A 56,159-nucleotide genomic window follows, 5' to 3' on the forward strand; every position below is an offset into this window, starting at 1 on the left:
GTACGGGTACACGACCATCGGGATCACGGCGATGGGCGCGAGGGCCAGGCACAGCGGGTTGAGCAGGGCCGCGGCGCCCAGGAAGAAGACGAGGGCGACGAGGGCGCCCGTCCACGCGTGCTTCACCGTCATCGCGCCGGTGACCAGCTCGCGGTGGGCCGTACGGGGGTTGCGCGCGTCGATCTCGCGGTCGATGATCCGGTTCGCGGCCATGGCGAAGGTGCGCAGGCCCACCATCGCGATCGTCACCAGCAGCAGCCGCCCCCACTGGATGTTGCCGTCCGTCAGGAACATGGCCGTCAGCGCCGCGATGTACGCGAAGGGCAGCGCGAAGACGGAGTGCTCGATCATGACGAGGCGCAGGAACGCCTTGGTGCGCCCCGGCTGCGGGATCGCGGCTGATGCGCTGCTCACGAGAGTCCGTACTCCTTCCAGCGGCGGTCGACCTTCGCCGCCGTCTCCGGGTCCGAGAGAACCATCTCGGGCCAGCCGCCGTCCCGTGTGTAGCCCTCCTCGGGCCACTTCCTGGTGGCGTCGATGCCCGCCTTGCCGCCCCAGAACTGCTGGTACGAGGCGTGGTCGAGGTGGTCGACCGGGCCCTCGACGACCGTGAGGTCCCGGGAGTAGTCGGTGTTGCCGAGCGCACGCCAGGCGACCTCGTGCAGGTCGTGGACGTCGCAGTCGGAGTCGACGACCACGATCAGCTTGGTCAGGGACATCATGTGGGCGCCCCAGACGGCGTGCATCACCTTCTGGGCGTGTTTGGGGTACTTCTTGTCGATCGCGACGATCGCGCAGTTGTGGAAGCCGCCCGCCTCGGGGAGGTGGTAGTCCACGATGTCCGGCACGATGATCTTGAGGAGGGGGAGGAAGAACCTCTCCGTCGCCCGGCCCAGCGGGCCGTCCTCGGTCGGCGGGCGGCCGACCACGATCGACTGGAGCAGCGGCCGCTTGCGCATGGTCACGCAGTCGATGGTGAGGGCCGGGAAGGGCTCCTGCGGCGTGTAGAAGCCGGTGTGGTCGCCGAAGGGCCCCTCGGGGAGCATCTCCCCCGGCTCCAGCCAGCCCTCCAGGACGACCTCGGCGTTCGCCGGCACCTGAAGCGGCACCGTCTTGCAGTCGACCATCTCGATCCGCTTGCCCTGGATGAACCCGGCGAAGAGGTACTCGTCGATGTCACCGGGCAGCGGGGCGGTCGAGGCGTACGTCACGGCGGGCGGGCAGCCGAAGGCGATGGCGACCGGGAGACGCTCGCCCTTCCTCGCCGCCACCTGGTAGTGGTTGCGGCTGTCCTTGTGGATCTGCCAGTGCATGCCGATGGTGCGCTTGTCGTGGCGCTGCAGGCGGTAGAGCCCGAGGTTGCGGATGCCGGACTCGGGGTCCTTGGTGTGGGTGAGTCCGAGGTTGAAGAAGGACCCGCCGTCCTGCGGCCAGGTGAAGAGCGCGGGCAGCTGGTCGAGGTCCACGTCCTCGCCGCGGAGCACGACCTCCTGGACGGGCGCGTCCTTCACCTTCTTCGGCGGTACGTGTGTCATGGCGCCGAGCTTCCCGAAGGCCTCACGCACGCCGACGAAGCCCTGCGGCAGCTCGGGCCTGAGCAGCCCGCCGATCTTCTCGCTGATGTCCGCGTACGACTTCAGGCCGAGCGATTTGAGGAGGCGGCGGTCCGTCCCGAAGACGTTCATCGCGAGGGGCATCGCCGATCCGCGCACGTTCTCGAAGAGCAGCGCGGGGCCGCCCGCCTTCTGTACGCGGTCGACGATCTCCCCGACCTCCAGGTACGGGTCCACCTCGGCCTTGATGCGCTGGAGGTCGCCCTCGCGCTCCAGCGCCCGGAGTAGCGAGCGAAGATCGTCGTAAGCCATGCGTTCCAGTATCGGCCACTCGCTACCCTGGCTCTGTAACGGGGGCCGCTCAGCCGGCCCCGATCTCCGCACGCATCTCCACAGCAGGGGGACCACCGCATGCTTCGGGTGCTGATGATCCTGGTGCCGCTGGCACTCAGCATCTATGCGTTCATCGACTGCATCACCACCGATGAGAAGGACGTCCGCTACATCCCGAAGCCCCTCTGGGCGATCCTGGTACTGCTGTTCCCGCTCGTCGGTTCCATCTCCTGGCTGATCGTCGGCCGTGCCCGAACCCCGCACGGCGCCTCCTCGTCGCGCCGGGGCGGCTGGGTCGCGCCCGACGACAACCCCGAGTTCCTCAAGTCCCTCAAGGACGAGAGCGCCGAGGACGACAGGAAGAGCGACGGCAAGAAGAGCGACGGCAAGGACGACACCGACGGCGAGGACCCCGAGGACTCCGCCCCACCGAAGTCCTGACGGGCGGCGGGGCGGCGGGGGCCGGTCGGCTCCCCGCAGTCAGCTCCCCGCGGCCGTGGCCAGGCGGTAGAAGGCCTGGGTGGTGCGCGGGTGGGCCATCTCGTCCAGCAGGTGCCGCCACTCCGGGTCGTCGGCCGCGGCGGAGTGCACGCGGTCCCACGCCGCGAGCAGCGGGGCGAGTTCACCCTCGGCCGTCACGGCGACGGTGGACGGGACGACGGCGGACGGGTCGGTCGCGAGGATGTCCATGAGGCTTTCCTTCCGGGCGGGGAGGCCATGAGCCCCTGGGAGCGTCTGGGTTCAACCATCCCGCCACCGCGCCCCGGCCACCATGAAGCGACCTCCCCGGCCGGTGGTGCAGCCAGCACCACCATGCGCCTTCCGGAGCGGATCCGTCCGCCGGTCAGCGCACGGCCGCCACGAACGCCGACCAGGCGCTCCGCCTGATCAGCAGGGTGGGGCCTTCAGGGGTCTTGCTGTCACGCACGGGGACGAAGTCGGGGAAATCGGGGGCCACTTCGATGCAGTTGCCGCCGTTGTCGCCGCTGTAGCTGCTCTTCATCCAGGTCGCCGCGCTCAGCTCGTGCCCGTCCATGATCCTCGTACCCCTCCATCACGTCGCTGATCAGCGCGGCGGATTCGCGAGCTGACGGAGCGTCCGCCCTGAGCACATCATAGGTATGGCTGTGGCCCGCGTAGACGGCCGGATCGTCGTTGAAATGGCCACGGTCCAGAGACTCGGAGTAGACCCATTGCGCCCCCTCCGGCAGCATGATCAACGACATGGACGTGTTGGGGTGCACGAGTCCGGCGAGGGCTGCCGGGGCGACCTGAATGTGAGTGTTGGGGTGTTGGCCGACGCGCAGCAGGTGTGCGCACTGGTCGCGCATGACGGCCGGACCACCCACCGCGTTGTGCAGACAACTCTCGTCCAGCACGACTGAGTAGTACGGGCCGTCGGACTCCAGGAAGCGCTGCTGTCGACTCAGTCGGGCCCGGACCCGTTCCTCCACTTCCTCAGCCCCCGCCAAGCGGCGACTGAACAGCGCACGCATGTAGCTCTCGGTCTGCAACAGACCAGGCATGACCTGGACTTGGTACTCCCGCAACGCCACCGCCACCCCGTCCATCTCGGCCCGGCGTCTGAACCAGTCCGGGTGTTCCACCTGCGGGTACCAGTCGATGCGGCTCCACAGCCTCGCCAACACCCCACCGGTGTCCAGCAGTTCGTCGCAGGACTTCGCGAACGTGTCCTGCGGGACCCGGGTCCCGGCCTCCACCCGCGCCACGTGCGAGCGGTCGCACGGAATCCGGCGGGCCAGTCCCTCCTGCGTGAAGTCGGCCGCCTCGCGGAAGTGCTTGAGCACCTCCCCGAACACCGCGGCGGTCGTGGCCGCCGAACCCCCTTCGGCATTGCGTCGGCTCACAGGGCCCGCCCCCTCCGTGACAGTGCGCCAATGACACGCGTCGTGCGTTGAAACCAGCGGTTCCGTTCAGCGACGCTGGGTGCACACAGCGTAGTGATCCAGCGTACGGAGCGTCAGTGGAAGCAGAAACAGCACCGGAGCCCGGGACCCTCGTCTACGACCTGGTGGCACGGCGGGTCGGCGAGTACCGGGACACGACGGGCCCGTACGCGATGCTGCGGCCCGTCGGTGGCGGCCGGGAGTGGCAGGCCGACCCGGGGAGGATCCGCCCGGCCACGGCCGAGGAGCGGCTGGCGGCGGCCCTGCGGGCGGCCAACGCGCGTTCGGGGCGGGCACTGTGACGTCACGCCGGGCGGACGAGGGGTACGGCGAGGACCGGGAGGACCGGGAGGGCCACGGGGATCGTCGGCCCGTATCCGTATCCGTATCCGCGTCCGTGATCGTGCCCGTCCCCGTTCCGGGTTGCCCGGTGTGCACCGAGCTCGCGATACGCCGTGACGACGCCCGTGCCCGCTTCGACCGCAGCGCGGTGACCGACAGCGACGTACTGCTGGGACGGCATCTGCGGACGGAGCACGACGCGCCGGTCCACCGGCCCGCCGGTGCCCCCGGAACCCGGTGACTCCGGCTACCCGGCCTCGGGTGTGGCACCGTCGATGCTTGCGGCGGCCGACGGCTCCAGGCCCGTCCGCGTCGGATACGTGGACGGCGCGGTGGTCGGTGCCGATGTGGCGCTGGGTGTGGGCGGCTGCCTGCTCGGGGCGGTCTCGGGCGGGACGGCCGTCGTACCGGGACTCGGGGTCCCGGTCGTGTCGTCGGCGGGGGACTTGGCGGGCCCGGGCGTCGACGGCAGGCTGGGCTCGTCCGAAGGGCTGCTCGTGGGCGCCGGGGCGAGAGGAACCTGCGGGGACACGGGAGTGTCGGGGCCCGCGAAGCGCAGCGGCAGCGCGACCAGAGCGGTGACCGCGCACAGCAGGCCGGCTCCGGCCGCGACCCGGAGCATCCGGCGGCGGACCGCCCCGCGGCGGATCTCCTCGAACCGGCCGGCGGGCGGACCGAGGTAGTCGGTGGTGGGCCGCATGATGACGGCCAGCGGGTCGTCGGGATCGAACTCCGGGCCGTCGTCAGAGTGTGTGATCAACGCTTCTCCTCAGATGGGCGCGGAGCAGTTCTCGGGCCGCGTGGAGGTCGGCCTTGATGGTTCCTTCCTTGCGCCCGGTCAGCACGGACACCTCCCGGATCGGCATGTCAGCGTAGTAGTGCAGCAGGATCGGCACGCGCAGTCGCTCCGGCAGCGACTGCACGAGCAGGCGCACCGACGGGTCGTCCTGTTCGGCCTCCGGCCGGACGGCGACCTCGGCCGTCGCACGGCGCACCGCTTTGCGTTCGCGCTCCATTTTGCGCCAGTGGTCCCGGACGATGTTGGCCGCGGTGACGTAGAGGAACCCGCGGGGCTCCGCCACGGACGTCCAGCGGGCCCAGAGCCGGGTGAACGCCTCCGAGGCGACCTCGTGCGCCGTCTCGTCGTCGTCGACCAGGCGGCGGCACCAGCCGGCCAGGCGCGGGTAGAGGGCGGCGAACAGCTCGGACGCTGCCTCCTCGCGGGACCGTTTCAACGCTCTCCATGGTCGTGATGCACTCGGGGCACCGGCAGTACTCGCGACACTCGCGGTACGTGCGGCACTCGCTGTCCTCGTGGGAGAGGATCCCGGGCCGTGGACGTACGGTTCCACCGGCCCGGAATCCGCAGTGCGGGTCAGGGACTCGCCGGGTTCAGCGCGGCGAAGACGATCACGCTGTCGCGGTACCCGTCGCCGGTGCGAGGGCCGCCGCACGTGATGAGCCGCAGCTCGGGACGGCCCACGTCCCCGTACACGTCGTCCGTCGGGAACTCGGCCTGGGCGACCGTCCGTACGGCGGTGACGGTGAACTCCGCCGACCTGCCGTTCTCCAGGCGCGTCACGATCGGGTCGCCCCGCCGCAGTTGCCCGAGACGCCGGAAGACACCGTCCCCGTAGTCGCCGACCGTGGCGTGGCCGAGGATCACGGACGGGCCGACCTGTCCGGGCGTCGGCGAGTGCCGGTACCAGCCCGCCCGGTCGTCGGCCTCGATCGGGGGCACCTGCGCGCTGCCGTCGGAGGCCAGCCCCAGCCGCATGACCGGGGTGTCGACCTCGATGGCCGGGATGCGCAGCCCGACCGGGACCGACCGGGCGAGGGCCCGCACGGACTTCCCGGAGGGCCGCGATGGCGGTGGCGCGCTCTCGCGGCCGGTGCCCCCGGTCCCTTCGGACTCCCTGACGCCCTCTCCTCCCGCGCAGCCCACGAGCAGGGAGGCCATCGCCGCGGTGACGAGGGCGCGCCTGGAGAGCGTGGTCACGCCTCGTTCGCCTGTCGGCGGCGTACGAGGTAGACGGCCGCGCCGCCGCCCACGAGGACCGCGGCGGCGCCTCCGCCGATCAGCCCGGTGGCGCTGCCGGACTCCGAGGCGGCCTCACCGGTGTCGGGCGCTCCGCTCGGTACGACGGAGACCTCACTGCCGGACGGCGCCCTGGTCGGTTCGGCGCTCGCGGGCAGGGACGCCTCCGGGGTGGGGGCCGTGGTCGGTTCGCCGGGGCTCGGCGCGGCACTCGGCGCGGCGGTGGTGGCGGGGGTGGGAGAGGTCCCGTCGGCGAAGGCGGGCACCGCGCCGGCCAGCACGGCGGTGCAGGCAAGTACCAGGACGCTGAGGACAGTTCGGCGCATGAGTAGCTCTCTTTCATCGGTCCGTCCGCGCTGGTGCGCGGCGGGCTGCTTGACGGATCGAGCGAAGAGACGAGACAGCGACCGGACAGGTTGTAAAGAGATGGCAAAGTCCTCGAACGCGGTGCGTACCGCGGGCGGGGCGCCGTTACTTGACGTGCCGCGCGACCTTGGTGGCGCCGTTCAGCACGTGTTCGAGCGGGCCCCGGCGGAAGAAACGCGACCAGACGACGGCCAGGAGCGTCACGGCCACGCTGAAGCCGAGCAGGACGCGCAGCGAGGGGCCGGGGAGTTCGTCGATGCCGAGGAAGTGGATGCCGACGACGTGGAAGACGTACGCCGTCAGGGACATCGAGCCGACCGCGACGACCGGGGCGGCCAGGCGGCGGAAGCGGGGCAGGCACTCGACCGCGGCGACACAGGCGACGAGCACGGCGAGGGCGACGCCGGTGTTGCCGAGGACGGAGAGGGTGGTCTCGCTGTGCGGGGAGGCCGCCCAGAGCCAGGCCGTGGTGTCGCCGCTCGGGTAGCCGGCCGTGTCCGACCACCACAGGGACAGGGGCGAGCCGGAACCGTACCCCTCCTCGCGGATGCTCTCGGTGAGGGCGCCGCGCACCCCGGGGACCAGGTGCAGGGCCAGCCACGAGCCGCCGTACCCGAGCACGGCCAGTCCGACGCCCGTGACGGCCAGCCGGGCGCGAACCGCCGCGGAGGCGAGGTCGAGGCGGGCCACCGCCATGCCCGCGAGGACGAACGGGATCCAGGCCAGTGCCGGGTAACTCCCGGTGAACAACAGCTCGATGAAGCCGTCGGTGCCGCTGACGCGGGCCAGCGGGTCGTACTGGACGGCGGTGTCGGACCAGGTGCCGTCGTAGACCGACTGCTGGGCGGTGTAAAGGAGTTGGGGCAGCAGCAGGGCCGTGCCGGCGGCGAGGGCGGCCAGGGTGGCGGGGCGCAGCCGGTAGAAGGGCAGGACCATGACGAAGAAGAGGCCGTAGTAGGCGAGGATCACCTCGACCGGGGTGCCGGTGGAGGTCAGCCAGGTGCCGACGGCGAGCAGGACGGCGGCCCGGATCAGCACCTTGGCGACGGCCTGGCGTCCCTCGCGGCCCGTCCTCGGCGCCCGGCGGCCGGTCATGAGGATGATCGAGAAGCCCGCCAGGAACGCGAAGAGCGCGGAGGCACGGCCGTGGGCCAGTTCCATCACGAAGCCGGTGGCCCCGCCGACGGAGGGGTCGGGGCCGACGTGGGCCGCGTACATGCCGAAGACGGCGAGGCCGCGGGCGAGGTCGACACCGACGAGCCGGCCGGCCCCGGCGGCCCGCCCCGCCGGGGCCGGGCCGTCAGCCGCGAGCGGATGCTCGGCGGGGACCGGACGCCCCGCCGGGAACGAGCGCTTCCCCGGGGCCGGATGATCTGCCGGGGCCGGATGATTGGTCGAGGTCGGGCGATCCGTCGAAGTCGGGTGATTCGTCGAGGCCGGATGATCATCCGTCGAGGTCGGACGCTGTGCCGGGATCGGGTGGTCGGCGGGTACCGGAGCGGTGTCGGCTGCCGGGGCGACGGCAGGTGTGGCGCGCTCCGAGGCGTTCTGCGTCATGCTTCCATGCTCGGAGGAGCGCGGGTCGTGGCCCATCCGCCGGGCGTCCGGCGACCCCCCGCCGAGCGGCCGGACCCACCCCGCCGGACGGCGGATCCAGGAGCCTTCGGGCGCTCGCGCGTGGTTCGGTGTGCCTAGGCTTGGCCCGAAATCGACGGGCGGGCGAGGAGACGGAACGCGAGTGATCCGGGTTCAGGTAGTGGACGACGAGGCGCTGATCCGGTCCGGCTTCGAACTGATTCTCAACGCGGCCGCCGACATCGAGGTCGTCGCCACCTCCACCGGCGCCGAGGCCGCCGACACGGTGAAGCGGCTGCGGCCCGACGTGGTGCTGCTGGACATCCGGATGCCGGACGTGGACGGGCTGACCGTACTGCGGGAGATCCGGACGATGCCCGACGCCCCGGTGGTGGCGATGCTGACCACCTTCGACTCCGACGAGTACATCGTGACGGCCCTGCGGTCGGGTGCGGCCGGGTTCATCCTCAAGGACACCGAGCCGGAACAGCTGGCGCAGCTCGTGAGGACGCTCGCGGCCGGCGGGGTGGTGCTCTCGCCGAAGGCGTCCCGGTCGATGCTGCACGGCCACCCCGGGCACGGGACCGACGACGACCCGGGCGTACGGCGGGTCGGTCTGCTCAGCGAACGTGAGCGCGAGGTGCTCGTGCTGGTCGCCGAGGGGCTCTCCAACGCCGACGTCGGGGCGCGGATCCACCTCAGCGCGGGCACGGTCAAGGACCACGTCAGCGCGATCCTCACCAAACTGCGGGTGGGCAGCCGGGTCCAGGCGGCGCTGCTCGCGCAGCGGGCGGGGCTACTCGACGGGCAGGGCCCCGGGGGGACTCTCGGCCGGGGCCCCGGGCAGCGCGGGGACACCGAGCGGTGAAGGCCGTACGGCCGGTGCTGGACCGGATTCCCGTGCGGGCCGTCCTGATCGACGCCCTGCTCGTCGCCTTCGCGTCCGTGGACGTCTGGCTCCAGCTCGAGTACGACACCCCGCTGGAGGTGGCCCTGTCGGCCGCCGCCTGCGCGGCGCTGGCCCTGCGGCGGCGGTTCCCGCTGACGGTGTTCGTGCTGTCGCTGCCCGCCGCGCTGTTCTCGTCGGTCGTGGTGGCGCCCCTGGCCGCCCTCTACACGCTGGCCGAGCGCAGCCGGGACCGGCGGCTGCTCATCGTCTGCGCCACCGCGTCGGCGGTGGCCTCCGCGCTGCCGTGGCCACTGTCGGAGTACGCGACGGACGACCGCATCTGGACGTTCATCGACTTCGTCTACCTGCTGGCCACGGCGGCCGCCCCGGTCTTCCTGGGGCAGCTGGTCCAGGCCCGGCGCGACGCCGCGGCCCGGCTGGCCGAGGTCGAGGAGGCCCGGGAGCACGAGCGCCTGCTGCACGCCCAGGGCGTACTGGCCCGCGAACGGGCCCAGCTGGCCCGGGAGATGCACGACGTCGTCTCCCACCAGGTGAGCCTCATCGCCGTGCGGGCCGGGGCCCTCCAGGTCGGCGCGAAGGACGCCGAGACGAGTGAGGCGGCCCGGACGATCCGCGAGCTCAGCGTGACCACGCTGGACGAACTGCGGCACATGGTCACGCTGTTGCGTGCCTCCGGCGGCCGGGCGACCGAGCTGACTCCGCAGCCGACCCTGGCCGAGCTGCGGCAACTGGTCGACACGAGCGGCATCGAGGTGACACTGGAGGGTGAACTGCCGTCCGGTATCGGGGCCCCGGCCCAGCGCGCGGTCTACCGGACCGTGCAGGAGGCCCTCACGAACGTACGCAAGCACGCGCCCGGCGCCACCGCGACGGTCCGGCTGTGGCAGGAGGGCGACGAGCTCGGCGTGACGGTCACCAACACTCCGCCGACCCGCCCCACGCTCGAACTGCCCGGCTCCCAGCAGGGACTGGTCGGCCTCGGCGAGCGGGCCGAGAACCTCGCCGGTGCCTTCGAGGCGGGCCCCACGGCCACCGGCGGCTACCGCGCCCACCTGCGGCTGCCCGCGGAACCCGACTGAACCCGCGCACGGGAGCGGTCACGTGCTGCCGGGCGGGAGCGGACTCCGGACCGGCCTGCGACCGGCCCGAGACCCTGGGGCGGTGACGCGGCGGACGGGGCCGCCGGTGACACCGGTGACGCTGGGGACGCCCTCCACGGCCGCGGCACCACTGTGACCGGCCGTGCCCCCTTCGGGGTGGAAGTCCCGTCGCTCACGAGGGCCTGAGCCGCTGCGGGCGGTCCGCCCAGGGGTAGCCGTGCGCGGTGAACGCGTCGGCGAGGCCGCGCCACGGCAGGCCGCTCTTCTCCCGGGCCAGCTCCTCACCGTCCGGGCCGAGCAGTACGAGGTGTTTGCCGTCCCGGTGCACCAGGGTGATCCCGTCACGGGCGAACTCCTGCTCCGCGTCCCTGACGGCGAGGACCACCCGGCTGTCGGACACGCGGACCGTCAGTGAGTCGTGCACCGCGCCGAACCCGATCAGCACGCCCAGCAGCAGGCCCACGGCCACCGCGCCGAGGGAGAGACCGGGCTCGGGGATCGAGTTCAGCAGCTTCGCCGGGCCCTTCAACGGCGCCCAGCGCAGTTTCGGCAGCCAGTCCGCGAGGACCGTGGTCAGCCAGCCGACCACGCCCGTGCCCAGCACGCAGATGAGCATGATCGCCCAGACCGGTTCGGCCAGCACGGTGGCGTCGTCCGCCCGCGCGCGTGTCCCCGGCTCCGGCCGCTTCTCCATGTCCACGTTTCCGCTCCCCCGCTCGGCACCGGTGGTGCGACCACCGCTCACTCCACCAGTCTGGCGAGAAGGAGGCGCCCGGTCGTCGGCCGATGGTCTACGGCCCGACGACTTTGGTCGCCGCGTCCCACCGGGCGCGGGTACGCCTCCCCGGTGCGCGCGCCTGCGCTGCCGGAGGGGTACGTTCCGCACGTTGCCCCGGTTTCCGGGCCACGGAGGAGCCTGCCGCGGGAGAGTGGGAATCATGAGATGGGAATCATGAGAGACGTGGAGCGCATCGACCCGGCACGGGCCCGCGCGTGGCTCGCCACCGCCGTCGAGGAGGCCAGGGCCGGTCTCGCCGAGGGCGGCATCCCCATCGGCGCCGCGTTGTACGCGGCGGACGGCACACTCCTCGGCCGGGGCCACAACCGCCGCGTCCAGGACGGCGACCCGTCCACGCACGCGGAAACGGCCGCCTTCCGCAACGCGGGACGGCAGGGCTCGTACCGCGGCACGACGATGGTGACGACGCTCTCGCCGTGCTGGTACTGCAGCGGTCTGGTCCGGCAGTTCGGGATCTCCCGGGTCGTCGTCGGGGAGGCCGAGACCTTCCACGGCGGGCACGACTGGCTGGCGGAGCACGGCGTGGAGATCGTGCTCCTCGACGACGCCGAGTGCGTCGCCCTGATGCGCGACTTCGTCAGGAACAACCCGGCACTGTGGAATGAGGACATCGGTGAGTGACACCGCGACCCCCGACAGCCCCCGCCCCCCGACCGCCGGTTCCCGCACGCCGGACACCACCGGACCCCGCCTCCCGTCCGCCGGACCCCGTGTTCCGACCGTCGACCTCGGGCCGTGGCTCTCCGGCGATCCCGGCGCCCGCGCCCGGATCGCCCGCACGGTCGACGGGGCGCTACGGAGCGCCGGCTTCCTGCTGGTGACCGGGCACGGCGTCGACCCGGACCTGCGGGCCCGGGTCCGCGAGGCGGCCCGCGTCTTCTTCACGCTCCCCGCCGAGGCAAAGGAGCCGTACGCGGCGAAGGTCGGCGGGCGCGGCTGGCTCGGTCCGGGCGCCGAGGCCAACGGCTACGCGGAGGGCACGCCCACCCCGCCCGACCTCAAGGAGTCCCTGACCTTCGCGACGCACGAGCCCTTCGACGACCCGGCGACCAACGCGGAGTGGTACGCGCCGAACGTCTGGCCCGCCGAGACCCCTGAACTGCGGGCCCTGTGCGAGGAGTACCTGGCGCGGATGGGCGAGCTGGAGAACCACCTGCTCGCCCTGCTCGGTGAGGCGCTGGGTCTGGAGCCCGACTTCTTCACCCGGCACATGGACCACCCGACGTACGGCTTCAACATCAACTGGTACCCGGGCACGGAGGTCGTCGGCGAGCCCCAGGAGGGCCAGTTCCGCATCGGCCCCCACACCGACTTCGGCACGGTCACCATCCTCGACCGGCAGGCGGGCAGGGGCGGTCTGCAGGTCTACACCGACGAGGGCGGCTGGGAGGACGCGCCCTTCGACCCGGACGCCTTCACCATCAACATCGGTGACCTGATGGCCCGTTGGACCGGCGACCGCTGGCGTTCGGGCCGCCACCGCGTACTGCCCCCGCCGTCCGACGAACCCACCGAGGAGCTGATGTCCCTCGTCTACTTCGGCGAGTGCACCCCGGGGACGCGGGTCGAGTCGGTCCCGGCGCCGGTCGGCCGCGTGGCGTACGAACCGGTCGACTCCCACGTGTACCTGCGGGAGAAGCTGAACTCGATCACGGTGGACTGAGTGGACCGAGTGAACTGAACTGCAGGGGGACGCGTGGGGCGGAGCGCGGCGCACGTCCTCGCGGACCGGCCGTTCCGTGGTCGAACTCCGCCGACGGCACCGACATTTCCGGAAGCCCGCGGACATCACGCGATCCACTCCGAAGCAACGCCCCCAGGGCACCACGGCTGTTGATAGACCTCACAGCAGCACGAGTACAGGACCCACGGGCCCCAGGGGGAGATGCGGTGCGCGAAGGGCTGCACGGCCGGGGGGCGTTGTTCGACACGGATCCGCCCGGCCTCGCTCCACGGCTGGTCGGGCTGCGCCCCTTCCAGCAACGGCCGAGCCCGTTGGAGCACACGGAGGAGCTGCCGTTCGTCGTGTTCGCGGGCGGGCGGGGGCTCGGCAAGAGCGCGGTGCTGGAGCAGCTCAGGGACGCCTACGAAGGGCATACGCCGGTCGCGCTGATCGACTGCGAGGACGAGCTGTTCGCGTGCGGGGACGAGCAGGGCCCGGTTCCGTCGCCGCGGCGGCCCCGCGAGGCGTGGTCCCCGGTGTCCCAGGCGGTGCTGACGATCGCCGAGCAGCTGGCCGAGCCGGTGACCGGCGCCGGACGGATTCCGTTCCCGCGGCTCGCGGCGGGGCTGCTGGCCGTGGTGGCGGGCGGCTGGAACGACCGGGACCTGCCACGTATCCGGCAGGAGGCCGAGCGGATCCTGCTGCTGAACCGCACCGGGTCACGGGCCGCCGGGTCCTGGGGCGCCGGGTTCGCGGGGCGCTGGGTCGGCCGGGTGTCGACCCGACTGGCCGCCGCGCTCTCCGGTACGGGGCCGGTCGTCGAGCCGGTCATCGAGGCGACCCTGGAGGCCTTCACGGAGGGCGTCACGTCCACCCACCGACGACTGCGGAAGGCGGCCACCTGGTACCGGGACTACCCGCACGCGGGCGGCAACCCGAAGCTCGGACTCATGCTGCTCTCCGGGCACTTCAGGCTGGGCCGCGACCCCCGCACCCACGCCGAGCGCCATCTCGTACGGGCCCTGCTGGCCGACCTCGACGACGCGTACACCGGCGCTCTGCCCGGTGCCCTGCAGCGCACCCACCGGCTCGGGCGTCCGCTGGTGCTCCTCGACAACGCGCAGAGCGCTCCGGGCCCCGGCCTGATCGGTTCGGTACTGCGGGACCGGGCCGACGGCATCGCCGACCGGGTGGCGTTCTTCGCGGGCCTGCGCGGCGACGGGCACCCGTCCCTGCACCACGCCGTCCGGCGCTCGCTCCCGGAGGTGGCCCACCACAGCGGCTGGCAGCCCGGCACCGCCGTCTCGTCCCGGGCGCTCCTCGTACCGCTGCCGCCGCCCGGGTAGGGGCGGCGGGGTCCACGGCGAAGGCGGGTCGAGGGATCAGACCCCGGCGTAGGAGTGCTTGCCGGAGACGAAGATGTTCACCCCGTAGTAGTTGAACAGCCAGCAGGCGAAGGCGATGAGCGCGATGTACGCGGCCTTGCGGCCCTTCCAGCCGGCCGTGGCACGCGCGTGCAGGTAGCAGGCGTACGCGACCCACGTGATGAAGGCCCAGGTCTCCTTGGGGTCCCAGCCCCAGTAGCGGCCCCAGGCGTCGCCCGCCCAGATGGCGCCCGCGATGATCGTGAACGTCCACAGCGGGAAGACCGCGGCGTTCACGCGGTAGGAGAACTTGTCGAGCGAGGCCGAGGCGGGCAGCCGCTCCATGACGGAGGTGGCAAAGCGGCCCGGCTTGCCACCGGTCGTCAGCTTGTTCTCGTACGAGTCCTTGAAGAGGTACAGGATCGTGGCGACCGCGCCCACGTAGAAGACCGCTCCGCAGAGGATCGCCGTGGAGACGTGGATGTAGAGCCAGTACGAGTGGAGGGCGGGGACCAACTGGTCGCTGGCGGTGTAGAGCACGGTGACCGCGACACCGAGGTCGAGGAGGACCGAGGTGACCAGGGGCAGCCCGAGCCAGCGGATGTTCTTCCGCAGCGCGAGGAGCGTGAGGTAGACGCCCACGGCGACGGTGGAGAAGGTGATGTTGAACTCGTACATGTTGCCCCACGGCGCCCGCTCCACCGACAGGGCGCGTGTGAGCACGCCGCTGAACTCGATGAGGAAGGCGAGCACGGTGAGGGACACGGCGATGCGGCCGTAGAGGTCCCCCTGCTCGTCACCGCCGTGTGCGCCCGGCCCGTCCGGCACGTCCCGCGCGCCGGCCGCGGCCCGCGTGACGACCTTGGGCCGTTCCAGTACGGCGGTGCCGCCCGCGTTCTGCACGGTGACCGCCGGAGCCCCCGCCTTCTTGGCGTCCCCGGCGGTGAGCGCGGCGGCCGTGCGGCCGACCGTGCTGCGGCTGCCGAAGATCCATTCGGCGATGTACGCGAAGAAGGCCAGCGTGTAGACGGCCATCGCGGAGTAGATCAGCGTGTTGCTGAGGTTCGCGAGGTTTTCGTTGGTCGCGGCAGCGAGGTCGGTTGCGGCGGCGAGAGTCACTTGGTCTCAGCCCCTTCGGCAGGTACGGCGGGAGGTTCGGGGGTGGAAGTCTCGTTCTCCGGCCCGGGGCCCGGGTCGGGGCCGGCGTCCGGGTCCTGCTCCGGGCTGTCGGGGGCGCCCGGCGCCAGGTCGTACAGGTGGCCGGCCAGGGTGCCCAGTTCCTCCGGGACCTTGGCGGACTCGCTGCGGCCGAGGCCCGCCATCTCGACGACCGTGACACCGTCGGGGCCCGCGGTGGCCCGCACCCAGACGCGGCGGCGCTGGATGAAGAGGGAGGCCGCGAGACCGAAGATGGCGGCGAACGATCCGACGAGGGCCCAGCCGGAGCCGGGCTGACGGGTGACCTGGAAGTTCGCCCACTCCTTGATCCCCTTCTCGAAGGTGACCGAGCCGGCGCCGTTCGGGAGCTGCATGGTCTCGCCGGGCTTCAGGTTCTCCCTGAGCTGCTTGCCCTTGGAGTCCTTGAACTCCTTCATGTTCTTCTTCTCCAGCTGGTACACGCTCTGCGGCAGACCCGCGTCGACACCGAGGTCGCCGTGGTACGCGGCCAGGTTCAGCACCGGGTTCAGCAGCGCCGGGAACTGCGAGACCACCGCCGTGCCGTCCCCGCCGTACGCCGGCAGGAAGAAGGCCTGGAAGCCGAGCTGCTCCCGCTTCCCCCCGGCGTTCCGGTACCCGTCCATGACCTTGATCGCGCCGGTCGAGGTGACGTTGGAGTCGAGCGGCAGCAGCGGCACGGCCTGGTGGTAGACGACCTCGCCCTTGCCGTCCCGGACGGTGATGACGGGCGCGTAGCCGTGGGCGGTGAGGTACACCTTCGAGCCGTCGACCTCCAGCGGCTCGTTGACCTTGATGGTCTTCTTCTTCGCCTTGCCGTCCGCGCCCACGCTGTAGTCGACGGTCGCCTGGAACGTCCGGGGGGTGCCCTTGTTGGGGCCCGTGGTCTCGTACGTGCCCTTGAAGTCGTCGAGCACGAAGCTGAACGGCTCCAGGTCGTCCGTGTCGAAGAGGTTCCCGGACTTGAAGTCGTCGTACTGCGTGAGGGTGTTGGCGAAACCGTCGCCCTCGACGACCAGTTTGTTGCCCTCGGACTTGAAGAGCTGGCCCCAGGCGAAGGCCACCAGCATCACGATCAGTGCGATGTGGAAGGCGAGGTTGCCGACCTCACGGAGATAGCCCTTCTCGGCGGCGACGGCGTCCCCGGCGAGATGCGCACGGAAGCGGCGCTGCTTCAGGAGCTTGAGCGCCTCCTCGCGGACCGCCTCCGGCTCGGCCCCGGTCCGCCACGTCGTGTACGCGGGCAGCCGGGTCAGCAGGCGCGGCGCACCCGGCGGGCGGCCGCGCAGCTGGCCGACGAACTGCCAGGTGCGGGGCACGATGCAGCCGATGAGCGAGACGAAGAGCAGGATGTAGATCGCGGAGAACCACACCGAGCTGTAGACGTGGAAGAGTCCGAGCTGCTCGTAGAGCGGGCCGAGCGTGGTGTGCTGTGCCCGGAACTCGGCGACCTTCGTGTCGTCGGTCCCGGACTGCGGGATCAGCGAGCCGGGGATCGCGCCGAGGGACAGCAGGAAGAGCAGGAGCAGCGCGACCCGCATCGAGGTGAGCTGCCGCCAGATCCAGCGGGTCCAGCCGAAGACCTCGCGGCCGGTCCAGGCGAGCCGGCCCAGGGCGCCGGGGGTGCGGGAACCGCCGAAGGAGCCGGGCATCGCCGTCTCCCGGGGCGCGGTGGACAACTGGGCCCCGGCGGCACCGAGATCGCCGGCGTCACGCGTCGCGGTGTCACCCGTACCGTTCTCGTCGGTCCGGCCCTCGGTCCTCGCGTCGGTGTCCCGTGTCGCGCTCATGCGTCAGATCCCTACCGTGAAGCCGTTGGACCAGCCCTGCATCTCCTGCACGATGCCGTCCCAGGCGCCGGTCAGCAGGAGCAGACCGGTCGCGATCATCATTCCGCCGCCGATCCGCATGACCCACACGTAGTGGCGCTTGACCCAGCCGAAGGCACCGAGCGCCTTGCGGAAGGCGACGGCCGCGACGACGAAGGGCACGCCCAGACCGACGCAGTACGCGACCGTCAGTATGGCCCCGCGTCCGGCGCTCGCCTCGGACGAGGAGAGCGCCAGCACGGAGGCGAGCGTCGGGCCGATGCAAGGCGTCCAGCCGATCCCGAAGAGCGCGCCGAGCAGCGGGGCCCCGACCAGACCGGCGACCGGCCGCTTGTGGAAGCGGAACTCGCGCTGGGTCAGCCAGGGCATCATCCCCAGGAAGAACACCCCCATGAGGACCATGAGGACGCCGAGCACCTGGGACATCGTGTCCTTGTGCTCCTGCAGGGTCGAGCCGAAGTAGCCGAAGAGCGCCCCGCCGGAGACGAACACGGCGGTGAAGCCCAGCACGAACAGCGAGGCCCCGGCGACCATCCGGCCGCGTCGCGCGTCGGCCAGGTCGGTGCCGCTGACGCCGGTGACGTACGAGAGATAGCCGGGTACGAGCGGCAGTACGCACGGGGAGAAGAAGGAGACCAGCCCGCCGAGCACGGCGATCGGGATGGCGAGCACCAGCGCCCCGGTGAGGACGGTCTGGTTGGGGTCGGTGCCCGCGGCTACGAGAAGAGACACGAGCCGTCACTTCTCCGCGAGGATCGGCTTGAGCATCTTGCGCAGGTTCGCCTCGCTGAGTGCCGCCAGCGAGCGGGAGGCGACCTTGCCGTCCCGGTCGAGGACGAGCGTGGAGGGGATCGTCTGCGGGTTGAGCGTGCCCTTCTTGAAGCGGAGCATCAGCTTGCCCGTGGGGTCGTACAGACTCGGGTAGGTGACGCCCTGTTCCTTCTCGAAGGCGATCGCCGGGCTGGTGCTGGTGTCACGGGTGTTGATGCCGACGAACTGCACGCCCTGGTCCTTGAGGTCGTCGGAGACCTTGACGAAGTTCTTCGCCTCCAGGCGGCACGGGCCGCACCAGGAGCCCCAGACGTTCAGGACGACGATCTTGCCCTTGTAGTCGGCGACGTCGAGCTGCTTGCCGTCGAGGGTCTTGCCCGACAGGTCGGGGGCCGGGGTGCGACTGCCCTTCTCGACCGTGGCGATGCCGTCGGAGCCGGTGACGAAGCCGGTGTCACCCGACCCGCCGGCCTTGCCCCCGGAGCCGCAGGCGGACAGGAGCAGCGCCGCGGCGACGACCCCGCCGGCCAGCGAAGCGGCACGGCCACGGGTCCGGTTGGTGCGCTGGAAGGTCCGGTTCGTGCGCTGGGGGGCGCGGTGGGCGGCACTCATGTGAAAAGTTTCGCATGTCCGTTCCGGGGATCTTGCGCACCCCCCTCACGGGCGGAGAACCGCACGTCGGACAGCGTTTCGGGGGCTGATCGCGGAGGCCGTCAGGCGGCCTGACCCGTGCCCTTCGCCGAGTCGTCCGCGGAGTTCGTGGCGGTGGCGCCGAGGAACGTGTTCCAGCCACCGGCCGGCTCCTGGCCCACTCCCAGGGTCCGCAGCTTCTCCAGGACGGCCGCGTCCTGCACGTCGAGCCAGTCCACGAACTGCCGGAACGACACCAGGCGTACGTCCTTCTTGCCCGCGATGTGCTTCAGCGCCTCCTCGACGGCGTCCATGTAGATGCCGCCGTTCCATTCCTCGAAGTGGTTGCCGACGAAGAAGGGGGCGCGGTTCGTCTCGTATGCCCGCTTGAAGCCCGCTATGTACGCGTTGGTCGCCTGCTTGCGCCAGGCCGGGTAGTTGGCGGGCGGGGCCTGGGTCGAGTTGACCGACTGGTTCGCGAGGATGTTGTAGTCCATCGAGAGGACCTCGAAGGTGTGGCCGGGGAACGGGATGGCCTGGAGCGGCAGGTCCCAGACGCCGCCCTTCTTCGCGGGCCAGATCTGGAGGCCGCCGGGCGAGGAGGCGTCGTAGCGCCAGCCGAGCTCGCGGGCGGTGGGCAGCAGGTTGTTCTGGCCCTTCAGGCACGGGGTGCGGCCCCCGATCAGTTCCTTCTCGTAGTCGAAGGGCAGCGCGGGCACGTCGGCCTCGGTCCAGCCCGTGTTCGTACGCCACTCCTTGACGAAGGCCTTCGCCTGGGCGATCTCGCTCTTCCACTGGGCCGGGGTCCAGTTCTCGACCGTGCCGGTGCCGCCGCAGAAGTGGCCGTTGAAGTGGGTGCCTATCTCGTGTCCGTCGAGCCAGGCCCGACGGAGGTTCTTCAGCGTCGACCTGATGTGCGCGTCCGTCAGATAACCGATGTCGGAAGCGCCGGGCGCGTTGTTCGGCGGGAGGTACTTGCGCTTTTTCGACTCGGGCAGGAGATAGAGACCGGAGAGGAAGAACGTCATGCGTGCGTCGTGTTCTTCGGAGAGTTTCAGGAATCGCTCGAAGAGGCCGTTGCCGACGTCCCCCGCGCCGTCCCAGGAAAAGACGACGAACTGCGGCGGGGTCTCGCCCGGTTCGAGTGGCACGGGCTTGCCGGGCTGCTTGGGCTGCTTCCCGGTGAAGGAGGTGGAACCGTCACCGAGGAGGCGGGCGGGGCGTCCGCCACCCTTGTTGCCGCCGCCACCGGCGTTTCCGGAACCCCCGACGTCCTTGGAGCCGTCTCCCAGTGCGCTGCCGCAGCCGACGAGCCCCGCGGCCGCCGCCGCGCCTGCTCCGAGTCCCAGCATTCCCCTTCGACTGATGTCCCGCATTCCGTCCCCATTCGTCGCGCCCTGTGCCCAAACCAGATGGACACCGGGTTAGAGGGGACGACGAACCGGCGGGTTCCATGCCACACACACATATTTCGGTGACTTTAAGAAGATGAACCTGTAACGGACGCAACGGAACTAAAGAACCCGATTGCCCGTCCACGTAGGGCGGCCCCGGAAGGGGCGTGCCCCTTCCGGGGCCGCCCTACAGGGGCGCGGGGAACTGCGCGCCCAGCCCCCACACACCCGCGCTCCGAAGCGGACCGGTCCGGCCCTGGGGCCCCGGGGCCGAGGCCCCAGGAGCGCCTACGCTCCGAAGGCCTTGGACCCACCCTTCACCGGCTTGGCACCGGCAAGGAGATGCGCCGGCACCAGATCCCGCGCCGGCTCGGTGTACCCGACGGACACGATCCTGTCGCCCTGGTAGGTGAAGGTCGTCAGCGACGCGAGCGTGCACTGCCGCTTGCGCGGGTCGTGCCACAGCCGCCGCCGCTCCACGAAGGACCGCACGATCCAGATGGGCAGCTGGTGGCTGACGCACACGGCCTCGTGCCCCCGCGCCGCGTCCTTCGCCGCGTCCAGCGCGCCCATCATCCGTACGACCTGCTCCAGGTACGGCTCGCCCCAGGACGGCCGGAACGGGTTGACGAGGTGCTTCCAGTTCTCGGGCCGGCGCAGCGCGCCGTCCCCGACACCGAAGGCCTTGCCCTGGAAGACGTTCTCCGCCTCGATCAGCCGGGTGTCGGTCGCGAGATCGAGACCGTGCGCCTCGGCGACCGGCGTGGCCGTCTCACGGGCCCGCTCCAGCGGGGAGGAGACGACGTGCGTGATGTCCCGGGGGGCGAGGTGCTCGGCGACCCGCTCGGCCATCCGCTGTCCCAGCTCGGACAGGTGGTAGCCGGGCAGCCGCCCGTAGAGCAGGCCGTCCGGATTGGCGACCTCCCCGTGCCGCATCACGTGTACGACGGTGATGTCACTCATGCTGCCGTGGCCTCCGCTGCTGCCCGTGCCGCCGCCGGAAGGGCGTCGGCGATCCGCTGAACCGCCCGGTCGTCGTGCGCCGTCGACACGAACCAGGACTCGAACGAGGACGGCGGCAGGTACACACCCTGCGCCAGCATCGAGTGGAAGAAGGCGTTGAAGCGGTACGACTCCTGCGTCTTCGCGTCCTCGTAATTACGTACGTCTCCCTCGGTGAAGAAGACGGAGAACATGTTGGACGCGTTCTGCAGCCTGTGCACCACACCTTCCTTGGTGAGGGCGTCCGTGACGAGCGTACGGATCTGCTCGGACACCGCGTCGAGCTGGGCGTACGCGGCGTCGTCGAGCAGCCGCAGCTGGGCGAGGCCCGCGGCGGTCGCGACCGGGTTCCCGGACAGCGTGCCCGCCTGGTAGACGGGGCCCACGGGCGCGAGGTGCGCCATCACGTCCCCGCGTCCGCCGAAGGCCGCGGCCGGGAAACCGCCGCCCATGACCTTGCCGAAGGTCATGAGGTCGGGCGCGACCCCGTCCACCCCGTACCAGCCGGCCCTGCTGGTCCGGAAGCCGGTCATGACCTCGTCGGAGATGTAGAGGGCCCCGTCCGCCGCGCAGGCGTCCTTGAGGCCCTGGTTGAAGCCGGGCCCGGGCGGCACGACGCCCATGTTGCCGGGCGAGGCCTCGGTGATCACACAGGCGATCTCGCCGGGATGCGCACGGAAGGCCGCGCGTACGGCGTCGAGGTCGTTGTACGGAAGGACGATGGTGTCCCCGGCCTGGGCGCCCGTGACGCCGGGGGTGTCGGGCAGCGCGAACGTGGCGAGGCCGCTGCCCGCCGCGGCCAGCAGCGCGTCCACGTGCCCGTGGTAGCAGCCGGCGAACTTCACGACCTTGGCGCGCCCGGTGAAACCGCGCGCGAGACGGATGGCGGACATGGTCGCCTCGGTGCCGCTGGACACGAGACGGACCTGCTCGACCGGCTCGACGCGGGCGACGATCTCCTCGGCGAGCGCGACCTCGCCCTCACCCGGCGTGCCGAAGGAGGTGCCTCGGGAGACGGCCGCCTGGACCGCCGCGATGACCTCGGGACGGGAATGGCCGAGGATCATCGGCCCCCACGAACAAACGAGGTCCACATACTCCCTCCCGTCGGCATCCGTCAGGTATGGACCGTTACCGGACACCATGAACCGGGGCGTACCGCCCACGGCGCGGAACGCGCGGACGGGAGAGTTCACGCCGCCGGGCGTCACGGCCGCCGCACGGTCGAAAAGAGTCTGCGAAACTGGGGCTTCGTACGGATAGCTCACACGGACCATGGTGTCAGAGGCTGCGAAGATCCTGCGGACAGGTGTTTCAACGTACGTTTCGGCGTGCGGCCGCGGGGGAGGTCACTGTCACGATGATCGGGTTGCGTGGCGGGGGTCGCGCGCCCTGGAAAAGCAGTCGGGTGGAGATATGCATCGCGGTGGTGGACTGGGCGAGGGGACCGATGACCTCGGTCCTCGGCGTTCCCGGCGGGGGAAGCACCGGCGCGAGGCGGAGGCTGCCGAGGCACGGCAGACACAGGGATCGCAGGGCGAACCTGAGCGGATCGACCCGTCCGCGCGTATGGACGGTATGGACTACACGGACCGCGGGGCAGACCAGCTCAGGCCAGGAAGCGGGAATGGTGGCCGGGTGGGGGTGACGTACAAATACTTCGGGGCCCCGGACGGCGCGACCGCCGCCCGCGTCCCGATCTCCATGCGCCCGGAGGAACTCGGCGGCGACGAGCTCGGCATGAACGGCATGTTCACGAAGATCAAGCCCGAGACGATGGCCGCGATGGTTCTCACCGGCATAGAGGGCATACCCCTGCACAAGGTGCCCCCGCTCGAACTCGTCGTTCTCCATCCCGACTACGCCGTGGTCAAGCTCCCCATGACCGTCGTCGACCCGCTCCGCGGCATCGGCGAGGAGGCCGTGGGCGCGGCCGCCTTCATCTGGTCGACGGTCCCGGACCGCGGCGGCCCCCGCGACGCGTTCAACGTCTACCAACTGCTGCACGAGTGGCAGGACTTCAGCCACCGGCTGCATGAGGCGGGGCATCAGCCGTACTGCCTGGTGTGGCCGTAGGCGAGTTGCCTCAAGGATGATTCGGGCGGGACCTTCGGGTCCCGCCCTTCTTCGTTCACCGCGCGCCATGGCACGGCGCGCGTGCGGTGACCCACGGGGCGCCCGGCCGACCGGGCGACCTCCCCTTTGCCCGACCTTTGCCGCTCCGGCCACCCATCCACTTGCGTAAGTCAATCAATTCAATTTATCGTTGAGTGAGTCAAGCAAATCTCCCCCCTGCTCCTCCGACGGAGGCACTCCGATGTCCGACGCCCTTCACCGATCCGCCGCGGCCGGGAGCTCTGCCCCGCCCAGGCCGAACGCCGTCGTGGCGGTCCTGGCCTTCGCCGGAATCGTCGTCTCGCTGATGCAGACGCTCGTCATCCCGATCGTCCCCGAGCTGCCCAGGCTCCTCGACGCCTCGGCGTCGAACACCGCCTGGACGATCACGGCCACCCTGCTCGCCGCCGCCGTCGCCACTCCCGTGGTCGGCCGCCTCGGCGACATGTACGGCAAGCGCCGCATGCTGCTGATCAGCATCGCCTCGCTGATATCCGGCTCGGTCGTGGCCGCGCTGAGCGACTCCGTCGTCCCGATGATCGCCGGACGCGCCCTCCAGGGACTGGCCGCCGGTGTCATCCCCCTCGGCATCAGCATCATGCGCGACGTGCTGCCGGCCGAGCGGCTCGCCGGGTCGACCGCGCTGATGAGTGCCTCACTCGGCGTCGGCGGCGCCCTCGGCCTGCCCTCCGCCGCGTTCCTCGCCGACAACTTCGACTGGCACGTGCTGTTCTGGACCTCGGCCGCACTCGGTGCCGTGGCCCTCGTCCTCGTCCTGACGCTCGTGCCCGAGTCGAAGGTGCGCACCGGCGGACGCTTCGACCTCGTCGGCGCCCTCGGCATGGCCACGGGGCTCGTGTCCCTGCTGCTGGCCGTCTCCAAGGGCGGCGACTGGGGCTGGACAAGCGGGTCCGTCCTCGGCCTGTTCGCCGTCTCGGTGCTCGTGCTGGTGGCGTGGGGCTTCTACGAGCTGCGTACCCGTCAGCCGCTGGTGGACCTGCGCACCACCGCCCGCCGTCAGGTGCTGTTCACCAACCTCGCCTCGATCGCGTTCGGCTTCTCGATGTTCGCGATGTCGCTGGTCCTGCCGCAGTTGCTGCAGCTGCCCGAGCAGACCGGTTACGGCCTCGGCAAGTCCATGATGACCGTGGGTCTGGTGCTCGCTCCGCAGGGTCTGGTGATGATGGCCATGGCGCCGCTCTCCGCCGCCATCACCAAGTCCCGGGGCCCGAAGATCACCCTGATGACGGGTGCCGTCATCGTCGCCGCCGGCTACGGCCTGAACATCGTGCTGATGTCCGAGGTCTGGCACCTCGTCCTGGTCTCCTGCGTCATCGGCGGCGGTGTCGGCTTCGCCTACGGGGCGATGCCCGCGCTGATCATGGGTGCCGTGCCTCCCTCGGAGACGGCCGCCGCCAACAGCCTCAACACCCTGATGCGGTCCATCGGCACGTCGTTCGCCAGCGCCGTCGCCGGTGTCGTCCTGGCGCAGATGACCACGGACTTCGGCACCACCGCGCTGCCCTCCGAGAACGGCTTCAAGGTGGTCATGGCCATCGGTGCCGGAGCGGCGCTCCTCGCGCTCGCCCTCGCCGCGTTCCTGCCGGGCCGGCGGCCCGCCGCGCAGGCGGTGACCGCAGCCGGCGACACCGGTGGAGGGGACACCGGCGGCGGGCACTCCGGGCCCGTGGAGGTCTCGGGCGTGAAGTCGTAGGTTCCGGGGCAAGCCGCGGCGATCCGGCGCGGACCGTGACGTCCCTCGCTCATCGCGTGCGCCTCCGGTGGCCGCCCCGCCCGCTCCCGCGGGAGGCGGCCACCGGAGGCGCACGGGTCCGCCCGTACGCGTCCGCTGGTGTCAGGGCTTGCGGCCCAGGCCCCCGTGCTGGCCGATCGGCGTCGGCTCACCGGAGCCGTTCTTCTCCGGGCGCCACAGCGGAACGGACACGACGCCCGGTTCCACCATCTCCAGCCCCTCGAAGAACGCCTCGATCTGGGGGACGGGACGCAGGAAGTACGGGACCGCGCCGGTCTCGTTGTAGCCGTCCTGGGCCGCCTCGTAGGTCGGGTCGGTGCCGCGGGAGCCGTCGTTGACGCAGAGGTAGCTGCCGGACGGAAGGCCGTCCAGCAGGTCGCGGACCAGGGCGCGGGCCCGGTCGTAGTCCGCGACGTGACCGAGGATGCCGCTCAGGATCAGGGCGGTCGGGCGGGTGAGGTCCAGGGTCCGGGCGGCCGCCTCCAGGATGCGGTCCGGCTCGTAGAGGCTGGCGTCCACGTAGTCGGTGGCCCCCTCCGGCGAGGAGGTGAGCAGGACCCGGGCGTGGGCGAGGACCAGCGGATCGTTGTCGACGTAGACGACCTTGGACTCCGGTGCGAGCCGCTGGGCGACCTCGTGCGTGTTGTCCACGGTCGGCAGGCCGGTGCCCACGTCCAGGAACTGCCGGATGCCCGCGTCCTCCACCAGGTGACGGATGCTGCGGCCGAGGAAGGCGCGGCTGCTGCGGGCGATGGTCACGATGCCGGGGAAGACGGCGGTGTAGGCGTCGCCGGCCTCCTCGTCCACGGGGTAGTTGTCCTTGCCGCCCAGCCAGTAGTTCCAGATCCGGGCCGAGTGCGGCACGGAGGTGTCGATCCTCTGCCGGGCCGGCTGTCCCGTCGGGCTCTCGTGATCGGTCATGGGCACCGTCTTCTCATCCAAGGCGTGTACGAACACGCACAAACCTAAGGTCCAAGGTTCACCGTTCAAGTTCCAACGCCCAAGATACGTACGCCTTTTCGTACCCGGAGGTCGGCCCTCGTCCCGGCGCGGCCGGTTCCCGTCCCGCCGGGCTGCCCGCGCACCGCCCCGAACGGGTGCGCGGACACGTGTGATGATGACGGACATTCTTGGAGAGAAGCGGGGGTGGTGGCCGTGACCAGCCGGTTGCTGATGCCGTACCGGCGGGCGGAGCGCGTGGCGGGGGCGGGTGTGCGGCCTCCGGCGACGGCGGACGTCCCGGGCTCGACACGGCCCACCGCGATCCTGGACTGGACCGGCCCCGGCGTCACGGCCCTGGTGGAGCGGGTGCGGGCCGCCGGGCCCGCGGGGCCGCTCGACGCGCTGCGCGTGGCACACGGGATCGTCGCGCGGGAGATACGGCCCGTGTACTCCGTCGAGGACCGGCGCCGGGTCTCGCGGACGCTGCGGCTCGGGCGCGGGTCGTGCAGCCAGCGGATGGCGGTGCTGGAAGCGGCCGCCCGCGCGATGGGCGTACCCACGCGGGTACGGGGACTGCTGGTCGACGGGGTCTTCTGGTACCCGCGGTTTCCCCGGCTGAAGCCGCTGGTGCCGGAGCAGGTACTGCTGGCCTGGCCCGAGTTCCGGCCGGCGGAGGCGTGGATACCGATCGGCGAACTGTTCGGCACGGCCGACGGCGACACCGGTGGCGGGCCGATGCCCCCCGAGGGCCCGCTCACGGAGCCGGGCGGCGGGACGGGCGACCGCGGCGCCGGGTTCACCAACCAGGGCGGCGAGACGCTCTTCGACGCGGTGGCCCGTACGACGGTCGACTGGGGCGGGGCGTCGAGCTGCACCGCGTCGGGCACGGCCTGCGACCTGTCGGCCCGCGTCCTGAGCGACCTCGGCCACTTCGACTCCCGCGACGAGCTCTTCGCCCGCCACGGCCAGACCCTGTGTCTCGCCGCCCGCACAGCGGGCGAACCGGTCCTGGGCCGCTGGAGCGCGGGAGCCCACAAAATCCCGTCCTGACGCACCCCGGCAGGGGCGCGGGGAACGGCGCGACCAGCCCCCACCGCCCCGCAGCACAAGAACCGGCCTGACGCACTCCCTCAGGGGCGCGGGGAACCGCGCGGCCAGCCACCACGCACCCGCCTCCGGCGGATCACCCTCAGGCCCCCGACACCACGGGCGTGGGCAGCCGCCCGAAGCGGCTGCCCACGCCCACACCACATTCACGCGGCCAGCGACACGGCCCCCACCGCGGGCTCCCGCAACGCCCGCCGTGCCGTGACGAGGCTCGTCACCAGGGTCGCCGCCGTCGCCACCGCCACGATGCCGAGCCAGATCCCGAGCCCCCGGTCCGGCAGGACCGAGTCCGTGCGGACCACCGTGAACGGGATGATCCCGGCGAGCGCCGCAGCCGTACCGAGGAGGACACCCGTCACCGTCAGGACGAGGGACTCGATGCCGACCATGCCGAGGACCTGGCCCGGGGTCGCCCCCGCGAGGCGCTGCCGGCCGAACTCCTTGCGACGGTAGGTCGTCGCCGCGTACAGGGAGTTGATCAGCATGACGCAGGAGAAGACCACGATGATCCCGACGACCGTGAGGTTGAGGGTTTCGAGGTTCTTCGCGTCGACGGACTTGGGGACACCGGCGGCGTCGATGGCGTCGTTCTCGACGGCCTGCATGTAGAGCGTCGCCGTGGCCATGCCGGTGAACAGGATCAGGGGCATGAGGACACCGGACAGCTGGGCGGCGTGCACCCGCATGGTGCGTACGGCGAGATAGCCGCTCGGGCCCGACAGGGGCAGCCGGCCGAGCAGAGCCCTCAGCAGCCGCGGCGAGAGGAGCGCGAGGCCGACCGCGAGGAGGATCGACCCGTACGCAGCCGGTGCCATCAGCGCGGCGTCCGTCGAGGAGAAGGCGAAGGTGGAGCAGGCGGACAGACCCCCCAGGACCAGGGCCGCGCCGGTGACGAACCTGCGCCCCCTGCTCCGGGGCCGGTCCCGGCGGGTGGACCGGCGCACCGCGAGGAACGCCGCCCCCGCCGCGGCGAGCACCGTCACGACGATGCCCGAGTACAGGGCGATGGGACCGAAGGTGTGGTCGACGGAGCCGGCGACCTGTCCGCTGTCCTGGAAGAGGTCGAGCAGGGCCCGCCCGCCGAGCATCGCGGGACCGATGGCGAGCAGCGCGCCCACCAGGGAGACGGCCACCGACTCCCCGACGACCATCCGCCTGATCTGCGCGGGGGTTGCGCCGGAGCAGCGCAACAGCTCCATCTCGGCGGAGCGTTGGCGGACGTTCACCGTCAGGGTGGAGGCGATGGCGAAGAACACAAGGAGGGTGCCGTAGCCGCCCACGACGCCCGCCGCGGTGGACAGGGTCTCCGCGCTGACGGAGTCGACGCCCCGCGCACCGGCCGTGTCGTGCATCGAGTTGAACGTCATGATGACCGTCGCGCCCAGGAAGGCGGACAACAGCGTCGCGGCGAAGCGCCCCGGGCGCTGCCGGACGGAACGCATGGCCAGAGTGAACATCACGCTCACACCCCCGCCATCACGTCGTCGCCGAGGTGCGCGAGGCGCTCGGCCACCGCGTCCACGGTCGGCCGGTGCATCTCGCCCGCGAGCCGCCCGTCCGCGAGGAACAGGACCGAGTCGGCGTACGAGGCGGCGACCGGGTCGTGGGTCACCATGACAACCGTGCGGCCGTGGACGCGCACCGCCTCCTGGAGGAGCAGCAGGACGTCCCGCGCGCTGCGGGTGTCCAGGGCGCCGGTCGGCTCGTCCGCGAAGATCACGCTCGGCTCGGTCACCAGGGCGCGGGCGATGGCGACGCGCTGGCGCTGGCCGCCGGAGAGCTGGTCGGGCCGGTGGCCGAGGCGGTCGCCGAGACCGACGGCGGTGAGGGTCTGCCGGACCCGCGCCCGGTCCACGCGGCGCCGGGCGAGCTTCAGCGGCAGGACCGTGTTCTGCGCCACGGTCAGCGTGTCGAGCAGGTTGTACTGCTGGAAGACGAAGCCGATGCGGTTGCGCCGGAACTTCGTCAGCTCGGCCTCGGTGCCGCCGGTCATCTCCGCGCCGTCGACCATCACGATGCCGCTGTCGGGCCGGTCCAGTCCGGCCGCGCACTGCAGCAGCGTGGACTTGCCGGAGCCCGAGGGACCCATCACCGCGGTGAACGTGCCGCTCGCCAGGCTGAGCGTCACCTCGTCCAGCGCGGTCACGGCGCTGTCGTCGCTCCCGTAGGTCTTGCTGACCTTGACCAGGCGCAGAGCCATCCCGGTGGGGCCCGTGCCGTGGTGCTGCGTCCGTCGGCCGTTTCGGTGGAACATCGTCGTCACCCTCCGTCGGGCACTGTCCGTACCCCCTCGGTCGGGCACCCTCGGCGCCCTCGTCGGGCACTTCCCGTGCCCTGGTGAAGACGCTACGGAGCGGGCGGTGCGCGCACACTGGGCGCAGAACCCGTATCGGGGGGTGTATCCAGCGACACCCCGGCCGACCGGCAGGCCCCTCTCCCCCGGCCGGCCCGCAGGTCAGGGAGCCGGGGCCCGCGCCCCCTGCCGACGGGTCGGACGCAGGCGCCTCAGCCCCAGCAGTCAGCCGCCGGCCGCCGGCCGTCGGCCGTCGGCGCGACCATGGTCAGCGCCCCGGACGGTCAGCGCCCGGACGGTCGGCGCCTCAGGCACCATCACCTCAGCCGTCGGCGGCGACCGTGAAGCCGGTCACCGAGCCGCCGCCCTCCCGGCGCCCGGCGAACGGCTCGCCGCCGTGGACGGCCGCCACCTCACGGACGATCGACAGTCCGAGCCCGGAACCGGGCAGGCTCCGCGCGTCCGGCGCACGGTAGAAGCGGTCGAAGATCCGGTCGAGGTCCTCCTCGGCGATGCCCGGCCCCCGGTCCAGGACCTCGATCCGGACGGTGCTCCCGGCGCGGCTCACCACGAGCTCGATCGGCCCGCTGCCGTCCCGGTCGAACTTCGCCGCGTTCTCGACCAGGTTGGACACGGCCCGCTGCAGCGCCGCGGGCCGCCCCTCGACCACCGTGTCGCCGGACACCCGGACCGTGACGGCACGCCCCGTGCGCCGCCGTGCCGCCACCGCCACGTCGTCCGCGATCTCGGCGAGGGCGACCCGCCGCGGCGGCTCGGTCTCGGACTGACCGGCCGCGAGCGCCACCAGCTCGTTGACCAGGTCGGTGAGTTCACGGGACTCCTGGGCGAGGTCGGCGACCAGTTCCTCACGGACGGCGGGCGGCAGCTCGTCGATGCGGCGCAGCATCGAGATGTTCGTGCGCAGGGACGTCAGGGGCGTACGCAGCTCATGGCCCGCGTCCTGGACCAGGCGCCGCTGATCGTCCTCGGACTGGGCGAGACGGCCCAGCATGCGGTCGAAGGAGCGGCCGAGCCGGGCCACCTCGTCGTACCCGGCGACAGGCACCTGGATGCCGAGCCGCCCGGTGCGCGCCACGTCCTCGGCCGCCCCGGCGAGCCGCACCAGGCGCGAGGTGATGCGCCGGGCCAGCCACCACCCGAAGAGACCCGCGGCGATCACGACGGCGCCCACCAGCAGCACGGTCCGCTGCTGGAGGTCCCGCAGCAGGTCCTCGGTACCGCTGAACTCCTGCGCCACCTGGACGGCGCCCCGCCCGCCGCCGAGCGAGACGGTCGCGACGCGGTAGACGTCGTCGCCGACGTCGACGTCCCGGTGCTCCACCAGCCGCCCGGCGAGCTGCGCGGCGGCGAGCGGCCGGTCGTCGGCGCCCACGGGCAGCGCCGGATGCCCCCGGTCGACGACGGACCCGTCCGGCCCCAGGACCTGCACGGCCGTGCCGCTCGGCCGGACGAGTTCGTCGCGCGGGCCGCCGTCCGCGTCGGCGGTGGCGAAGTCCGCGGGCGACAGGGCGGTCTGGCGCACCTCGTCGAGCAGGTCCTGCACGACACCCGCGAACACGGTCTGCTGGTCGACGCGCACGAGCCGGGCGGCGGCGTCGTACGACAGGAAACCGACCAGGACGGTGACGACGGCCGCCACGGCGGCGAACGACACCGTGAAGGTGGTCCGCAGGGAGGACACCCGGGCCCGGGCCACCCACCGCCCGAACCGGCCGTGCCGCGCGCCCGGGGGCCGCACTCAGTCCTCCCTCAGCACGTACCCCACGCCCCGCACGGTGTGGATCAGTGCGGGCGCGCCCGGCTCGTCGAGCTTGCGCCGCAGGTACCCCACGTACACGGCGAGGTTCTTGGAGCCGGGCCCGAAGTCGTAGCCCCAGATGCGGTCGTAGATGGTGGTGTGGTCGAGGACGATGCCGGCGTTGCGGACGAGCAGCTCCAGCAGGTCGAACTCGGTGCGGGTCAGGTCGACCTCCCGCGGGCCGCGCCAGACCCGGCGGGCCTGCGGGTCGATGCGCAGGCCCGCGACGGCGATCCGGCCGTCGGGCATGCGCTGCGGCTCGCTGGGTACGTCGTCGGGAGTGCCCGTACGCCGCAGCAGGGCCCGGAGCCGGGCGAAGACCTCCTCGACGTCGAAGGGTTTGACCACGTAGTCGTCGGCGCCGGCGTCCAGACCCGCGATGCGGTCCGCTGTCTCGACGAGCGCGGTGAGCATCAGAATGGGAGTGCGGTTGCCCTCGGCGCGCAGGACCCGACAGACCTGGAGGCCGTCGATGCCGGGCATCATCACATCGAGAACGAGCACGTCGGGCGGGCTGCGATGGGCCTGCGCGAGCGCCTGGACACCGTCGGCGACCGCGACGACCTCGTATCCCTCCAGGGTCAGGGCCCGCTCCAGGGCATGGCGGATCGCGCGGTCGTCCTCGGCGAGCAGCAGATTGTGGGGCACGGAACCAGTCTGCCAAGGCGTTGTCTACGTACTACCTGCTGAAGCGGGGTACGGCCGGGCCTCTTACCCGGCTCTCACCCCGCGGGGACCAGTGGCTTACCTCGCCCAGCCACTGTGTCCCGGATGTCAGGGGCGAGCGCCGCGACGGGGAGGGCCACGCACCGCATGAAGCGCACGGGACGCACGGACCGTACGGAACACAGGGAGACCGCAGAGCGAATGAGCCGCAAGGGCCGTACGAAGGTCGTCTTCCTGCTGCACAACGCGTACGCCATCGGGGGGACCGTCCGTACGACGCTCAACCTGGCGGCGGCGCTCGCCGACCGGCACGACGTGGAGATCGTGTCGATGCGGCGGCACCGGGACGAGCCGCGGTTCACCATCGACCCGCGGATCACGGTGGTGCCGCTGGTGGACGAACGGGACGGCAGCGGCGACCTCACGGAGCCCGACTACGCCCTGCCGGCCACGGACTTCCCCGCCGCCGACAAGCGGTCCGCGCAGTACACCCGCCTCACCGATCTGCGGGCCCGCGACTACCTCACGGGCTGCGACGCCGACGTGGTGGTCGGTACGCGGCCCGGAATCAACGTCTACGTGTCCCTCTTCGCACCGCGGCGGGCCCTGCGGATCGCGCAGGAGCATCTGCGCCACGACTCGCACAGCAAGCGGCTGCGGGGCGTGCTGGCCCGGCACTACCGCCGGCTGGACGCGGTGGTGACGACGACGGAGGCCGACGCGGAGGTGTACCGGCAGCGGATGACCCTGCCGGGGGTGCGGGTCGCCGCGGTGCCGAACATCGTGCCGGCGCCCGAGGGCATCACCCGCGACGCGACGACGAAGGTGGTGGCCGCGGCGGGTCGGCTGGTCCCCGGCAAACGCTTCGACCTGCTGATAGAGGCCTTCTCGGCGGTCGCCTCGAAGGAGCCCGACTGGCAGCTGCGGATCTACGGCGGCGGCCCGGAGCGTGAGCACCTCCAGAACCTCGTGGACGGCCTGGGGCTGGCGGACCACATCCGCCTCATGGGGCCGCGTACGCCGATCGAGGCGGAGTTCGCCAGGTCGGCGCTGGTGGTCTCGGCCTCGGACGCGGAGTCGTTCGGGATGACGCTGGTCGAGGCGATGCGCTGCGGGGTGCCGGTCATCAGCACGGACTGCCCGCTGGGGCCCGCCGAGATCATCACCGAGGGCTCCGACGGGCGGCTGGTCCCGGTGGGCGACTCGCGCTCACTGGCCGAGGCGATGCTCGACCTGATCACGGACGAGCCGCTGCGGCGGGCGATGGGCGAGGCCGCGCTGGCGAGCTCCCACCGTTACGACGCCGAACCGATCGTCGAGCGTTACGAGACCCTGTTCGCCGAGCTCGGAGCGACCCGGGGCCGCCGCGCCTGGGCCCGCACCCGCGCTCGCGCGACCAACTGGGCCCGCCGCCAGGCCCGCAGACTGCGACAGCCGGCGAACGGCCACCCACCGGTCAACGGCACGAGCACCGCGGGCCCTTGACCCCGCGCCCTCAAGGGCGCGGCCGCCTGGCCCCAGCCGCCTGAGCGGGGCCACCCGAGGTGCCCCGGGGCGCGAACCCGCCCGCGCCCCGTCAGGGGCGCGGGGAACTGCGCGCCCAGCCCTCACGCACCCGCGGACATGGCCCGAGCGGGCCGCCCGGAAGCCGTCCCAGGTCGCCCTGACACGACCCGGGACGCCCCGAGAAACCCACCCGGCCGCCCCGAGGGCCCCAGCACCTCCGGTCGGCCGGGCGCGCCCCTACTCGGGGCGCAGCGCGGCGAGCTGCTGCTCGAACGGCACCACTTCGAAGGCCCCGGCCCGCACCCGGCCGACCCCAGCGGAGGGCGCGGCCGCCGGAACAAGCCCCGCCGCCGACTCGCGGCCCCCGCCCGACGAGGCCACCTCGGACGCCACAGACGCCACAGACGGCACAGACAACGTCGGCGGAACAGGAGTAGCAGAAGGAACAGTCGACACGGTCCGCCGGCCCGCCAGGCCGCTCATCAGCCCCGCCAGCTCTCCCGCGGCCCGCTCGATCCGCTCGGCGAGACCCTCCGCGCCCCAGTCCTCCGAGGCCGCGTAGACCCCGGTCGGCACGACCACCGCCCGCAGGTACGCGAACAGCGGCCGCAACGCGTGCTCCAGCACCAGCGAATGCCGTGCCGATCCCCCGGTCGCGGCGATCAGCACGGGCTTCCCGCCCAGCGCGTCACGGTCCAGCACGTCGAAGAACGACTTGAACAGTCCGCTGTACGAGGCGGAGAAGACCGGCGTGACGACGACGAGCCCGTCCGCCGACGCCACCGCGTCCAGCGCGGCACGGAGCGCGGGCCCGGGGAACCCGGTGGTCAGGTTGTGCGCGATCTCGACCGCGAGGTCCCGCAGTTCCACCACCTCGACCGCCACCGGCCCCTCGGCGAGGGCCTCGGCGGGGGCCGCCGCGGGGACACGCCCCACGACGGCCGCCGCGAGCCGGTCGCCCAGCAACCGCGTGGACGAGGGAACGCTCAGCCCCGCCGAGACGACGACCAGCTTCATGACGCGGTCACCTCCTTGCCGGCACCGGCACCGGCACCGGCCGCGGCGGCGACCCGCGCCGCGTGCGTCGGCGCCTCCGGCACACCGGCCGGGCGCCCCTTGGCGAACTCCTCGCGCAGGACGGGCACGACCTCCTCGCCCAGCATGTCGATCTGCTCCAGCACGGTCTTCAGCGGCAGCCCGGCGTGGTCCACGAGGAACAGCTGACGCTGGTAGTCACCCGCGTAGTCCCGGAAGGACAGGGTCTTCTCGATGACCTGCTCGGGCGAGCCGACCGTCAGCGGGGTCTGCTCGGTGAAGTCCTCCAGCGACGGGCCGTGCCCGTACACCGGCGCGTTGTCGAAGTACGGCCTGAACTCCCGGACCGCGTCCTGCGAGTTGCGCCGCATGAACACCTGCCCGCCGAGCCCTACGATCGCCTGCTCGGGCGTGCCGTGCCCGTAGTGCGCGTACCTCGACCGGTACAGCTCGACCATCTGCTTGGTGTGGTCGGCCGGCCAGAAGATGTTGTTGTGGAAGAAGCCGTCCCCGTAGTACGCGGCCTGCTCGGCGATCTCCGGCGAGCGGATCGAGCCGTGCCAGACGAACGGCGGCACACCGTCCAGCGGACGCGGAGTGGCCGTGAAGGACTGCAGCGGCGTACGGAACTTGCCCTCCCAGGTCACCACGTCCTCGCGCCACAGCCGGTACAGCAGGGCGTAGTTCTCGACGGCGAGGTTGATGCCCTCCCGGATGTCCTTGCCGAACCAGGGGTAGACCGGGCCGGTGTTGCCGCGCCCCATCATCAGGTCGACCCGGCCGTCCGCGAGGTGCTGCAGCATCGCGAAGTCCTCGGCGATCTTCACCGGGTCGTTGGTGGTGATGAGGGTGGTGGAGGTGGAGAGGATGAGGTTCTCGGTGCGGGCGGCGACCCAGCCGAGCATGGTGGTCGGCGACGACGGCACGAAGGGCGGGTTGTGGTGCTCGCCGGTCGCGAAGACGTCGAGCCCGACCTCCTCGGCCTTCTGCGCGATGGCGACCATGGCCTTGATCCGCTCGTGCTCGGACGGGGTCCGGCCCGTGGTGGGGTCCGGCGTGACGTCGCCGACGGTGAAGATCCCGAACTGCATGGCTACCTCATCCTCCGCAGGTTGTTTACGATTCAACTATACCCGCCAACGAGACCCGCCGCCCGACTATTCCCCGGCCCGCCACTCCAAGGGCGCGCGAGCACCTTTCCCCTTCGCGTTCCTCTACGCGTTCCTCTACGCATTCCTCTGCGCATTCCCCTTCGCGTTCGCCTGGCGAGGGCCCGGTGTCAGTGGCCCGTCCTACGATCCGGAGATGGCCGCCCCACGCCGCGACACCAGAGGAATCGTCGACGCCCCGGAGCTCCTCTCCCGCGTCCGCTTCCGCCGCCGCGAGCCCGCCGCCGCGCTCCGGCCGTACCTGGAGCACTACTGGCTGATCGACTGGGACCTGCCCGAGCCGTACGCGTCCCACGTCGTCCCGCACCCGTCCGTGAACGTGGTCTTCCAGCGGTACGCGACCCGGGGCGCCCAGGAGGAGCCGCCCGGCACGGCGGAGGTCTCGGGCATCGGCCTGGAGCTGTTCACGAAGAAGCTGGAGGGCCGGGGCAGGGTCTGCGGAGTGCAGTTCCGGCCGGGAGGCTTCCGCCCCTTCGCGCCACGGCATCCGGTGTCGGCCCTGACGGGCAGGCGCCCACCCCTCGCCGAGGTCCTCCCCGCCACCCAGGGGGACATCGACGCCGTCCTCGCCCCGGACGACGAGGACGCCCGCGTGGCCGCGCTCGACGCGTTCCTGCTCGGCCTCGGCCCGGCCCCGGACCCGCGGGCCGACCTGGCGATGGCCCTGGTCGACCGCATCCGCACCGACCGTACGATCCGCCGCGTGGGCGACCTCGCCGACGAACAGGGCATGACGGTACGGGCGATACAGCGCCTCTTCTCCGCGTACGTGGGCGTGGGCCCGAAGTGGGTCGTCCTGCGCTACCGCATCCACGAAGCCCTGGAGCACGCCGAGTCCACCCCCGCCCTCGACTGGGCCGCCCTCGCCGCCGACCTCGGCTACGCGGACCAGGCCCACCTGGTGCGGGACTTCACGGCGACGGTGGGGGTCCCTCCCACGGCGTACGCCCGGACCGGCGCCCCGTAGCCCCACAGGCAGGGGGCACGGGGCGGGCGCCGTTCACGGCTCCACCCGGGCCCGCCGGCACCCGGCACCCGGCACCCGGCACCGAGAACGGCCCTAGAACACGTACGTGTCCCCGGTGTCCAGGACGAGCACCCTCTGCCGGTCGTTGTGATGGTTGCGGTCCACCGCGCCGCCGCCCCACACCGTCTCGATGCCCAGCGTCACCTCCGACGGCGCCCCCTTCACCCGTACCGTCATGGAGACCGTCCGCCCCCAGCCCGCCGCCGGCAGCGCCCCCGTCCGGCACAGCACCGCCCGCACCTCCGCCCGGGCACACCCGGCCGGCAGCCGCTGCTCGTCCGCGAGAGGCACCGACCAGCGCAGCCGCACCGTCGCGTCCGCGACGCCGACGGGGCCGTGGTTCTGCGGGGTCATCCGCAGATCCACCTGCCCTCCGGTCATCGACAGGTACCCGTGATAGGCGAGATCGGCCTCGGGCGCCGCCCCGGCGGCCGGAACGGGAGCGGCCGAGGCGGCGGCCGGAACGGTGGCCGCCGCCACGGCCAGGACCGCGGCCGCTGCCGGCGCACAAAGAATCCGCATGTGTCATGTCCTCCGAGTCGACCCGTGGGTCTGCTGCTGTCTCTGACGGCTTCTGTCTCCGACGGCTGCTGTCTCCGGCGGCTGCCTGTCTCCGGCTGCTTCTTCTGTCGTCGTCGCGACCCGTGGGTCAACGGATGTATGCCACCTCGGCCGCCCGGCAGGCGCCGCCCATCAGGTGAGATGCCGTGCGGGCGGCCCGGGACCGGCTGATGCGGGCATGCGAAGGTGGCCGCATGTCCGTCCTGCGCTCCGCCACCCTGTTCGTCCTCGCCGCGCTCCTGGAGATCGGCGGCGCGTGGCTGGTCTGGCAGGGCGTGCGCGAACAGCGCGGCCGGCTCTGGATCGGCGCGGGCGTCATGGCCCTCGGCGCCTACGGCTTCGTCGCCACGCTCCAGTCCGACGCGAACTTCGGCCGCGTCCTCGCCGCGTACGGCGGGGTCTTCGTCGCGGGCTCCCTCGCCTGGGGCATGGTCGCGGACGGCTTCCGCCCCGACCGCTGGGACGTGGCGGGCGCGCTGATCTGCCTCGCGGGCATGGCAGTGATCATGTACGCGCCGCGGAGTTGACGACCCTCAGGCCGGCGGTTCCCCGGGCAGCAGTCCCAGCTGCCCCAGGAAGTCCAGCTGGTCGAAGTAGAGCCGGTAACTGGCGATCCGCCCGTCCGCGTCGACGGTGGCGCAGTCGCATCCGCGGACCCTGACGTCCTTCTGCGTCGCGGGCAGCGTCTCTCCGTCGGGCAGCACCAGCGGTCCCGTGTTCCGGCCGCCGAAGAAGCCCTCGTCGACAGCGGTGTCGCCGATCTCGTACGAGTACACCGACTCGAACGTCGCTCCGGGCATCGCCTCCGTCATGTGCCGCCAATACTCGACGATGTTGTCGCGCCCATGGATCTCTCCCTCGTCGGGCGTGACGGCGACCGCGTCCGGCGCGTAGAGCTCGGCGATGAGCTTGAGGTCCTGGTTCGTCGTCAGGGCCTCCGTGAGCCGGTCCATGACCTCACGTGCCTGTCCCATGATCCACCTCCTGCACAGGGGATCACCCACCTCGATTTTCCCACCGGTCCCCGTTCCGTGCACCAGGTCACCGGCGGGCCGTGCGCCCCGCCCGCCTATCCTGGCCGGTGAACCAGTCGACCGTACGAGCGAGCAGCGGCCCCTACCGGCACCGCGCCCGCCCCCTCTCACGAGGAGCAGCCCATGACCGCCGCCGCATCCGCCGCGCCCGCCGCCGCGTCCCGCATCGCCGTCGTCACCGGCGCGAGCAGCGGGATCGGTGCCGCGACGGCCCGGCGGCTGGCGGCCGAGGGCTACCGCGTCGTCCTCACCGCCCGCCGCAAGGACCGTATCGAAGCGCTCGCGGAGGAGATCAACGCGACGGGCGGCCAGGCGGCGGCCTACGCGCTGGACATCACGGACCGCACGGCCGTCGACGAGTTCGCCACCGCCTTCAAGACGATCGGCGTCCTCGTCAACAACGCCGGCGGCGCGCTGGGCGCCGACCCGGTCGCGTCCGGCGACCCGGCGGAGTGGCGCCAGATGTACGAGACGAACGTCATCGGCACCCTCAACGTCACCCAGGCGCTGCTGCCCGCGCTGACCGCGTCCGGCGACGGAACCGTGGTCGTGGTCTCGTCGACCGCGGGCCACGGCACGTACGAGGGCGGCGCCGGTTACGTGGCCGCCAAGCACGCCGAACACGTCCTCGCGGAGACCCTCCGCCTGGAGATCGTCGGCACACCGGTCCGGGTCATCGAGATCGCCCCCGGCATGGTCATGACCGACGAGTTCGCCCTGACCCGCTTCGGCGGCGACACCGAGAAGGCGGCGAAGGTCTACGCCGGGGTGGCCGAGCCCCTGACCGCCGAGGACGTCGCCGACACCATCACCTGGACGGTCACCCGCCCCTCCCACGTCAACATCGACCTCCTGGTCGTGCGCCCACGCGCCCAGGCCTCCAACACGAAGGTCCACAGGGAGCTGTAGACCCCGAACGAAGTTCGGACCGCTCCGGCAACCACCCCATGGCCTCTTCGGTCCCGCCACAGGGCACCATCAGACTGCACCAAGCCGCGATCCCGCTCTCGATCGTCTCGACAACGGCGGCATTGACCCCGCGCCGCATCCCGAAGTCATCGCAATCGACGACGAGGACACGGGCATCGGCGGGAAACCAACAACTCGCCGGACAGCAACGGGAGTTCTGCCATCCGGGCAGTGTGAACTCCAACCGCGCGTCTCCGCCTCCGAATAACCCACAAGGGTGAACCGGATAGATCACTCATACGAGACGTGAACGCCCGATCTAGGCTCACGCCACACCATCAAAACGACGGCCCTCGGCCGGGATTGCCGTCCCACCCGAGGGCCTGACCACCAAGGAAGACAGGTACTTCCCGTGGCTGAACATGACACTAGCGCGCGCTCGAACGCGCCTACCAAGCGACGCAAAAAGGCGAGGCCTGAGCCTGCCGAAGTAGAGCTTCTACTCACAGAACTCCGGGGCCTCCCCGGTACGGCACCATCACTGCCTGAAGCGCTGGCTCTCCGGGATTCCGGCTGGCTCCTGGTTGTGGCGTACTGCCGCATCTCGTGTGACAGGCACAGGAGAGACGGCCACGGCGTCGAGGACCAGGCCAAGCACTGTGCGCGCATCGCCGCCCGGCATCGCATGATCATCGTTCACCGCTATGTCGACAACGACAAATCAGCCTCCAAAATCGGCGTCACCCGTCCCGACTTCGACGCAATGCTCGAAGCACTCAAGGGCAGAGCCACCCAGGCCGGATATCCGATCGACGGAGTGATCTGCGTGTCCGACGACCGGCTTTACCGGGATGTGCGTACGTATCAGCGCTTCCTCAAATGCTTCACTGCGCACCCCTCTCGCGCATACGCGGATGAAGTCGGCACGTACAACCTCTACAAGGAGGATGCGGCACGACGCGGCCTGCTCGGAGCAGCGGCCTCACACACCGAGAGCAAGAAGCAGCAACAGCGCGCAAAGCTCAATCATCGCGCCCGTGCCGATCGAGGAGAGCCTGTCGCATCACGTCGCCCCTTTGGGTGGAACAGCGACAGGATCACGCTGCATCCCAGTGAATCGGAGGTCGTCCGGGAAGGAGTGTGGAGCTTCCTCGCAGGGAAGACCCTCACGGCTGTCACGCACGACTTCGTCGCGTCCGGCCACTTGAGCTCGCTGGGCAACCCATGGCAACGGCAGACGGTCAAGCAGATCCTCCGGAATCCACGCATCTGCGGATACCGCAAGCTCGACGGCGAATTGGTCCGTGGTCCCGACGGTTACCCCGTCGTCGGCCAGTGGACTCCCATCGTGTCCCCGGAGGAGTGGCAGGCCGTCGCGGACACGCTGGAACAAAAACGCCACGCCGGTGGATGGGACAAGGCCGGCGGGCACCTCCACGAACACGGCAGGTACTTGCTGACAGGACTGGTGCGATGCGGGAGACCCTCGGCACAGGGGCAGACGTGCAACGCACCGATGCACGGCCACCCCAGCGATAAATCGTACGTATACCGCTGCCGTCTCGCAGTGGACGGTGGCTGCGGTCGCGTAAGTCGGCAAGGTCCTGCGGTGGACGATCTGATCACTCAGTACGCCTTGGGCATCCTGGACCGACAGGACACACCCGGTGCCCGCCTTACAGCCCCCTGGCCCGGCGAGCACCGGCTGGAACTGGCGCAACAACAAAAATCGCTCCTCCAGGAACAGTGGTACGCCGAGGAAATCAGTGATGCGCTGTATTTCTCACAACTGACGTCGGAGGAAGCCGAGCTCAAGCGACTCGTCAACGAACAGAAGGTGTGGACGGCCGGACAGCAATCCGTGCGGCATCCGCACATGGACGCGCGAACCGCCTGGAACAGGACAAGCTTGCGTGAGAAACGCGAGATCCTCTCCGGTCTCCTCGATTCCGTGACCATCCTCCCGGGCACGAAGGGGTCACACCGCTTCGAACCGGCCACGGTCGTTCCCGTGTGGCGAGACCTCGGCTCACCAAGCTTGGGCGGGTAACCGCGGGCACAGGAAGAACGGAGGGTCCGACAAGGAGCTTGTCGGACCCTCTCCCGCTGTCGCACGTCATCCCTTGACGCAGACAACCTGCTTCAGCTTCGCCACGACCTCAACGAGGTCGCGCTGCTGATCGATGACCTGCTCGATCGGCTTGTACGCGCTCGGGATCTCGTCCACGACACCGGAGTCCTTGCGGCACTCCACGCCCCGCGTCTGCTCCTCCAGGTCCTGCGTCGAGAAGCGACGCTTGGCGGCGTTACGGCTCATACGCCGACCCGCCCCGTGCGAGGCCGAGTTGAAGGCCTTCTCGTTGCCGAGGCCCTTCACGATGTACGAACCCGTGCCCATCGAACCCGGGATGATGCCGTACTCACCCGCCCTGGCACTGATGGCCCCCTTGCGCGTGACGAGCAGATCCATGCCCTCGTAACGCTCGCGGCTGACGTAGTTGTGGTGGCAGCTGACCTCCGGCTCAAAGGCCACTCGGGCCTTCTTGAACTCCTTGCGGACCACGTCCTTCAAGAGCGCCATCATGATCGTCCGGTTGTACCTGGCGTACTCCTGCGCCCAGTAGAGGTCGTTCTGGTACGCCGCCATCTGTGGGGTGTCCGCGACGAAGACAGCGAGATCGCGGTCGATCAAGCCCTGGTTGTGCGGGAGTTTCTGGGCGATGCCGATGTGGTGCTCAGCAAGCTCCTTGCCGATGTTCCTGGATCCGGAGTGAAGCATCAGCCAGACCGAACCACTTTCACTTGTACAAACTTCTACAAAGTGATTCCCCCCTCCAAGCGTTCCCATCTGCTTCGTGGCCCGCCCCTGACGGAACTTCACAGCCTCAGCCACACCGTCGAACCGCCCCCAGAACTCCTCCCACCCCGAAGTGGCCAGCCCATGGAACCGCCCAGGCTCCACCGGGCTGTCGTGCATTCCCCGCCCCACCGGAATGGCCTTCTCCACCTCGGACCGGAGGCGGGAGAGGTCTCCCGGCAGGTCGTTGGCGGTCAGGGACGTCCGGACCGCGGACATCCCGCAGCCGATGTCCACCCCGACCGCCGCAGGGCACACGGCACCCTGCATCGCGATGACCGACCCGACCGTCGCGCCCTTCCCGAAGTGGACGTCCGGCATGACCGCCAGACCCTTGATCCAGGGCAGCGTGGAGACGTTGCGGAGCTGCTGCATCGCGACGTCCTCCACCGACCCCGGGTCCGCCCACATACGGATCGGAACCTTCGCCCCCGGCAACTCCACGTACGACATATCGTCCTCATTCCCCCGAAAAACAAACAGAAGTCACACACCGCAAAACCGGCGCCAAGGTGAACGTTTGGGACAACGGACCGGCGTCCACGGCATTGCGTGCGATACACATTGTCTCCAGGCGCCGCCCCCGGGCGGCAAGCGAATAACCACAGGACACCCCGGTCGCGAGCAGGTGGAGCGGCCTGTCGAGAGGAGCCCCACCGTGCAGCGGAAGGCGTACGTATCCGGCGTCGCCGCGCTCCTCGCGGTGCTGCTGGCCGGCTGCACCGGTGGATCGTCGGACGACGGCGGCGAGGACGACCCGAAGCCGGGCGACACGGCGACGACCGCCGCCGCACCGCAGCCGGGCAAGTACCGCACCCTGCCCGAGCCGTGCGGCGCGGTGTCGCAGAGCACCCTGGACTCGCTGCTGCCGGGCATCAAGCAGGTCACGGACGAGGAGCAGCGCGAGAAGGCGTACGAGGGCACGGCGACGCCCACGTACGACACGGACCGCAAGGTCGGCTGCCGCTGGAAGGCGGAGTCGGCGACCGCGACGGACCACCTGCTGGTGGACTTCGAGCGGGTCGTCTCGTACGACAACGCGGTCAGCGACGACGAACGCACCACGGCGATCTACCTGGAGAAGGAGACGGCGGCGGACCTCCCCGAGCCGGTCGCCTCGTCGTCCGACTCGCCCGATGCGTCGCCCTCCGGGTCCTCCTCGGAGGAGCCCGGTTCCGGATCGAGCCCGGGCTCCGGCGGGTCCGGCACCCCGGACGACGCGAGCACCGGCAGCAGTTCCTCCGCGAGCCCCTCCGGCAACGCCGCGTCGGGCTCCACCCCCACCGCCCTGCAGCCCCGCACGCTCGACGACCTGGGCAACGAGGCGTTCCTCGACGACTCGCTGAACACCTCCCAGCAGCGGACGGTGACTGTGGTGTTCCGCACGTCCAACGTGGTCGTGACGATCCAGTACGACGAGCAGCCGGCGACCACGACGGACGTTCCGAGCAGCGAGGAAATGCAGGACAGGGCACAGAAACTGGCGGGTCAGCTCGCCGAGACGTTCAACGAGTAGAGGGGTCCGGCGGGCGGTCCCGCCTCGGCGGAACCCGCGTCACGTGTGTCCCGTTCGGCGTACGGTGGCTCCTCGGACCCGACCGAGTGCGGCCGGCAACGAACGCGGCCGTTCGCACGTACACCCGAGCGTCTTGAGTGAAGGAACCATGCACCGACCCGTACAGCGACACCGTCAGCGACTCACCCGCATCCTGGTCGGCGCGGCCGCCGTCCCGGTGCTGCTCGTCGCCTCCGGCTGCTCCTCGGACTCCGGCGACGGCTCCGGCGACGACGCGAAGAAGGACTCCGGCTCCTCGGCGTCGCCCTCCGCCACCGAGGCGGCGGCGGTGAAGGAGGCGACGTACGCGAAGCTTCCCGAGACCTGCAAGGTGTTCTCGTCGAAGACGCTGAAGGAGCTCGTCCCCGAGGGCGCCAAGTCCGGCAAGGAGGGCAAGTCGGACGACGTGGCGACGCGCGGCAACTGCTCCTGGGACAGCCTGGACAACAACGGTGTGAAGGGCTCGCAGTTCCGCTGGCTGAACGTGTCGCTGCTGCGTTTCGAGTCGGACCAGAGCCGCGGCACGGGCGAGAAGCTCGCTTCCGAGTACTACGCGAAGCACGCCGAGGACGCACGCTCGGTGGACGGCGCGAAGGACACCAAGTCGCAGCCGGTGTCCGGCACGGGCAACGAGGCGACGCTGGTGACGTACGACCTGAAGAAGAAGGAAGGCACCTTCAAGCAGCAGACGCTGGTGACGCGGGTCGAGAACGTCGTCGTGACCGTCGACTACAACGGCGCGGGTCTCGCGGGTGACAAGGCCCCGAAGGCCGCCGATCTGTCGAAGGCGGTGGAGAAGGCCGCGAAGGAAGCCGTGCAGGCGGTCGTGACCGCGAACGGCGGCGGCGACGGTGCCGGGTCGGGCTCCGGCTCCACTTCGAGCAAGAGCCCCAGCAAGAGCGCGAGCAAGGGTTCGGACAAGAGCGCGAGCCCGAGCCCGAGCAAGGTCTCCGACAAGAGCGCGAGCCCGGGCCAGGGTTCCGACTTGAGCACGAGCCCCAGCAAGTCCGCCGCCAAGAAGAGCTAGCCGGACCAGGACATTCGCGGGAGCCCGGCCCGCACGGAGGCCGGGCCCGACCCGTACCGGGCGCCCGCACCCCGTACACATGTGCCACTCTGTTGCGCGCAACAGGTCGTAATGGGAGGGGAGTACGGTGGCCGCGCCTCTGCAGCTCACCAAGACGCACCGGATCCTCATCGGGGTGGTCGTCTTCGGAGCGGTCGTCATCGCCGGTATCGGCTTCGCCGGTTCCTACGCGGCGGTCCGCGAACTCGCCCTCCAGAAGGGCTTCGGCAACTTCAGCTACGTCTTCCCGATCGGCATCGACGCGGGCATCTGCGTGCTGCTCGCGCTCGACCTGCTGCTGACCTGGATCAGGATCCCGTTCCCGCTCCTGCGTCAGACGGCGTGGCTGCTGACGGCGGCGACCATCGCGTTCAACGGCGCGGCCGCCTGGCCCGACCCGCTGGGCGTGGGCATGCACTCGGTCATCCCGATCCTCTTCGTGGTCTCCGTGGAGGCGGCCCGGCACGCGGTCGGCCGGATCGCGGACATCACCGCCGACAAGCACATGGAGGGCGTGCGCCTCACCCGCTGGCTGCTCTCCCCGCTCCCCACCTTCCTCCTGTGGCGCCGCATGAAGCTGTGGGAACTGCGCTCCTACGAGCAGGTCATCAAGCTCGAACAGGAACGCCTCGTCTACCAGGCGCGGCTGCGGTCCCGCTTCGGCCGGGCCTGGCGCCGCAAGGCCCCCGTCGAGTCCCTCATGCCCCTGCGCCTCGCCCGCTACGGCGTACCGCTGGCCGAGACCGCACCCGCCGGCCTCGCGGCGGCCGGCATCGAGCCCGCGCTGCTGCCCCCGGCGCCGCAGCCGGCCCTGGAGCGGGCCGACACCGCCGCGGGCCCGCACACCCCCGTGCCGGCGCCCGCCCTGGAGAACGACCCGGCACGTGCTCAGGCACAGCGTCCCGCCCCCGAGGACGACGACTTTCCCGAACAGCCGGACCAGGCGGAACCGCAGAACCCGTGGCTCCACGCCCGGGACCCCCAGACCGTGGCGTACCAGGGGGGCTACGACCCGACGTACGACCCGGAGGCCGCGTACACCGAGTGGTACTCGGAACAGCAGCAGGCCGAGGAGTTCGAGGACCAGCAGCGGTTCCAGGACCAGCGGCAGTTCCCGGACCAGCGGCGGTTCGAGCAGGAGGCCGTCCCGCAGCAGCAGGAGGCCTTCCCTCAGCAGTACGAGGAGCCGTCGGTCCCCGACCCGGAGCCGTCCCCGGAGGACACCGGCACGTTCCCGATCCCGGCGGGCCCGGGCCGTACCCGTGAGCTGGGTGCGGGTGGCGGCACGGAGCCGACCGAGGAGGACTACTACCTGGTCTTCAAGAAGTCGATAGACGGCAGCTATCCGACCTCGGGCCAGTTCAGGGGTGACGTGGAAGCCACGTACGGCATCAAGCTCCCGCAGCGCGAGGCCGACCGCATGGTGAATCGCTTCACCAACCGCCACACGGCGATACTCCAGGAAGACCACATCGCGTAGGCACAGGCGCCCACACGGTGCCTGTGCCTACGCGGCAGGCGGTGTTTGTACGCGGCTCGCGGTGCCTGTACGTGGAAGGGGGCGCCCGGAGATCTCCGGGCGCCCCCTTCGCGTACGTACCGGGCGCGGGCTACTCGCCGAGCAGCTTCCTCACCCGCTCCTGGCCCACCGCGAGGAGCAGGGTGGGCAGGCGCGGGCCGGTGTCACGGCCGACCAGCAGGTGGTAGAGCAGCGCGAAGAAGGTGCGCTGGGCGACCTTGATCTCGGCCGGGAGTTCCTTCGGGGTGGCGTCGGCGGAGAAGCCGGCCTGGACCTTGGGAACGCCGTAGACGAGGTGGGTGAGCCCGTCCAGCGACCAGTGCGCGTCGAGGCCGTCGAGCAGCAGCCGCAGTGACGCGCGGCCCTGGTCGTCGAGGGACTTGAGGAGCTCGGTGTCGGCCTCGTCCCGCACGACGGTCCGCTGGTCGGCGGGGACCTGGGTGTTGATCCAGGCCTCGGCCCTGTCGAGCCGCGGCCGGACCTCGTCGAGCGACGTGATCGGGGCGGCCGGGTCGAGCTCGCCGAGAATGCGCAGGGTCTGGTCCTCGGCGCCCGCGGTGATGTCGGCGACGGACGCGAGCGTGCGGTAGGCCATCGGCCGGGGCGTCTTCGGGAGCTCGCCCGCGGCGGTGCCGACCGCGCGCGCGTGGGCGGCGGCGTCCGCCGGGAGGGCGGACCCGTCGGCGACCTTCCCCTCCAGCTTGTCCCACTCGTCGTAGAGCCGCTGGATCTCCTGGTCGAAGGCGATCTTGAACGACTGGTTGGGCCTGCGGCGGGCGTAGAGCCAGCGCAACAGCTGCGGCTCCATGATCTTCAGAGCGTCGCCCGGAGTCGGGACCCCGCCCTTGGAGGACGACATCTTCGCCATCCCGGAGATCCCCACGAACGCGTACATGGGGCCGATGGGCTGCTTGCCGCCGAAGATGCTGCCGACGATCTGCCCGCCCACCTGGAAGCTGGACCCGGGCGACGAGTGGTCGACGCCGCTGGGCTCGAAGACGACGCCCTCGTAGGCCCAGCGCATCGGCCAGTCGACCTTCCACACCAGCTTGCCGCGGTTGAACTCGCTCAGCCGGACGGTCTCCGAGAAGGCGCACTCGGCGCAGGTGTACGCCAGCTCGGTGGTGTCGTCGTCGTAGGCCGTGACGGTGGTGAGGTCCTTGCCGCAGCCACCGCAGTACGGCTTGTACGGGAAGTACCCGGCGGATCCGGTGCCGTCGTCCTCGGCGGCCGCGCCGGACCCCTCGGCGGCTTCGAGCTCCGCCTCGTCGACGGGCTTTTGGCCCTGCTTCTTCGCGGGGGCCTTCTTGGTGCGGTACTGGTCGAGGATCGCGTCGATGTCGCCGCGGTGCTTCATCGCGTGCAGGACCTGCTCGCGGTAGACGCCCGACGTGTACTGCTCGGTCTGGCTGATCCCGTCGAACGCGACACCCATCTCCGCGAGGGCGTCGACCATGGCGGCCTTGAAGTGCTCGGCCCAGTTCGGGTACGGGGAGCCCGCCGGGGCGGGCACGGAGGTCAGGGGCCTGCCGATGTGCTCGGCCCACGACGCGTCGGTCCCGGGGACGCCGTTCGGAACCTTCCGGTACCGGTCATAGTCGTCCCACGAGATCAGGTGCCTGACCTCGTGTCCGCGGCGGCGGATCTCGTCGGCGACCAGGTGCGGGGTCATGACCTCGCGGAGGTTGCCGAGGTGGATGGGACCGGAGGGGGACAGTCCGGACGCGACGACGACGGGTTTACCCGGGGCTCGGCGCTCCGACTCCTCGATGACCTCATCCGCGAAACGGGAGACCCAGTCGGTGGTCTCGGTGCTCTGAGCCACGATCGGCACGTCCTTCTTTCCTCAGGAGGTGTCATGAGCCGGCGGTACGGTTCGCACGGCTGACCGCCCCATTCTCCCAGCTACCACCGCATCCACGAAAACGGCTTTCCTCGCCCCCGCCGCCCCTTCCCGTCCCGTCTCGGGGGCCAGCCCCCGAACCCCCGCTCCTCAAACGCCGGAGGGGCTGAACACTTCGCGGCGAAAACCCCTTTACCCCCCGTGGGATACTGGGCTGATCCATACCCACGAGGAGAACGGCACCCACTCCATGGCCTCGGTCACGTCCCTCACCGCCCACGTCCACCAGCGCCTGTCGGACGCGCTCACGGCAGCCCTGCCGGAGACCGCGACCGCGGACCCGCTGCTGCGACGCAGCGACAGGGCGGACTTCCAGGCCAACGGAATCCTCGCCCTGGCGAAGAAGGCGAAGGCCAACCCCAGGGACCTCGCGACGCAGGTCGTCGACCGGGTCGTCACGGGTGACCTGATCGAGGACATCGAGGTCTCGGGCCCCGGCTTCCTGAACATCACGATCACGGACCGGGCGATCACGGAGACCCTCGCGGCCCGTGCCACGGACCCGGCGGGCCGTCTCGGCGTGCCGTTCACCGAGCAGCCGGGCACGACGGTCATCGACTACGCCCAGCCGAACGTGGCGAAGGAGATGCACGTAGGCCACCTCCGCTCCGCGGTGATCGGTGACGCGGTCGTGCAGATCCTGGAGTTCGTCGGCGAGACCGTCGTCAGGCGGCACCACATCGGCGACTGGGGCACCCAGTTCGGCATGCTCATCCAGTACCTGGACGAGCACCCGCACGAGCTGGACCGTGAAGCCGCCGGGGACGACACCGCGGAGACGGGCGAGGAGGCGATGTCGAACCTCAACCGCCTCTACAAGGCCGCGCGTACGCACTTCGACTCCGACGAGGAGTTCAAGACGCGGGCGCGTCGCAGGGTGGTCGACCTCCAGGCGGGCGACCCGTCCACCCTCGCCACCTGGCAGCGGTTCGTGGACGAGTCGAAGGTCTACTTCTTCTCGGTCTTCGAGAAGCTGGACATGGAGATCCGGGACGCTGACATCGTCGGCGAGTCGGGCTACAACGACATGCTGGACGAGACGTGCCGCCTCCTGGAGGAGTCGGGTGTCGCGGTCCGCTCGGAGGGCGCGCTGTGCGTGTTCTTCGACGACGTCAAGGGCCCCGACGGCAACCCCGTCCCGCTGATCGTGAAGAAGTCGGACGGCGGCTACGGCTACGCGGCCACCGACCTCTCCGCGATCAGGAACCGCGTCTTCGACCTGAAGGCGGACACGCTCCTCTACGTGGTCGACGCCCGCCAGTCCCTGCACTTCAAGATGGTCTTCGAGACGGCCCGCAGGGCGGGCTGGCTGAACGGCGGGACGAAGGCGCAGCAGCTGGCCTTCGGCACGGTCCTCGGCAAGGACGGCAAGCCGTTCAAGACGCGTGAGGGCGAGACGGTCCGGCTGGTCGACCTGCTGGACGAGGCGATCGACCGTGCCACGACGGTGGTCCGCGAGAAGGCCGAGAAGGTGGGCCTGACCGAGGAGGAGATCGTCGAGAACGGCCGGTTCGTCGGTGTGGGCGCCGTGAAGTACGCGGACCTCTCCACGTCGGCCGTCCGGGACTACAAGTTCGACCTGGACCAGATGGTGTCGCTGAACGGCGACACGAGCGTGTACCTCCAGTACGCGTACGCCCGTATCCAGTCGATCCTCCGCAAGGCCGGGGACGCGCGTCCGCTGGCCCACCCGGAGCTCGCGCTGGCTCCGGCGGAGCGCGCGCTGGGTCTGCACCTGGACCAGTTCGGCGAGCTGCTCCTGGACGTGGCCACGGGATACGAGCCGCACAAGCTGGCCTCGTACCTGTACCAGCTGGCGTCGCACCTGACGACGTTCTACGACCAGTGCCACGTGCTGAGCGACGCGAACCCGAAGGAGGTCGTCGAGAACCGTCTGTTCCTCGTCGACCTGACGGCCCGCACGCTCCACCAGGGCATGGCGCTGCTCGGCATCAGGACGCCCGGGCGCCTCTGACCGACACCGGTCGACCCACACCCGTTCGGGTGAAGGGGTATTGAAGGCGTACACGTCAGAAGGGCTTTCGGGCTAGCGGTGATCGGCCTCGCGGCCGGTCGGCGGGCCCTGTGGCACGGCATCCGAGCCACAGGGCACCGCTCCGCATATGCCTCTGTCCTCACCCGCTCCGACGTGTCCATCCGTACGAGTGATGGCCAAAGGTTGAGGTGTCCGGGCGCACCCCGGAGTATGCGATGCTGCGGGGCGCCAAACCCCAACTTCGGGGAGTCCAGAGCCCTGTTGGACCGCACGCTGGGAGCGCGATGAGCACTGCACTGCCCTTCTTCACCCCGGCCGGCCGGAGGGTGTCCACCAGCCATGCTGCCACTCGTTGAGACCGGCGAAGAACTGGACGACGTCGTCCGGGACGAGGCACTGCTGCGACCCGCCGTCGCGGACCTGTGCGAGCGCCTCGGTCTGGTCCCGAAGCCGATGGTCCGCTTCATCGAGGGCTCGCTGCCGGTGTACTCCATCGGCGCCGCGCACGTCCTGAAGCTGTTCCCCGCCTTCGAGAAGCTCGACGCCAGGCGCGAGGAGCGGATGCTCAGCCATGTGTACGGCAAACTGCCGGTCCCGACACCGCAGTTGTACTCGGCGGGCGCGTACAAGAACGGCTGGTCCTTCGTCCTGATGTCCCGGCTGCCGGGCGAGAGCCTCGCGGAGGCCTGGCCGCGGATTCCGGCGGCGGAGCAGGACCGTATCGTCACGGAGGCCGGTGAGACCCTCGCGGCGCTGCACGCGCTGAGTCCGGCGCCGCTCGCTGGTTTCGTCGGTCCGTCCGACTGGGGCCTGTTCGTCGACTCGCAGCGTGCGAACGCGGTGGCTCAGCAGCGCGAGGCCGGGCTGTCCCAGGCCTGGCTGGAGCAGATTCCGTGGTTCCTGAGCTCGGTGCCGCTGGCCGCCCCGGCGCGACGCGTGCTGCTGCACACCGAGTTCATGCGCCAGCACCTGACCGTGGACCCGGAGGGCTGGCGCCTGACGGGCCTGTTCGACTTCGAGCCCGCGATGGTCGGTGATCCGGCCTACGACTTCGTGGGTGTGGGGCTGTTCGTCGCGTGTGGGCAGCCCCGGCTGCTGAAGCGGTTCTACGAGGCGTACGGGCGCCCCCCGTTCGACCCGCACACGCTCATGGCGTACACGCTGCTGCACGTCTACAGCAATCTCCCCTGGTACCTGAGCACGATGCCCAAGCCGCCGAAGCCGACGCTGGACTCGCTCGCGGAGACGTGGTTCGGCACCGACTGACGGGCCACGGCGACGGGCCCGCGCAGGGCGGCGCCGCCTCGGCCGTCGCCGGAGGCGGCCGCCGGCGCCGTTGTCAGTGACGAGCCCTACAGTCACGGGCATGGCGACTCTTCCGAACCAGCTGCCGAAGCTGGCGGCCGATCCGACCGGCCGCTCGCTCGGTCTCGAACTCCCGCCCGGCACCCTCCTCGAGACGACGGTCGAGGGCCCCTGGGACGAACCGCTGCTGTGGCGCGCCGACGCCCCGGCGGCACCGGGCGACTGGCTGCGCCTGACGTCCGCGCGCCGCGCGGCGGGCCTGTGTCCGGTCCTGGTCGGGGGGAACACAGCCGGCGAATCGCACCCGGACAAGTGGGGGCTGGACCCGGACCTCGCCTCGTATCCGGGCGACCACGACGCCGAGGAGGTGCTCGCGGAGTCCTGGGAGGAGTTCGCGGCGGAGGCGGAGGACGCCGACTGGCCGGGCCTCGCCGCGGCGGGCCCGCTGGACGCCGATCCCGACGCGCGGGCGGCCGAGGTCACCGACGCCCTTGTCGGCAGCGCGAGTTGGCTTGGCCAACCGCATCTCGCGCTCGTGCCGGCCCGCCGCAGCGCCGACATCCCGGCTGCCATCGGCTGGTGCGGCCCGGTCAACCACACGACCGACGTGGCCCCGCTGTGCGCGGTCCTCCGCTCGTGGGAGGACCGCTTCGGCATACGGGTCGTGGCGCTCGCCTTCGACCAGCTCGTCGTCTCCGTGGCCGCCCCGCCCGGGACCCTGGCGGAGGCGGAGGCGATCGCCGCCGAGCACTACGCGTTCTGTCCGGACAGCATCGAGCAGAGCGACCACGGTTCCCTGCGGGTGTACGCCGAGCGCGAGGTGCTCGGCGCCCGCTCCTGGACGTTCTGGTGGGACTGAGCCGGGCGGGGGCGACGGGAGCGGGCGGGGCGTCGGAGGGCAGGACTCAGGGCTTGCGGCCCGTGACCGCGTACACGTTGATGTCCGCGTCCGTCACGTCGTTGATGTCCCGGTACCGGACCTTCTCGATGTCGTCGAGTTCGTCGAGGTAGCCGGCCTCGGGCGGCTCGGGCACCGGCGCCGCGTCGTCGGGCCGCCAGTGGTGGGCGGGGACCACACCGGGCGCGTCGATCTCCAGCCCGTTCTCCGTGAGGAACCGCTCGACCTCCGCCTTCGAGCGCAGCACGAAGGTGAAGCCGCGCTCGGTGTACGTCCGCTGGACCGCGCGGATGTTCTCGGGGTTGAGGTCCTCGGTGAGATGGCTGAGCACGAGCCGGCTGCCCGAGGGCAGGGCCTCGATCAGTTCGCGCACGATCGGGTAGGCCTTCTCGTCCTCGACGAAGTGCAGGACCGCCACGAGCGCGAGGGCGACCGGCCGGTCGAAGTCCAGGGTCTTCGCGGCCGTTTCGAGGATCTGGGCCGGGTTCTCGAGGTCGGCGTCGATGTAGTCGGTGAGGCCCTGGGGCCCGCTGGTGAGCAGGGCGCGCGCGTGGGCGAGAACGACCGGGTCGTTGTCGACGTACACGACCCGGGAGTCGGGGGCGATGCGCTGGGCGATCTGGTGCACGTTCTCCTGGGTCGGCAGCCCGGTGCCGATGTCCAGGTACTGCCGGATGCCTTCCTCGCCCGACAGCGTGTTGACCGCCCGGCGCAGGAAGTCGCGGTTGTGCCGGACGTCGAGGTAGCCGCGCGGGTTGGCGGTGAGCGCGGCGGCGGCCGCGGCCCGGTCCACCGGGTAGTTGTCCTTGCCCCCGAGGAAGACGTCGTAGACACGGGCCGGGTGTGCCTTGGTGGTGTCGATCCTCCTTCTCAGCTCGGCGGGGTCCTGGCTGAGAGCATCACCGGGCATAGAGCCTCTCCCTGGAGAGTCGCGTCAGTCAACGAGCAACAACCTAACTCCCAGGGCGACTTGATAGTGCCCTGAATCCAAGTTCAATCCAACGGATCACGCCGGCCGGGTTTGCCGGACGCCGATCCGGGAAGGGGCGGCCGCTCAGCCGAGCACGTCGGGCTCGTACGGGTTCCGTCCCCATTCGGAGTCGCCGAGCGGGAAGTCGTACGCGGGCCGCCCCACGTTCCCGCTCGTCCGGAACGGCTTTCCCTGGTCGTCGACCCGCACGGAACCCGACTCCGAGCCGCTGGACCAGTCGAGCTCCAGGAACCAGCTCACGTTGTGCGTCCGGGCGTCCGCGAAGATGTAGAAGACCTCGGGGTCGGACTCGCTCACCTTGTACGGGAAGTCGCGCTGTCCGGCCTTGGGCGAGGTATCGGGCCGCCCGGCGTCGAGGTTCACACCGAACGACGTGGTCTCCACATCGCCGCCGCATCCGACGCCCATCGCGAAGTCGTTCCAGGCGAGCGGCTTGCTCTTGTCCACCACCCGCACGTGCAGGTCCTCCAGGACGACGGTGCCCTTTCCGGTGCCCTGGACGGTCACCGCGAGCATCTGCTGCCCGGCGGCGACCCCGCCGAGCGCGTTGACCCACCCGCGCGCGTCGGGCTCACTCGGAGGCGGGGGCACCTGCTCGGCCCTGCGGTCGACAAGATAGTGCTGGCTGCACGGGCCCTCCCACTTGTACGGGTTGACGGCGACGGTGGGCGCGGTGACGCCGTCCGCGGCCGCGGGGCCACCACCCCGCGTCGCCCCGGCCCCGCCGGCCCGGGAGGCGGAGGACGAAACAGATGGCTTGGGGCTCGCGGACCGCGAGGCGGACGGTGAGGGCGACCCGCTCTTCTCATCGCCGGACCTGCCGGCCTCCGGCCGGCCGTCGACGGACTCGGCCGCCCCCACCGACTCCTTCCGGCCCTTGCCGTCGTCGTCCCCGCCCGGCACGAGATTCACCACGAGCGCCGCGGACACGACGGCGGCGGCCACGGCGGCACCGGCGAGGGCGACGGTACGCCGCCGCCGAGCGACCGGAACGTCAGAGGAGTCCGGCGGGGCCGGAGAGCCAAGAGGAGCCATGGAAGCGGCGGAAGCGCCGGCCGTGCTGCTGTCGACCTCGGCATCGACATCGACATCGGAGGCGACATCGGAGGCGGACACGGCCCGGCCCTCGAAGCCGGAGTCGGCACCAGAACCGGCCCCGGAGCCAGAACTCCCGGGGCCGGAGCCAGAACCCGCGGGGCTGAGGCCGGAGTTGGAACCCGCGGGACCGGAGCCGGGGTTAGAACTCCCGGAACCGGAGCCGGAGCCGGAATTGGAACTCACGGAACCGGAGCCGGAGTTAAAACTCGCGGGGCCGGAGTTAGAACTCGCGGGGCCGGAGTTGGAACTCGCGGGGCCGAAGTTAGAACTCGCGGGGCCGGAGTTGGAACTCCCGGAACCGGAGCTGGAACCGCTCCCGGCCTGTTTCTGCCTCCGCAGCGCATCCGCGAGAACCCACCGCCGGTGCAGCTCCACCAGCTCCTCGGGCGTGGCCCGGCAGATGCGCGCGAACCGCTCCACGGGCGCGTAGTCCGTCGGCACGGCATCCCCGTTGACGTACCGGTGCAGCGTGGACGCGCTCGTGTGGAGCCGCTTCCCGAGCACCCCGTAGCTGAGCCCGGACCGCTCCTTCAACTGCCCCAAGAGCTCCGTGAACTCGTCCCCCGCCACCGTTTCTCCCTCTTCTCGCGTCCCGGATCCCCGTTCCAGGGGTAGGTCGTTCCCCCAGGTCAGAGCCGTTGCAGCCATTCCAGCGTCCCGAAGAACCCAACAGGTGTGGCGGCCGGGACGGGGCGCCGCACAAGCTTGGGCCATCCAAGCACGCCGCTCCCGGCACCCGGTCGAGTGGTCCGTGCCACCACCCGTACCGCATCAGGGGGACCACTCATGTCCGCACGCACCGCCCGCACCGCACGCACCGCCGGCACCGCCCGCACTCGTATGCTCGCCGCCGCCACGTTCGCGGTCGCCGCACTGACGCTGACGGCGTGCAACAACGGAGAGGGCGTTCGCGACGAGGGCGCGTCGGCCGACACCGGCTCCTCGTCCGTGACCCCCTCACCCAAGGGCAGCGAGGGAAGCTCCAAGGGCGCGGGGCAGACCGACCCCGCGGGATCGACGTCAGGCGGCGACAAGGGCACGCAGGGCTCCACGGGCGGCGCAACGAACTCCTCGAATCCGCAGGGTTCTTCGGGCTCTTCGGGCTCTTCGGGCTCGACGGACTCGGACTCCTCCGCCCTCACTCCCTGCACCACCGTCCGTACGACCGCCACCGTGGTCTCCCGCCCCCTCAACCACCTCCTCCTCACCGTCACCAACACCGGCTCGAAGAACTGCGACCTGACCGGCTACCCGGCCGTCCGCTTCGGCGAGGCCCAGTCGGTACCGCCGGTCTTCGAGGACTCCAAGCCGCAGGCGGTCACCACGCTGGCTCCGGGCGAATCGGGCTACGCGGGCGTGCTCCTGTCGGCGGCGGACGGCAGCGGCTCCAACGGCTACACGGCCAAGTCGCTGACGTTCCACCTCAAGGGCTCGGAGCGGGTTCAGAAGCCGTCGCTCCCCGCGAAGGGCGTGTACGTGGACGACTCGATCCACGTCACGTACTGGCAGTCGACGATGGACAGCGCCCTCGCCTGGTGACCCCGAGCGCCGGCCCCACCCACCGGCGCCACGCACCCACATCACACGCCCATCTCACGCACCCACATCACACACCCGCCTCACTCACCAAGAGGTAAGCACCTGACCAACTAGTGGGTACTTGTGGCGAGTTGGGCCCCCGACCAGCATGGTCGTCATGGCACCCCACAACTCGTCACAGACTCCCGCCCCCGCCCCCGCCCCCGCCCTCGCCCCCGTCACCGTCCTCGGCCTGGGCCTCATGGGCACCGCGCTCGCGACCGCCCTCCTGAGGGCCGGCCACCCCACCACGGTCTGGAACCGCACCCGGTCCAGAACGGGCCCGCTCACCGCACAGGGGGCGACACCGGCCGACACCCCGGCCGAGGCCGTCTCCGCGAGCCCGCTGGTCGTCGTCTGCCTCACGACGTACGACGACGTGACCGGGCTCCTCCAGCCGCACACCACCGCGCTGGCGGGCCGCACCCTGGTGAACGTCACCAACGGAACACCCGCGCAGGCACGGAAGTTCGCGATCTGGGCGCAGGAGCACGGCATCCAGTACGTGGACGGCGGCATCATGGCCGTGCCCCAGATGATCGGGACCCCCGCCGCGTACGTCCTCTACAGCGGCGACCAGGAGGCGTACGCGTCGCACCGGCCGGCTCTCGCGGCCCTGGGCGGCACCCGCTGGACGGGCACGGACCCGGGCCTGGCGGCCCTCTACGACCTGTCCCTGCTGACGGGCATGTACGGCATGGTGAT

The 56,159-nt window shown here is 71.0% G+C and carries 56 protein-coding genes (2 of these 56 only partly in view); 24 read left to right on the forward strand and 32 right to left on the reverse strand.

All coding sequences use genetic code 11. The annotated features are described in order from the left end of the window. Positions 1-414, reverse strand: the beginning of a protein-coding gene (mqnP, locus tag KUF83_RS17790) for a menaquinone biosynthesis prenyltransferase MqnP (RefSeq protein WP_217455684.1). 489 nt of this gene lie to the left of the window's left edge; 414 of the gene's 903 nt are visible here — the first part of the coding sequence; the start codon lies at positions 412-414; its stop codon lies off the left edge, out of view. Then, entirely contained in the window at positions 411-1,865 is a 1,455-nt protein-coding gene (locus tag KUF83_RS17795) for a menaquinone biosynthesis decarboxylase (protein WP_217455685.1), read from the reverse strand. The genes mqnP and KUF83_RS17795 overlap by 4 nt, the downstream gene beginning before the upstream one ends. Positions 1,866-1,964: 99 nt before the next feature. Between KUF83_RS17795 and KUF83_RS17800 the strand changes: the two genes are divergently transcribed. Then, entirely contained in the window at positions 1,965-2,327 is a 363-nt protein-coding gene (locus tag KUF83_RS17800; RefSeq protein ID WP_217455686.1) for a PLD nuclease N-terminal domain-containing protein, read from the forward strand. A 39-nt stretch (positions 2,328-2,366) separates the two neighbouring features. On the opposite strand, the gene KUF83_RS17805 is transcribed toward KUF83_RS17800, so the two are convergent. The 3 genes from KUF83_RS17805 to KUF83_RS17810 all read right to left on the reverse strand — a co-directional run bounded on the left by KUF83_RS17805 (position 2,367) and on the right by KUF83_RS17810 (position 3,754). Further along, positions 2,367-2,576, reverse strand: coding sequence for a hypothetical protein (locus KUF83_RS17805; protein WP_217455763.1), 210 nt, complete (start codon positions 2,574-2,576; stop codon positions 2,367-2,369). A gap of 154 nt (positions 2,577-2,730) precedes the next feature. Continuing rightward, positions 2,731-2,844 (reverse strand): DUF397 domain-containing protein, encoded by a 114-nt coding sequence (locus KUF83_RS41980; RefSeq protein WP_308403036.1) that lies wholly within the window; start codon positions 2,842-2,844, stop codon positions 2,731-2,733. After that, on the reverse strand, positions 2,807-3,754 hold the full coding sequence (locus KUF83_RS17810; protein WP_217455687.1) for a helix-turn-helix transcriptional regulator: 948 nt from the start codon (positions 3,752-3,754) through the stop codon (positions 2,807-2,809). The genes KUF83_RS41980 and KUF83_RS17810 overlap by 38 nt, the downstream gene beginning before the upstream one ends. A gap of 116 nt (positions 3,755-3,870) precedes the next feature. Here KUF83_RS17810 and KUF83_RS17815 point away from each other — a divergent pair, with 116 nt between their 5' ends. Together KUF83_RS17815 and KUF83_RS17820 are read left to right on the forward strand one after the other, a co-directional pair. Further along, positions 3,871-4,095: a hypothetical protein gene (locus KUF83_RS17815; protein WP_217455688.1), complete on the forward strand. Its 225-nt coding sequence runs from the start codon at positions 3,871-3,873 to the stop codon at positions 4,093-4,095. A 128-nt stretch (positions 4,096-4,223) separates the two neighbouring features. Then, positions 4,224-4,376, forward strand: a complete 153-nt coding sequence (locus tag KUF83_RS17820) for a hypothetical protein (RefSeq protein ID WP_217455689.1) — start codon at positions 4,224-4,226, stop codon at positions 4,374-4,376. A gap of 6 nt (positions 4,377-4,382) precedes the next feature. On the opposite strand, the gene KUF83_RS17825 is transcribed toward KUF83_RS17820, so the two are convergent. The 5 genes from KUF83_RS17825 to KUF83_RS17845 form a co-directional block, all read right to left on the reverse strand. After that, entirely contained in the window at positions 4,383-4,895 is a 513-nt protein-coding gene (locus KUF83_RS17825) for a hypothetical protein (RefSeq protein WP_217455690.1), read from the reverse strand. Further along, entirely contained in the window at positions 4,879-5,370 is a 492-nt protein-coding gene (locus KUF83_RS17830; RefSeq protein WP_217455691.1) for an RNA polymerase sigma factor, read from the reverse strand. Before KUF83_RS17830 ends, KUF83_RS17825 begins: the two co-directional genes overlap by 17 nt. A gap of 140 nt (positions 5,371-5,510) precedes the next feature. Continuing rightward, entirely contained in the window at positions 5,511-6,134 is a 624-nt protein-coding gene (locus tag KUF83_RS17835) for a class F sortase (protein ID WP_217455692.1), read from the reverse strand. Beyond that, the gene (locus KUF83_RS17840; protein ID WP_217455693.1) at positions 6,131-6,499 is read right to left on the reverse strand and encodes a Tat pathway signal sequence domain protein; all 369 of its coding nucleotides are present in this window, start codon (positions 6,497-6,499) and stop codon (positions 6,131-6,133) included. The genes KUF83_RS17835 and KUF83_RS17840 overlap by 4 nt, the downstream gene beginning before the upstream one ends. Before the next feature lie 145 nt (positions 6,500-6,644). Continuing rightward, positions 6,645-8,096: a heparan-alpha-glucosaminide N-acetyltransferase domain-containing protein gene (locus KUF83_RS17845; RefSeq protein WP_217455694.1), complete on the reverse strand. Its 1,452-nt coding sequence runs from the start codon at positions 8,094-8,096 to the stop codon at positions 6,645-6,647. Positions 8,097-8,277: 181 nt separating this feature from the next. Here KUF83_RS17845 and KUF83_RS17850 point away from each other — a divergent pair, with 181 nt between their 5' ends. Continuing rightward, on the forward strand, positions 8,278-8,982 hold the full coding sequence (locus KUF83_RS17850) for a response regulator transcription factor (protein WP_217455695.1): 705 nt from the start codon (positions 8,278-8,280) through the stop codon (positions 8,980-8,982). Beyond that, on the forward strand, positions 8,979-10,103 hold the full coding sequence (locus KUF83_RS17855; protein WP_308403037.1) for a histidine kinase: 1,125 nt from the start codon (positions 8,979-8,981) through the stop codon (positions 10,101-10,103). Before KUF83_RS17850 ends, KUF83_RS17855 begins: the two co-directional genes overlap by 4 nt. A gap of 193 nt (positions 10,104-10,296) precedes the next feature. Here KUF83_RS17855 and KUF83_RS17860 read toward each other — a convergent pair whose 3' ends face one another. Next, entirely contained in the window at positions 10,297-10,869 is a 573-nt protein-coding gene (locus KUF83_RS17860; protein WP_217455696.1) for a hypothetical protein, read from the reverse strand. 207 nt (positions 10,870-11,076) lie between these two features. Between KUF83_RS17860 and KUF83_RS17865 the strand changes: the two genes are divergently transcribed. The 3 genes from KUF83_RS17865 to KUF83_RS17875 all read left to right on the forward strand — a co-directional run bounded on the left by KUF83_RS17865 (position 11,077) and on the right by KUF83_RS17875 (position 13,932). After that, positions 11,077-11,544 (forward strand): nucleoside deaminase, encoded by a 468-nt coding sequence (locus tag KUF83_RS17865; RefSeq protein ID WP_217455697.1) that lies wholly within the window; start codon positions 11,077-11,079, stop codon positions 11,542-11,544. Beyond that, positions 11,537-12,586, forward strand: coding sequence for a 2-oxoglutarate and iron-dependent oxygenase domain-containing protein (locus KUF83_RS17870; protein ID WP_308403038.1), 1,050 nt, complete (start codon positions 11,537-11,539; stop codon positions 12,584-12,586). The genes KUF83_RS17865 and KUF83_RS17870 overlap by 8 nt, the downstream gene beginning before the upstream one ends. Before the next feature lie 227 nt (positions 12,587-12,813). Next, positions 12,814-13,932, forward strand: a complete 1,119-nt coding sequence (locus KUF83_RS17875; RefSeq protein WP_217455699.1) for a hypothetical protein — start codon at positions 12,814-12,816, stop codon at positions 13,930-13,932. A gap of 36 nt (positions 13,933-13,968) precedes the next feature. Here the strand turns inward: KUF83_RS17875 and ccsB are convergent, their stop codons facing one another. From ccsB to hemL, 7 genes are all read right to left on the reverse strand, one after another. Then, complete coding sequence (ccsB, locus tag KUF83_RS17880; RefSeq protein ID WP_217455700.1) at positions 13,969-15,069, reverse strand: c-type cytochrome biogenesis protein CcsB; 1,101 nt, start codon at positions 15,067-15,069, stop codon at positions 13,969-13,971. After that, positions 15,066-16,916 carry a cytochrome c biogenesis protein ResB gene (locus tag KUF83_RS17885; protein ID WP_217455701.1) on the reverse strand — a complete coding sequence of 617 codons (1,851 nt, stop codon included), beginning with the start codon at positions 16,914-16,916 and terminating at the stop codon, positions 15,066-15,068. Before KUF83_RS17885 ends, ccsB begins: the two co-directional genes overlap by 4 nt. A 3-nt stretch (positions 16,917-16,919) precedes the next feature. After that, positions 16,920-17,687 carry a cytochrome c biogenesis CcdA family protein gene (locus tag KUF83_RS17890; RefSeq protein ID WP_217455702.1) on the reverse strand — a complete coding sequence of 256 codons (768 nt, stop codon included), beginning with the start codon at positions 17,685-17,687 and terminating at the stop codon, positions 16,920-16,922. Positions 17,688-17,693: 6 nt separating this feature from the next. Next, positions 17,694-18,338: a TlpA disulfide reductase family protein gene (locus KUF83_RS17895; protein WP_217455703.1), complete on the reverse strand. Its 645-nt coding sequence runs from the start codon at positions 18,336-18,338 to the stop codon at positions 17,694-17,696. 101 nt (positions 18,339-18,439) lie between these two features. Further along, a complete protein-coding gene (locus tag KUF83_RS17900; protein WP_217455704.1) occupies positions 18,440-19,732 on the reverse strand; it encodes a hypothetical protein in 1,293 nt (430 codons plus the stop codon). A gap of 306 nt (positions 19,733-20,038) precedes the next feature. Next, the gene (locus KUF83_RS17905) at positions 20,039-20,713 is read right to left on the reverse strand and encodes a histidine phosphatase family protein (RefSeq protein ID WP_217455705.1); all 675 of its coding nucleotides are present in this window, start codon (positions 20,711-20,713) and stop codon (positions 20,039-20,041) included. Then, complete coding sequence (gene hemL / locus KUF83_RS17910) at positions 20,710-22,029, reverse strand: glutamate-1-semialdehyde 2,1-aminomutase (RefSeq protein WP_217455706.1); 1,320 nt, start codon at positions 22,027-22,029, stop codon at positions 20,710-20,712. The genes KUF83_RS17905 and hemL overlap by 4 nt, the downstream gene beginning before the upstream one ends. A gap of 139 nt (positions 22,030-22,168) precedes the next feature. Between hemL and KUF83_RS17915 the strand changes: the two genes are divergently transcribed. After that, entirely contained in the window at positions 22,169-22,828 is a 660-nt protein-coding gene (locus KUF83_RS17915; protein ID WP_217455707.1) for a hypothetical protein, read from the forward strand. A gap of 241 nt (positions 22,829-23,069) precedes the next feature. After that, on the forward strand, positions 23,070-24,581 hold the full coding sequence (locus KUF83_RS17920) for an MFS transporter (RefSeq protein WP_217455708.1): 1,512 nt from the start codon (positions 23,070-23,072) through the stop codon (positions 24,579-24,581). A gap of 141 nt (positions 24,582-24,722) precedes the next feature. Here the strand turns inward: KUF83_RS17920 and KUF83_RS17925 are convergent, their stop codons facing one another. Beyond that, complete coding sequence (locus tag KUF83_RS17925; protein ID WP_217455709.1) at positions 24,723-25,541, reverse strand: SAM-dependent methyltransferase; 819 nt, start codon at positions 25,539-25,541, stop codon at positions 24,723-24,725. Positions 25,542-25,775: 234 nt separating this feature from the next. Here KUF83_RS17925 and KUF83_RS17930 point away from each other — a divergent pair, with 234 nt between their 5' ends. Further along, the gene (locus tag KUF83_RS17930; RefSeq protein WP_308403039.1) at positions 25,776-26,612 is read left to right on the forward strand and encodes a transglutaminase domain-containing protein; all 837 of its coding nucleotides are present in this window, start codon (positions 25,776-25,778) and stop codon (positions 26,610-26,612) included. Between the two features lie 203 nt (positions 26,613-26,815). Here the strand turns inward: KUF83_RS17930 and KUF83_RS17935 are convergent, their stop codons facing one another. The 4 genes from KUF83_RS17935 to KUF83_RS17950 form a co-directional block, all read right to left on the reverse strand. Continuing rightward, on the reverse strand, positions 26,816-28,126 hold the full coding sequence (locus KUF83_RS17935; protein WP_217455760.1) for an FtsX-like permease family protein: 1,311 nt from the start codon (positions 28,124-28,126) through the stop codon (positions 26,816-26,818). 5 nt (positions 28,127-28,131) lie between these two features. Beyond that, entirely contained in the window at positions 28,132-28,923 is a 792-nt protein-coding gene (locus KUF83_RS17940; protein WP_217455710.1) for an ABC transporter ATP-binding protein, read from the reverse strand. A 361-nt stretch (positions 28,924-29,284) separates the two neighbouring features. Next, the gene (locus KUF83_RS17945) at positions 29,285-30,721 is read right to left on the reverse strand and encodes a HAMP domain-containing sensor histidine kinase (RefSeq protein ID WP_217455711.1); all 1,437 of its coding nucleotides are present in this window, start codon (positions 30,719-30,721) and stop codon (positions 29,285-29,287) included. Further along, the gene (locus KUF83_RS17950; RefSeq protein WP_217455712.1) at positions 30,722-31,429 is read right to left on the reverse strand and encodes a response regulator transcription factor; all 708 of its coding nucleotides are present in this window, start codon (positions 31,427-31,429) and stop codon (positions 30,722-30,724) included. Between the two features lie 219 nt (positions 31,430-31,648). Here KUF83_RS17950 and KUF83_RS17955 point away from each other — a divergent pair, with 219 nt between their 5' ends. After that, positions 31,649-32,932, forward strand: a complete 1,284-nt coding sequence (locus tag KUF83_RS17955) for a glycosyltransferase family 4 protein (RefSeq protein WP_217455713.1) — start codon at positions 31,649-31,651, stop codon at positions 32,930-32,932. 258 nt (positions 32,933-33,190) lie between these two features. On the opposite strand, the gene KUF83_RS17960 is transcribed toward KUF83_RS17955, so the two are convergent. Beyond that, the gene (locus KUF83_RS17960) at positions 33,191-33,970 is read right to left on the reverse strand and encodes an FMN reductase (protein ID WP_217455714.1); all 780 of its coding nucleotides are present in this window, start codon (positions 33,968-33,970) and stop codon (positions 33,191-33,193) included. After that, positions 33,967-35,079, reverse strand: a complete 1,113-nt coding sequence (locus tag KUF83_RS17965) for an LLM class flavin-dependent oxidoreductase (protein ID WP_217455715.1) — start codon at positions 35,077-35,079, stop codon at positions 33,967-33,969. The genes KUF83_RS17960 and KUF83_RS17965 overlap by 4 nt, the downstream gene beginning before the upstream one ends. 214 nt (positions 35,080-35,293) lie before the next feature. Between KUF83_RS17965 and KUF83_RS17970 the strand changes: the two genes are divergently transcribed. Continuing rightward, on the forward strand, positions 35,294-36,124 hold the full coding sequence (locus KUF83_RS17970; protein WP_217455716.1) for a helix-turn-helix domain-containing protein: 831 nt from the start codon (positions 35,294-35,296) through the stop codon (positions 36,122-36,124). A gap of 93 nt (positions 36,125-36,217) precedes the next feature. Here KUF83_RS17970 and KUF83_RS17975 read toward each other — a convergent pair whose 3' ends face one another. Continuing rightward, positions 36,218-36,706, reverse strand: a complete 489-nt coding sequence (locus KUF83_RS17975; RefSeq protein WP_217455717.1) for a hypothetical protein — start codon at positions 36,704-36,706, stop codon at positions 36,218-36,220. A gap of 233 nt (positions 36,707-36,939) precedes the next feature. Here KUF83_RS17975 and KUF83_RS17980 point away from each other — a divergent pair, with 233 nt between their 5' ends. Continuing rightward, on the forward strand, positions 36,940-37,272 hold the full coding sequence (locus KUF83_RS17980) for a YnfA family protein (RefSeq protein ID WP_217455718.1): 333 nt from the start codon (positions 36,940-36,942) through the stop codon (positions 37,270-37,272). Between the two features lie 6 nt (positions 37,273-37,278). On the opposite strand, the gene KUF83_RS17985 is transcribed toward KUF83_RS17980, so the two are convergent. Continuing rightward, positions 37,279-37,719, reverse strand: a complete 441-nt coding sequence (locus tag KUF83_RS17985; protein ID WP_217455719.1) for an ester cyclase — start codon at positions 37,717-37,719, stop codon at positions 37,279-37,281. 183 nt (positions 37,720-37,902) lie between these two features. Here KUF83_RS17985 and KUF83_RS17990 point away from each other — a divergent pair, with 183 nt between their 5' ends. Beyond that, positions 37,903-38,688: an SDR family NAD(P)-dependent oxidoreductase gene (locus KUF83_RS17990; RefSeq protein WP_217455720.1), complete on the forward strand. Its 786-nt coding sequence runs from the start codon at positions 37,903-37,905 to the stop codon at positions 38,686-38,688. Here KUF83_RS17990 and KUF83_RS42995 read toward each other — a convergent pair. Continuing rightward, positions 38,618-38,983 (reverse strand): ChbG/HpnK family deacetylase, encoded by a 366-nt coding sequence (locus tag KUF83_RS42995; RefSeq protein ID WP_374106091.1) that lies wholly within the window; start codon positions 38,981-38,983, stop codon positions 38,618-38,620. The genes KUF83_RS17990 and KUF83_RS42995 overlap by 71 nt on opposite strands. Before the next feature lie 291 nt (positions 38,984-39,274). Here KUF83_RS42995 and KUF83_RS18000 point away from each other — a divergent pair, with 291 nt between their 5' ends. Then, a complete protein-coding gene (locus tag KUF83_RS18000) occupies positions 39,275-40,738 on the forward strand; it encodes a recombinase family protein (protein WP_217455722.1) in 1,464 nt (487 codons plus the stop codon). A 66-nt stretch (positions 40,739-40,804) separates the two neighbouring features. On the opposite strand, the gene KUF83_RS18005 is transcribed toward KUF83_RS18000, so the two are convergent. Beyond that, positions 40,805-41,998, reverse strand: a complete 1,194-nt coding sequence (locus tag KUF83_RS18005; protein ID WP_217455723.1) for an RtcB family protein — start codon at positions 41,996-41,998, stop codon at positions 40,805-40,807. A gap of 205 nt (positions 41,999-42,203) precedes the next feature. Between KUF83_RS18005 and KUF83_RS18010 the strand changes: the two genes are divergently transcribed. From KUF83_RS18010 to KUF83_RS18020, 3 genes are all read left to right on the forward strand, one after another. After that, a complete protein-coding gene (locus tag KUF83_RS18010) occupies positions 42,204-43,061 on the forward strand; it encodes a DUF3558 domain-containing protein (RefSeq protein WP_217455724.1) in 858 nt (285 codons plus the stop codon). A gap of 148 nt (positions 43,062-43,209) precedes the next feature. Continuing rightward, the gene (locus KUF83_RS18015; RefSeq protein ID WP_254644005.1) at positions 43,210-44,127 is read left to right on the forward strand and encodes a DUF3558 domain-containing protein; all 918 of its coding nucleotides are present in this window, start codon (positions 43,210-43,212) and stop codon (positions 44,125-44,127) included. Between the two features lie 127 nt (positions 44,128-44,254). Beyond that, entirely contained in the window at positions 44,255-45,646 is a 1,392-nt protein-coding gene (locus tag KUF83_RS18020) for a DUF2637 domain-containing protein (protein ID WP_217455726.1), read from the forward strand. Between the two features lie 130 nt (positions 45,647-45,776). Here the strand turns inward: KUF83_RS18020 and lysS are convergent, their stop codons facing one another. Continuing rightward, on the reverse strand, positions 45,777-47,519 hold the full coding sequence (gene lysS / locus KUF83_RS18025) for a lysine--tRNA ligase (RefSeq protein WP_217455727.1): 1,743 nt from the start codon (positions 47,517-47,519) through the stop codon (positions 45,777-45,779). Between the two features lie 259 nt (positions 47,520-47,778). On the opposite strand from lysS, the gene argS reads away from it, so the two are divergent. The 3 genes from argS to KUF83_RS18040 all read left to right on the forward strand — a co-directional run bounded on the left by argS (position 47,779) and on the right by KUF83_RS18040 (position 51,748). Then, a complete protein-coding gene (gene argS / locus KUF83_RS18030) occupies positions 47,779-49,563 on the forward strand; it encodes an arginine--tRNA ligase (RefSeq protein WP_217455728.1) in 1,785 nt (594 codons plus the stop codon). A gap of 360 nt (positions 49,564-49,923) precedes the next feature. After that, positions 49,924-50,850, forward strand: a complete 927-nt coding sequence (locus tag KUF83_RS18035) for a phosphotransferase family protein (protein ID WP_217455729.1) — start codon at positions 49,924-49,926, stop codon at positions 50,848-50,850. Positions 50,851-50,950: 100 nt separating this feature from the next. Further along, positions 50,951-51,748: a DUF4253 domain-containing protein gene (locus tag KUF83_RS18040; protein ID WP_217455730.1), complete on the forward strand. Its 798-nt coding sequence runs from the start codon at positions 50,951-50,953 to the stop codon at positions 51,746-51,748. Between the two features lie 46 nt (positions 51,749-51,794). Here KUF83_RS18040 and KUF83_RS18045 read toward each other — a convergent pair whose 3' ends face one another. Both KUF83_RS18045 and KUF83_RS18050 read right to left on the reverse strand, forming a co-directional pair. Next, positions 51,795-52,697, reverse strand: coding sequence for an SAM-dependent methyltransferase (locus KUF83_RS18045; protein WP_217455731.1), 903 nt, complete (start codon positions 52,695-52,697; stop codon positions 51,795-51,797). Between the two features lie 144 nt (positions 52,698-52,841). Then, complete coding sequence (locus KUF83_RS18050; RefSeq protein WP_308403040.1) at positions 52,842-54,446, reverse strand: helix-turn-helix transcriptional regulator; 1,605 nt, start codon at positions 54,444-54,446, stop codon at positions 52,842-52,844. A 216-nt stretch (positions 54,447-54,662) separates the two neighbouring features. Between KUF83_RS18050 and KUF83_RS18055 the strand changes: the two genes are divergently transcribed. Further along, the gene (locus tag KUF83_RS18055) at positions 54,663-55,415 is read left to right on the forward strand and encodes a DUF4232 domain-containing protein (RefSeq protein ID WP_217455733.1); all 753 of its coding nucleotides are present in this window, start codon (positions 54,663-54,665) and stop codon (positions 55,413-55,415) included. Positions 55,416-55,572: 157 nt separating this feature from the next. Beyond that, positions 55,573-56,159, forward strand: partial view of an NAD(P)-dependent oxidoreductase gene (locus tag KUF83_RS18060; protein WP_217455734.1) — the 5' portion only. It continues 325 nt past the right edge of the window; only the first 587 of its 912 coding nucleotides appear in the window; its start codon is at positions 55,573-55,575; its stop codon lies beyond the right edge, outside the window.

It is taken from the genome of Streptomyces sp. BV286 (genome assembly GCF_019090165.1).
Taxonomy (GTDB): domain Bacteria; phylum Actinomycetota; class Actinomycetes; order Streptomycetales; family Streptomycetaceae; genus Streptomyces.

Bases quoted from the DNA above. Each gene is read 5' to 3' on its own strand.
- KUF83_RS17795 (WP_217455685.1), bottom strand. From the start codon at position 1,865: ATGGCTTACGACGATCTTCGCTCGCTACTCCGGGCGCTGGAGCGCGAG.
- KUF83_RS17800 (WP_217455686.1), top strand. From the start codon at position 1,965: ATGCTTCGGGTGCTGATGATCCTGGTGCCGCTGGCACTCAGCATCTAT.
- KUF83_RS17805 (WP_217455763.1), bottom strand. From the start codon at position 2,576: ATGGACATCCTCGCGACCGACCCGTCCGCCGTCGTCCCGTCCACCGTC.
- KUF83_RS17840 (WP_217455693.1), bottom strand. From the start codon at position 6,499: ATGCGCCGAACTGTCCTCAGCGTCCTGGTACTTGCCTGCACCGCCGTG.
- KUF83_RS17845 (WP_217455694.1), bottom strand. From the start codon at position 8,096: ATGACGCAGAACGCCTCGGAGCGCGCCACACCTGCCGTCGCCCCGGCA.
- KUF83_RS17865 (WP_217455697.1), top strand. From the start codon at position 11,077: ATGAGAGACGTGGAGCGCATCGACCCGGCACGGGCCCGCGCGTGGCTC.
- KUF83_RS17885 (WP_217455701.1), bottom strand. From the start codon at position 16,916: ATGAGCGCGACACGGGACACCGACGCGAGGACCGAGGGCCGGACCGAC.
- KUF83_RS17895 (WP_217455703.1), bottom strand. From the start codon at position 18,338: ATGAGTGCCGCCCACCGCGCCCCCCAGCGCACGAACCGGACCTTCCAG.
- KUF83_RS17900 (WP_217455704.1), bottom strand. From the start codon at position 19,732: ATGCGGGACATCAGTCGAAGGGGAATGCTGGGACTCGGAGCAGGCGCG.
- KUF83_RS17905 (WP_217455705.1), bottom strand. From the start codon at position 20,713: ATGAGTGACATCACCGTCGTACACGTGATGCGGCACGGGGAGGTCGCC.
- hemL (WP_217455706.1), bottom strand. From the start codon at position 22,029: ATGGTCCGTGTGAGCTATCCGTACGAAGCCCCAGTTTCGCAGACTCTT.
- KUF83_RS17915 (WP_217455707.1), top strand. From the start codon at position 22,169: ATGCATCGCGGTGGTGGACTGGGCGAGGGGACCGATGACCTCGGTCCT.
- KUF83_RS17920 (WP_217455708.1), top strand. From the start codon at position 23,070: ATGTCCGACGCCCTTCACCGATCCGCCGCGGCCGGGAGCTCTGCCCCG.
- KUF83_RS17925 (WP_217455709.1), bottom strand. From the start codon at position 25,541: ATGACCGATCACGAGAGCCCGACGGGACAGCCGGCCCGGCAGAGGATC.
- KUF83_RS17935 (WP_217455760.1), bottom strand. From the start codon at position 28,126: ATGTTCACTCTGGCCATGCGTTCCGTCCGGCAGCGCCCGGGGCGCTTC.
- KUF83_RS17940 (WP_217455710.1), bottom strand. From the start codon at position 28,923: ATGTTCCACCGAAACGGCCGACGGACGCAGCACCACGGCACGGGCCCC.
- KUF83_RS17955 (WP_217455713.1), top strand. From the start codon at position 31,649: ATGAGCCGCAAGGGCCGTACGAAGGTCGTCTTCCTGCTGCACAACGCG.
- KUF83_RS17960 (WP_217455714.1), bottom strand. From the start codon at position 33,970: ATGAAGCTGGTCGTCGTCTCGGCGGGGCTGAGCGTTCCCTCGTCCACG.
- KUF83_RS17965 (WP_217455715.1), bottom strand. From the start codon at position 35,079: ATGCAGTTCGGGATCTTCACCGTCGGCGACGTCACGCCGGACCCCACC.
- KUF83_RS17970 (WP_217455716.1), top strand. From the start codon at position 35,294: ATGGCCGCCCCACGCCGCGACACCAGAGGAATCGTCGACGCCCCGGAG.
- KUF83_RS17975 (WP_217455717.1), bottom strand. From the start codon at position 36,706: ATGCGGATTCTTTGTGCGCCGGCAGCGGCCGCGGTCCTGGCCGTGGCG.
- KUF83_RS17980 (WP_217455718.1), top strand. From the start codon at position 36,940: ATGTCCGTCCTGCGCTCCGCCACCCTGTTCGTCCTCGCCGCGCTCCTG.
- KUF83_RS17985 (WP_217455719.1), bottom strand. From the start codon at position 37,719: ATGGGACAGGCACGTGAGGTCATGGACCGGCTCACGGAGGCCCTGACG.
- KUF83_RS17990 (WP_217455720.1), top strand. From the start codon at position 37,903: ATGACCGCCGCCGCATCCGCCGCGCCCGCCGCCGCGTCCCGCATCGCC.
- KUF83_RS18005 (WP_217455723.1), bottom strand. From the start codon at position 41,998: ATGTCGTACGTGGAGTTGCCGGGGGCGAAGGTTCCGATCCGTATGTGG.
- KUF83_RS18015 (WP_254644005.1), top strand. From the start codon at position 43,210: ATGCACCGACCCGTACAGCGACACCGTCAGCGACTCACCCGCATCCTG.
- argS (WP_217455728.1), top strand. From the start codon at position 47,779: ATGGCCTCGGTCACGTCCCTCACCGCCCACGTCCACCAGCGCCTGTCG.
- KUF83_RS18035 (WP_217455729.1), top strand. From the start codon at position 49,924: ATGCTGCCACTCGTTGAGACCGGCGAAGAACTGGACGACGTCGTCCGG.
- KUF83_RS18040 (WP_217455730.1), top strand. From the start codon at position 50,951: ATGGCGACTCTTCCGAACCAGCTGCCGAAGCTGGCGGCCGATCCGACC.
- KUF83_RS18045 (WP_217455731.1), bottom strand. From the start codon at position 52,697: ATGCCCGGTGATGCTCTCAGCCAGGACCCCGCCGAGCTGAGAAGGAGG.
- KUF83_RS18055 (WP_217455733.1), top strand. From the start codon at position 54,663: ATGTCCGCACGCACCGCCCGCACCGCACGCACCGCCGGCACCGCCCGC.